The organism is Streptomyces sp. CB03238, assembly GCF_002099185.1.
Classification (GTDB): Bacteria; Actinomycetota; Actinomycetes; order Streptomycetales; family Streptomycetaceae; genus Streptomyces.
In genome coordinates, this window is record NZ_NBCN01000005.1 from 192188 (window position 1) to 248992 (window position 56805).

Consider the following 56805-nt stretch of genomic DNA (forward strand, 5'->3'; position numbering starts at 1 on the left):
GCGGGCGGTCCAGCGGTCCACGGCCGCGAGGGCGGCGGGGGCGTCCAGATCGTCCGCCAGCGCCTCACGCACCTCGTCGACCAGCGCGTCGGCGGACGGCCCGTCGGGGCGCGAGACCGCGGCACGCCAGCGGCCGAGCCGCTCCACGGCCTCCCTGAGCACCTGGTCGGTCCACTCCCAGTCCGCGCGGTAGTGGTGCGACAGCAGGGCGAGCCGGATGGCGGCCGGGTCGACGCCCTCGCGGCGCAGCGCGGAGACGAAGACGAGGTTGCCCTTCGACTTGGACATCTTCTCGCCGTGCAGGGCGACCATCCCGGCGTGGACGTACGCCTTGGCGAACGGGTACTCGCCGGTCAGCGCCTGGGCGTGCGAGGCGCCCATCTCGTGGTGCGGGAAGACCAGGTCGGAGCCGCCGCCCTGGACGTCGAAGCCCATGCCGAGGTGGTCCAGGGCGATGGCCACGCACTCGATGTGCCAGCCGGGACGGCCGGCGCCGAGGCTGCCGCCGTCCCAGCTGGGCTCGCCCTCACGGGCGGCCATCCACAGCATCGGGTCGAGCGGGTTCTTCTTGCCGGGGCGGTCCGGGTCGCCACCGCGCTCGGCGGACAGGGCCCGCATGAACTCGGCGTCGTAGTGCGAGACCTCTCCGAAGTGCGGGTCGGCCTCGACGGAGAAGTAGATGTCGCCCTCGAGTTCGTACGCGGCGCCCGCGTCCCGCAGCCGCTCGATGAGCGGCACGATGCCGGGTATCGCCTCGACGGCGCCGATGTAGTGCTGGGGCGGAAGCATCCGCAGGGCGGTCATGTCCTCACGGAACAGCGCCGTCTCGCGCTCGGCGAGCCCGACCCAGTCGATACCGTCCCGGGCGGCCCGCTCCAGGAGCGGATCGTCCACGTCGGTGATGTTCTGGACGTAGTGAACCTGCCGCTTGGTGTCGAGCCACACGCGCTGAACGAGGTCGAACGCGTTGTAGGTCGCCGCGTGACCGATATGGGTCGCGTCGTACGGCGTGATGCCGCAGACGTAGATACGGGCGACGGGGCCGGGGTCGAGGGTCACTCGTCCACCGGTCGCGGTGTCGTGGATCCGGAGGTCGCGGCCCTTGCCGGGCAGGGCGGGGACCTCAGAAGCGGGCCAGGCATGCATGCCACGAGCGTAACCGGACGGGTGTTCCGGATACGAACCGGATGCAGGATCATGACCGGATAGGCCCTCTTGCGCGGCCGGCCGACCTGTGCATCGTCGGCCGACAGCGTGGAGCGACCCATGCGGGCCGTCCCCCACCCACCGCCAGTCGGCAGACGGCGTGAGGCGGGGCCACGCAGGGTCGTCCCCACAGGGGTTGGCGGCGGGGGTGGGCTCCCGAAACAGGTACCGAAGGCCGCCGGCCCCGAGGAGACGAGCCCGGAGGGGCCACGCCGCCCACCCACCACCCAGCCCGCCGGCGGCGGCACCGCAGTGCCTCGTCCAGACGCGGAGCCCGGCCTCAGGCGCGGCCGGGGCAGTGGCCGGGCACGCGCCACGCCCGGTCCGGACGCGGACCCAGAGGCTCGACAGACGTGGGCGGGGGCAGTGCCGGGCACGCGCCATGCCCGGTCCGGACCCGGACCCGGAGGCTGGACAGACGTGGGCGGGGGCAGGCGCCGAGCCCGTGCGGGCCGACAGCCCCGGGCCGAGGCAGACCCGGACCCTGCGGACCGGGGCCACGCAGGCACAGCGCCAGGGCCGGAACGGGGGCCAAGCAGATGCCGGCCAGGGCACACCCGGCCGGAACAGACGGCCCGCCGGGGAGACGGCCCCGCCAGCCAGACGGCCCTGCCAAGGCAAACCAGGCAGACGCCCCGCCAAGGCACACGCCCCGCCAGGGCAGACGCGGGCCCGCGGCAGACCAGGGGCCACGGAGCCGAGGGCTCAGGGTGCCGGCCCGGACGGGCGAGGCGGCGGACCGGGACCGTACCGCCGCGCCGGCCGCGTCAGACCGGGGGCCAGGGGATGGCGGGCCACTGGCCCGAGGGCTCCGGGTGGTGGCCCGACGCGCGCAGGGCGGCGACGCGGGAGCGTACCGCCGTGATCTCGGCGGGGGTGATCAGCTCCGCCAGCCGGGTGGCCAGGGGGGCGTCGGGCGCCAGGGAGGCGTCCAGGCGGGCCAGGACCTCCAGGGCCTCCCCCGGAAGCGGTTCGCCCGCCCAGCCCCACAACAGGGTCCGCAGCTTGTCGTCCACGTTGAAGGTGACACCGTGGTCGATGGCGTACAGTCGGCCGTCCGGCGCGGGCAGCAGGTGGCCGCCCTTGCGGTCACCGTTGTTGATCACCGCGTCTAGCACGGCGAGCCGCCGCAACCGTACGTCGTCGGCGTGCACCAGCAGGGCGGTGCGGTCCTCCCCCACCTGCGCGAGGCCCACCGCCTTCCAGCCCTCCCCAGGCTCCTCGTCCTCGACGAGCGCCAGGAGGGAGACGGACGGGTCGCCCTCGACCCACAGCTGGACCATGCCCTGGCCGAACGGCCCGTCCCGCAGGACGGTCGGCGGCACCAGGCCCCACCCGGTCGCCTCGGACACCTCGTACGCCGCGACCTCGCGCTGCGCCAGCGTCCCGTCGGGGAAGTCCCACAGGGGGCGCTCCCCGGCGACGGGTTTGTAGACGCAGTCGGCTTCCTGGTCTTCGTACGCGACGGAACAGAACAACACCGCGTTGGACGCCTCGCGAACCTGGCCGCGTACCGTCAACTCGCCCTTGGCGAGCAGGTCGAGCAGCTCCACCGCCGTCAGGCTCCCCGGCGGTATCCGTTCTGGCGCGGGCATACGTGTCCTTCCGGATCGAGCGGCAGGCTGCACAGCGGGCACGGCGGCCGCCCCGCGTTGACCACGTCGAGGGCGCGCTTGGCGAATGCCCTCGCCTGCGCCCCGGTGAGCCGGACGCGCAGCATGGGCGGGCCGTTCTCCTCGTCCTGGAGGAGCCGTTCCTCGGCCTCCGCGAGGTCCTCCTCCGACTCCACGTCCAGCTCGACGAGCGCCTGCGCCTCGACGATCATGCGCTGTTCCTCGCCGTCCCAGGCCAGCGCCATCGTGCCGACCCGGAACTCCTCCTCCACCGGGGAGTCCAGGGGCGCGGTGTCGGTGACGTCGGAGGGCGCGACGGCCGGCACCGGCGCGTTGCCCCCGGTGCGCCGCACCACCTCGTCGAGCAGCTCGTCGATCCGCTCGGCGAGCGCGGCCACCTGGGTCTTCTCCAGGGCGACGCTGGTGACCCGGCCCCCTGCGGATGCCTGGAGGAAGAACGTACGGCGGCCAGGCAGCCCGACCGTGCCGGCCACGAAGCGCTCCGGTGGGTCATAGAGGAATACCTGACGGGACACGTTCCCTCTCCCTTGCTTCAGTTCGGACGGCGGCGCTGCGGCCCGTCCACCCTACTGTGCGAATCGATCACGGTGCTCCCGCGCCGCCGCCGACCTCCGCGGCCTCGCCACCGGGCTCCTCCCGGGGGATCAAACCGCCGAAGTCGCCGGTGTCGCCGAGCCGCAGAAGAGATGGCCTCAGGCGGGTGTAGCGGATCGCCGTCACGGAACAAGGATCCACATGGATCCGCTGGAACAGATCGAGATGCATTCCGAGGGCGTCGGCCACGAGCGACTTGATGATGTCGCCGTGCGAGCACATCACGTAGACCGCGTCCTCCCCGTTTTCCGCCTCCACGCGCGCGTTCCACTCGCGTACGGCCTCGACGGCGCGCGCCTGCATGGCGCGCATCGATTCGCCGCCGGGGAAGGCCACGTTGGAGGGATGCCGCTGGACGACCTCCATGAGGGGCTCGTCGGCGAGTTCGGCGAGCTTGCGCCCGGACCAGTCGCCGTAGTGGCACTCGCCGATCCGCTCGTCGGTGTGCAGCGGCAGGCCGGGGCGGGCGTCCAGCAGCGGCTGGAGGGTCTCCCGGCACCGCTGGAGCGGGCTGGTGACGGCGGCCGCGAGCGGCACCCCCGCCAGCCGGCCGGGCAGCGCCGCGGCCTGCGCGGATCCGCGCTCGTCGAGGGTGACACCGGGCGTCCAGCCGGCGAGCACGCCGGCGGTGTTGGCGGTCGAGCGTCCGTGCCGTACGAGGATCAACGTGGCCATGCCTGCCAGCCTAGGCGGCTCGACGGGTGCAAGGTGCCGGGGGCCGGGGAAGAATACGCGCCGTGATCGTGGACTGTGCCATCTACCGGGACGGGCGCCGCAGTGAGGGCCCGTCCGACTTCTCCGACGCCCTCGAAGAGGCGCGGGCCGCCAATGCGGGCGACTCGTTCCTCTGGATCGGGCTGCACGAGCCGACGGAGGAGGAGTTCGATCACGTCTCGGAGGAGTTCGGCCTGCACCCGCTGGCCGTGGAGGACGCCCTCAAGGCGCATCAGCGGCCGAAGCTGGAGGTGTACGACGACTCGCTGTTCATGGTCCTCAAGCCGGTGCTGTACGAGCCGGAGAGCGACACCGTCAGCACCGGTGAGCTGATGGTGTTCATGGGCGACTCGTTCGTGGTGACGGTCCGGCACGGCGAGGGAGCGCCCTTGTCGGCCGTACGCAAGCGGCTGGAGGCGGAGCCCGAGGTGCTCAAGCACGGGCCGACGTCCGTGCTGTACGCGATCAGTGACGCCGTCGTGGACCACTACATCGAGGTGGCGGGCGAGCTCCAGGTCGACCTGGAGGAGATGGAGACGGAGGTCTTCCAGCCGACGGGCGGCGACGCCAAGAACACGGCGTCACGGATCTACATGTTCAAGCGCCAGGTGCTGGAGTTCCGCCGGGCCACCGGTCCGCTGGCCGCGCCGATGTCCCGGCTCTCGGGCGCGGGCGTGCCGTTCGTCAGTGAGCACGCCCAGCCGTTCTTCCGGGACGTCAGCGACCATCTGACCCGTGCCACCGAGCAGGTGGAGGGGCTCGACCGGCTGCTTTCGGACATTCTGTCGGCGCACCTCGCGCAGATGGGCGTGCGGCAGAACGACGACATGCGGAAGATCTCGGCGTGGGCGGCGATGGCCGCGGTGCCCACGATGGTCGCGGGCGTCTACGGCATGAACTTCGACCACATGTGGGAGCTCCACCAGGTGTGGGGCTACCCGGCCGTGATCGTCCTGATGGCCGTGGCGGTCGTCGGCCTGTACCGGCTGTTCAAGCACCGGGGCTGGCTGTAGGCGCCGGCACGCCGTTCAGAATGCCGGGGCCGGTTCGGCGGGCCCGCCCAGCGCGTTGCGCCGCTCCGGCATCCTGAGGTCGACCATGCGCCGCCAGCCGCCGGCCCTTTCGTACGCGTACATGCCCCGGATGCCCATCGCCAGGGCCGCCCGCTTGGCGCGCGGCCACTTCAGGATGCGGCCCATGTGGTCCATGACGGCGAGGCTGACGTCACGGTAGACGGCGATCTCGGCGAGGGCGCACTCGCGCAGGGTGCGCTGGATGGTCCGGCCGTGTCCGGCGTACGCGAAACCCAGCAGCTCCTCGTGGCAGTACGCGAGGTGGTTGTCCTCGTCGTTGCAGATCATCCGGATGGCCTTGCCGACCTCGGGGTGGTCGCCGAAGTGCTTGACGAGCATGTCCATCTGATCGGCCGCGCGCTGTTCGGTGACCCTGCTGTGCGAGAGGTAGACGAGGATGTCCTCCTCCGACAGCTGCTGGTCCCGGCGCAGCTTCTCGTGGGCCAGGCCGATGCCCCGCTGCTCCAGCAGCATCGTGTAGTCGGTCTCCGGGGGGACGGAGACCGGTTCCAGGCCGCGTTTTCTGAGCAGGGCGTTGAAGATCCGGCCGTGCTTGTCCTCGTCGGCACCGTGCCGGGTGATCTTGGGGGCGAGTTCCTTCATGCTCTCGGGTACGAGGGCGGCGATGCGGGCGTTCTCCCAGCCGCCCTGGGCCTCCCCACTGGCCGCGATGGAACAGAACAGCTGATAGGAGTCGTCGTTGCCGATGATCTCCTGGAACAGGCTTCGGGCCGACAGCATCTATGGCACCTCCATCGCGTCGCGCCTACGCGCGTCTCTGCGCACTTCCGCAAAGAGCGAGTCAAATGCCGCGCGGGGGGACGTGGCAACAGCTCGGCCGTGGAAGTCCGCCGGATGGCGGAGCATCGGGGGCGCGGGGAGGGGAACGGCGGTGTCCGCGCGCCCCGGTGGCGCGCGGGGAGTAACCGGGGAGGGGCGTGGAGCGTTGTGCAGCGTGACGGCCGTGGCGGGGATGACCCCGAGCCCCCACCACGGCCGCAGGCTTGTCCTAGTCGACCAGGCCGGCCCGCTCCAGGGCCTCGGTGCCCGCCCGGAGCGCCGCGATCCGCTCGTCGAGCGTGAAGCCGGCCGGGGCGAGGGTGAGGGTCGTGACCCCGGCCGCCGCGTAGGCCTGCATCCGGTCGGCGATCCGCTCCACGGAGCCCAGCAGCGTCGTCTGGTCGATCAGCCGGTGCGGGACGGCGGCCGCCGCGCCGGTCTTGTCGCCGGAGAGGTACTTCTCCTGGATCTCGGCGGCTTCCTTCTCGTACCCCATGCGCTGGGCGAGCTGGTTGTAGAAGTTCTGCTTGCGGCTGCCCATGCCGCCGACGTACAGCGCGGTGTACGGGCGGAACATGTCGGCGAGCCCGTTGATGTCGTCGCCGACGGCCAGCGGGAGGGTCGGGCAGACGTCGAACCCGTCCATGGTCAGGCCCGCCTTCTCGCGGCCGGCACGGAGGTGCCGGAGCGCGGTGTCCTCCAGATGCTCGGCGGACGGGAAGATGAGCAGCGCGCCGTCGGCGATCTCGCCGGTCTGCTCCAGGTTCTTGGGGCCGATCGCCGCGATGTAGAGCGGAATGTGCTCGCGCTTCGGGTGGACGGTCAGCTTGATCGGCTTGCCCGGTCCGCCGGGGAGCGGGAGGGTCCAGTGCTCGCCCTCGTGCGTCAGGCGCTCGCGAGCCATGGCCTTGCGCACGATCTCGACGTACTCGCGGGTGCGCGAGAGCGGCTTGTCGAACTTCACGCCGTACCAGCCCTCGGAGACCTGCGGGCCGGAGACACCGAGACCGAGGCGGAAGCGGCCGCCGGAGAGCGAGTCGAGCGTGGCGGCCGTCATCGCCGTCATGGTGGGCTGACGGGCCGGGATCTGCATGATCGCGGAGCCGACGTCGATGTTCTCGGTCTGGGCCGCGACCCAGGCGAGGACGGTCGGGGCGTCGGAGCCGTACGCTTCGGCGGCCCAGCAGACGTCGTAGCCGAGGCGGTCCGCCTCCTGGGCGACGGCGAGGTTGTCGCCGTCCATGCCCGCGCCCCAGTAGCCGAGGTTGATGCCGAGCCGCATAGCCGGTCCCCTTACTCGTCGACTCATTTACTGATCAGTAACGATCCGCGTTCGGACTCTAGCGCGCAGGCCCGCGTCCCGTCAGGAGGGAGACGGGCTCGCATCGGTACGAGGTTGTCCACAGGCTCTCTCCGCGTGGGCCTCTGGCCAGTAATCTCGCGGCCATGGAGCAGAGGCATCTCGGCCGTACCGGCCTGCGTGTGTCCCGGATCGGCCTCGGCACCCTCACCTGGGGGCGGGACACCGACGAGCACGACGCGGCGGACCAGCTGAAGGCGTTCTGGGAGGCGGGCGGGACGCTGATCGACACGGCGGACGTGTACGGCGGCGGCGAGGCCGAGTACCTGCTCGGGCAGCTCGTGGAGCGGCTGGTTCCCCGGCGCGATCTGGTCATCGCGACGAAGGCCGGCAGCGTTCCGGACCCGGACCGCCGGTTCGACGGCTCTCGCGGGCACCTGCTGGCGGCGCTGGACGCGTCGCTGGAGCGGCTGGGGACGGACTACGTGGACCTGTGGCAGGTGCACGCCTTCGACCCGGAGACGCCACTGGAGGAGACGCTCCAGGCGCTGGACATCGCGGTCAGCAGCGGGCGGGCGCGGTATGTGGGCGTGTCGAACTTCTGCGGGTGGCAGCTGGCGAAGGCCGCGACGTGGCAGCTCGCGCCGGGCGCGGTGCGGGCGCGGCTGGCGAGCACGCAGATGGAGTACTCGCTGCTGCAGCGGGGCGTGGAGCGGGAGGTGCTGCCCGCCGCGCTGGACCTCGGCGTCGGGCTGTTGCCGTCGTCGCCGCTGGGTCGGGGGGTGCTGACGGGCAAGTACCGGCACGCGACGCCGTCCGACTCGCGGGGCGCGTCGGACCGGCTGGCGCCGTTCGTGGAGCCGTACCTGGACGACTCGGCGACCCGGATCGTGGACGCGGTGATCACGGCGGCGGACGGGCTGGCGGCCACGCCGCTCCAGGTGGCGCTGGCGTGGGTGCGGGACCGGCCGGGGGTGGTGGCGCCGGTGGTGGGCGCGCGCAACGCGCAGCAGCTCGCGGCGGCGTTGTCAGTGGAGGCCCTTAGTCTTCCTGACGAGATCCGCCGGGCGCTCGACGATGTGTCGGCGCCCGTGCACCGCTATCCCGATCAGGACTGGAGCACGCTGTGACCGCGCTTCCCCGGGGGGCAACCCCCGGCCCCTCGGCCGACGACCAGGACGCCACCGCATCCGCTGCCGCGGGCGACGCGGAGCCGGCTGGCACCCCCGCTGTCCCGGCACCGCCGGAGAACGCCGAGAACGGCGCTGCCCCGGCCCGCCCGGACGACGCGGCCGAGGCGGCGGCGGCCGAGCACGACGTGGAGGGCGACGCGGCGGAGCGGGACGCGACCGCGTCGGCGGGCGGGGTGGGTGACGCCTCCGAGGGCGGTGACGGCTCCCAGGGGAGCGGCGACTCTGATGGGGATGACGTTTCCCCCGAGGGTGACCCCTCCGGCGGCGGTGAGCTCTCAGAGGTGGGTGATGCCTCCGGGGGCGGTGACGGCTCCCAGGGGAGCGGTGCTTCCGATGGGGGTGACGTTTCCGAGGTGGAGGCGGAGCTGGCGGCGCAGCGGGAGCTGCGGGCGCGTATCGAGCAGCGCAAGGCCGAGAAGGGCGGCCCCATCGCGGCGGGCGGCAAGCTGAGCGGTCAGGCCGCCGACCTGCTGGCGGCGGTACGGGCGGTGGAGAGCGGCAAGACGTCCGGCACGGCGTACTTCGACTCCCCCGCGCCCGCGCCGCGGCGACCCGCCCCGGAGCCCGTCGCGCCCGCACGGCCGGCGGTCGCCGCTGCACCCGTCCGTCCAGGACGGTCGGCGGCGCCGGAGACGGTCGCGGCCGTGCGGGCCGTGCTGGGCGAGGGCGGCGCGCCGGAGTCGCTCGCCGGGCAGGTGGCCACCGTGCTGGGGGAGACGGCGGCGGAGGTGCTGCGCGCGGACCCCTGGCAGCTGCTGTCGGTGCCGGGGGTACGCCCGGAGCAGGCCGACGGTTTCGCGCGGGCGCTGCTCGGCGCGGAGTGCGGCCCCGGGGACGAGCGCCGCACGGTCGCGCTCATCGGGTGGCTGCTCCAGCGGGCGGCCCTCCAGGGGCATACGGCGCTCGACGCGGCGGCCGTGCGGGCGGCGCTGGCGGAGCGTTCGGTGCCCGAGCCTGACGAGGCGGTGCAGCACGCGATCGCCGAAGGCGCGGTGCTGGTCTTCCACGACGGGCCCGCCGAGGACGGGGAGGAGGAGCCGGCCGACGACGCGGAGCCCGTACCGGTCCTGCTCGGGCTCGACCGGTACGCGCTCGCGGAGGAGAGCCTCGCCGACACCCTGGCCCGGCTCGCCAGGAGCGGCCCGGACGCCCGCTGGCAGGACGCTCCCCCGACCGACCTGACCCGTGCGGTCGCCGAGCACGGGCTCGTCGCGCACACGGGCGGCGAGGCGGCGCGGGCCGAGGCGGTCGCCCTGGCCGAGGCCGCACGTGGACTGGGGCTCAGGGCTGTTGTGGCCACGTACACGGAGAACGGCCGCCGCCGGCTGGGCACGGACGTCGACGCGGTCACCGCCGCCGGGCTGCTGGCCGGGGCGGGGGGCCCCGGCAGGGACGCGGACGGGGCGCTCGCGCTGGACCTGCTGGTAGTGCTGGATGCCCCGCAGCTGGACGTCGAGACGGCGGCGATGCTGGTGGAGTCGCTGCCGGACGGGTGTCGTCTGGTACTCAGCGGCGACCCGGGCGTGCTGTGGTCGGCGGGCGCGGGGCGGGTCTTCGCGGACGTCCTGGCGGCGCGGGCGTGCCCGCAGGTCGCGTCGCGCACGCCGGACCCGGGGCCGATCGGGGAGCTGGTCTCCGGCATCGGGATCGGTGAGCTGAACCAGGTGGAAGCGCCGGGCAAGGAGGTCGTCATCGTCCCGGTGCGGGAGGCGGGTGAGGCGGTGCACCGAACGGTGCAGCTGGTCGCGGACTCGGTGCCGCGCGCGATCGGGGTGCCGGCCGAGCAGACCCAGGTGATCACGGTGGGCCATGGCGGTGCGGCGGGGACGCGCGCCCTCAACGCGGCGCTCAAGCAGCGGCTGAACCCGGGGCCGGGCCGGTTCGGCGGGTTCGACCCGGGCGACCGGGTCGCCCACGCCCCGTCGCCGGGCCGGACGGTACCGGGCACGGTGCTCTCGGCGGACGCGGAGGGGTTGCACCTGGACTGCGAGGGCGAGCGTGTCGTCGTACCGAAGGACCGTGTCGAGACGGCGCTCCGCCACGGCTGGGCGCTGACCGCGCACCAGGCGGTGGGCATGCGGTGGCCTGCGGCGGTGGTCGCCCTGCCCGGCGACGCGGCGCAGGCCCTGGACCGGGCGTGGGTCTACACCGCGTTCAGTCGTGGCGAGCGGCACCTGTCGGTGGTCCACGGCGTGGACCAGGCGCTCCCCCACGCGGTGGCGGAAGCCCTCCCCCACCCCCGCACCACCCGACTCCGCGCCCTGCTGGAGAGCCTCCTGGCCCCCCAGGAGGACTGACGGTCGCCCCGCAACCGGCCCGGGCCGGCTGGAGAACCACGGCGCGGGGCGCCCCGCCCGGCCAGCCACCCGTCTGCCGGAGGAGGTGCCCCGTGCCGGGCCGGCCACCCGGCGCGGGCGCCGGGCCCGCTGGCCCCGCTGCCCGGGCGCAGGCCACCGTCGCGGCTGGACCGCGCCTGCCAGGCCTGGTCTCGACCCGCCGCCGCACGACGGTCCGACCTGACGGCGCGCGGCCGATGACCGGCAGGGTGTCAGAGCACGCCGGAGAGGTACCCGCGTGGTCGCGACCGCGCGGGCAGGCAGCTCAGGGCGTGCGTGCCAGGGCCGGGGCGCACCGGCTCGAGTGCCCCCGGGACGGTCGCAGCGCCTTCGGTTCGTGGCCGTTTCGGGCGGGTGCCGCCGACAGGCCCCGCTTGGGCACCGGTGCGTGCACGGCGGGGGCGCAGCCGACAGTCCCGGGACGGGCCGGCCGGTCCCGGCTGGGCCGCGGCCTGCCCGGGCACGCGGCCCGCACGGCCGGGGCGCAGCCGACTGGGCCAGGACGGGCCGGCCCAGTCCCCGGCTGGGCCTCGCGGCCTGCCCGAGCCCGCGGCAGGCGAGCGGGGCGGGCCTCGCAGGTGCCCCTGACGGGCGGGGCGTCAGGCCTGGTCCGGCCAGCCGGCGCGGATGCCCCCGCCGGGCAGCCCCTGCGCGGGTGCCCCGGGGGCCACAAGGCGCGCCCAGCCGGATGGGGGTGCGGCTGGGCGCGGGGCGGGGGCGTGTCCGGAGAGGGGCTCAGGTGGTGTCCGGGCGGGCGTCCTCCGGGTCGCCGTGGATGTCGTCCTCGTCGAACACCGCGCTCACGTCGAAGCGGCAGACCACGCGGCCCGGGTCCGCCTGGTCGAACGGGGTGCTCAGCCACTCGCCCGGTTCCGGGAGCTCGTCCGCGGCCGCGACCCACAGGGTGGAGTCGCCCTCCTCCAGGCCGAACTCCTTGTGCCGCGACGCGATCTCGTCCGGTTCGAACTCGCCGAACAGCACGCCGAGCGCCGCATGCACGCTCGTGCCCACCACCGCGGCGGTCTGCACGCCGTCGTCCTCCCGGTCCAGGTCCGCGATGCGCTGCGACTGGGCCAGCAGGCGCTGTGGCTCGACCACCGCGTAGTCGCGGCGGATCAGCACGGTCAGCGCGTTCGGCTCCTCCGGGCCCTCGTACGGCGGGAGGGAGTCCTCCACGCCGGGGATCTCGAACGGCGTGACCTCGTCGTAGCGGTCGTAGAGCCGCTCGTCGTAGGCCTCGGCCGCGGTGGCGAGGGCGTTGAAGGCGGCATAGACGGCCGGGTCGTCATCACCCGTGCGGTTCTCGACCGCCTCCAGGTGACGGTCCAGTGCGGCTTTGACCGCCTCGGCGGCGGCGCGTACCTCGGCAGCGGTGGGCTGCGCAGCATCAGACATACAGCAGACGCTATCCGTACCGGGCCTCTGCTTGCACAATAGATGCGATGCCGGAATACGAATTTGTCGACGTGTACGTACCTCGCGGGGTGTCCCGCAAGGAGGCGACCCGTCTGCTGACCGACCATGCCGAGTACGGACACTGGGAGTTGGACCGACTGAGTCTCCACCGGGACGGCAGCCGCCGTGTGCGGCTGCGTCGGCGCATCATCCGTCAGGTGCGCGCCACCTGGTGAGGGTGACGAGCAGAACGGAGCGGGCCGCGCGATGGCGTGGCCCGCTCCGTCGTCTCCGTGGGGACGGGGACTACGAGGACTGCCGGGTACGGCGGTAGAGGACCGTGCCCCCGAGCAGCAGGCCCGCGCCCGCCGGGATCAGCATGCCGAGCGGGGCCGCACCGGTCAGCGCGAGCTCGTCGTCCGCCTTCGGCGGAGTGACGGTCTGCGCGCCGGGCTCGTTCGGCTCGATCGGCGAACCGGGCTCGTCCGGGCTCTCCGGCTGACCCGGCGTACCCGGCTTACCGGGCTTGCCCGGCTCGTCGGGCTCATCGGGGGTGCCGGGCTCGTCCGGGTTGCCGGGGTTACCGGGCTCGTCCGGGTTACCGGGGTTACCCGGCTCATCGGGGTTGCCGGGGTTGCCGGGCTCGTTCGGGTTACCGGGGTTGCCCGGCTCGTCCGGGTTACCGGGCTTGCCCGGGTGGCCGGGCTTGTGCGGGTGCCCGTTGGCGCACTCGTTGCCGAACGCCGGGTTCAGCCCCCCGACGACATTGACGCTGTTGCCGCACGCGTTCACCGGCACGTTCACCGGCGCCTGGACATTGTTCCCGGACGCGACGCCCGGGGAATTCGCCGCCGCCCCGTTCGCCTTGGCGCCGTTCGACTTGTTGACGCACTTGTTCCCGAACGACGGGTTGAGTGCCCCGACGACGTTCACGGTGTTGCCGCACGCGTTCACCGGCACGCTCACCGGCGCCTGAACATTGTTCCCGGACGCGACGCCCGGGGAATTCGTCGCGGCTCCGTGCGCGTCGGCGCCCGTGTGCGCCTGGGCGTATCCGCCGCCGAGGGCGAGTACGCCACCCGCGGCCGCCACGAGGGTCAGGCCCTTTCGCGTGACCTGTCGCATAGCTGGTTCCCTGCCTTCTAGGCTTCCCGAATACCTCTGGGCACAGCGCCCGGAGGCCGAATGTCCACCGGCCCCGGAGCGCATGGCACGCACTCCGGGGCCGGCCGGTCTCGGACCCCTAGGGGTCGAGGCGCAACGTCAGTCGTTGACGCAGACGTTCCCGAAGGCCGGGTTCAGCAGGCCGATGATGTTGACCGTGTTGCCACAGGCGTTGATCGGGATGTGGATGGGAACCTGAACCACATTGCCCGAAATGACACCCGGGGAGCCGACAGCGGCACCCTGCGCGCCCGCGTCGGCCATGGCCATGCCCGCGCCCGCCAGCACCAGACCCCCGGTGGCGGCCGCAACCGCGACGACCTTCTTGATCATTATTCCTCCTTGTTGGCAATGCGATCCCAGCCGCGGACCGCATCACCTGTAACGACAGGGAGGTAATCGAGCTACGACCCGGTGACGCCGTTCACCCTTTTCGGTCAGATGTGCACACGCGGGCGATTATTGGAGTGTCGTTTCACCCGACTATTCCAGCTAATCGGGCCGGGGCATCGGCTTGCGTCAGCTTGCGTCGATGAAACGGTCCAGCACACGCACGCCGAATTTCAGGCCCTCCACCGGAACGCGCTCGTCCACGCCGTGGAACATCCCGGCGAAGTCCAGCTCCGGCGGGAGCTGGAGCGGCGCGAAGCCGAAGCAGCGGATGCCGAGGTCGTCGAAGGACTTGGCGTCCGTGCCACCGGAGAGCATGTACGGCACGGCACGGGCGATCGGGTCCTCGGCCCTGAGCGCGGACTGCATGGCGTCCACCAGGTCCCCATCGAAGCTGGTCTCCAGCGCCTTGTCGGCGTGCACGTCCTCGCGGCGGACGCGCGGCCCCAGGAGCCGGTCGATGTCGGCCAAAAACTCCTCCTCGTACCCGGGCAGGAAGCGCCCGTCGACGTGGGCGGTCGCCTGCCCCGGGATGACGTTGACCTTGTACCCGGCGCCGAGCATGGTCGGGGCGGCGGAGTTGCGGAGGGTGGCGCCGACCATCTTGGCGATGCCGCCCAGCTTGGCGAGCGTGGCGTCCATGTCCTCCGGGTCCAGCGGGGTGCCGAGCGCGTCGGACAGCTCGTCCAGGAAGGACCGTACGGTCTTGGTGACCCTGACCGGCCAGGTGTGCCGGCCGAGCCGCCCCACCGCCTCGCACAGCTCGGTGATGGAGTTGTCGGTGTTGGTCATCGAGCCGTGCCCGGCCGTGCCGTCGACCGTCAGCCGCATCCAGTGCATGCCCTTCTGGGCGGTCTCGACCAGGTAGAGGCGCAGGTTCTCGTTGACGGTGAACGAGAAGCCGCCGACCTCGCCGATCGCCTCGGTGACACCCTCGAAGAGGTCGGGGTGCTTGTCCACGAGGTGCCGGGCGCCGTACGTACCACCCGCCTCCTCGTCCGCGAGGAACGCCAGCACGATGTCGCGCGGGGGCTTGCGGCCGGTGCGCAGCCGGTCCCGTACGACCGCGAGGGTCATCGCGTCCATGTCCTTCATGTCGACCGCGCCACGGCCCCAGACGCAGCCCTCGGCGATCTCGCCCGAGAAGGGGTGATGCGTCCAGTCGTCGGCGTTGGCCGGGACGACATCGGTGTGGCCGTGGATCAGGAGGGCCGGCCGGGAGGGATCCTCGCCCGCGATCCGCGCCACGGTGGAGGCGCGTCCCCTGTGGGACTCGATGATCTTGGGTTCGAGCCCCACCTCGGCGAGCTTCTCGGCGACGTATTCGGCAGCCGCCCGTTCCCCCGGGCCCGAGTGATCGCCGTAGTTGCTGGTGTCGATCCGGATCAGGTCGCGGCAGAGGTCGGTGACCTCGTCCTCGCCCCTGACGGTGGCGGTTCGCGCCGTGCTCGACTCACTCACGCTGGTTCCTCCCGCGTCGCTGCTGCTGGGTCCTCTCATCCTGCCCCCTCCGGGGGGCGTGGGCGGGGGCGTGATCGGGCACTCCCAATGTTTGCTATGGTTTTCCACGTCGGAGCGGCCGCGGGCCGCGAGACAGACACCTTGTCCGGGTGGCGGAATGGCAGACGCGCTAGCTTGAGGTGCTAGTGCCCTTTATCGGGCGTGGGGGTTCAAGTCCCCCCTCGGACACAGAGAGAAGCGCGGGTTCGGTCGGCAGACCGGACCCGCGCTTCCGCGTTCACGGCCTTCGCATAGGCTCGGCCGCACCATGAACAACAGTCTCGATCCGCTGGAGCCCAAGGCCGACAAGGACACCGTGCGGCGGCACAACCTCAGCCTCGTGCTGCGGGCCGTGCACGACGAGGGCGAGGCGACCCGGGCGGCAGTCGCGGCGCGGGTGGGGCTGACGCGGGCGGCGGTGTCGTCGCTGGTCGAGCAGTTGCTGGCGGGCGGGTTCCTCACGGAGCAGGGCAAGACGTTCAGCGGGCAGGCGGGGCGACCGGGGACGGCGCTGCGGGTGGCGCGTACGGGGCCGGCCGGGCTCGGCGTCGAGATCAACATCGATTACGTTTCGGTGTGTGTGGTCGACCTGGCCGGAACCGACCGGGTGCGGCTCACCGAGCACGTGGACAACCGGGGCGTGCCGCCCGGCGAGGTGCTGGAGCGGGCCGCGCGGATCGCGGCGCGGACGCTTCGGTCGGCTGCCGAGCAGGAGCTCCGTCCGGCGGGCGCGCGGCTCGCGCTGCCCGGGCTGGTGTCCGGCGGCACGGTGCGCCAGGCGCCGAACCTGGGCTGGAACCGGGTGGCGGCGGAAGGGCTGTTCGGTCAGGCGCTGAGCCGGTTGCTGCCCGGGGGGCGGCCCCTGCCGGTCGGCTCGGACAACGAGGCCAACGCGGCCGCCCTGGCCGAGCTGTGGTTCGGCGGTCCGGAGCGCGTACGCAGCTTCCTGTACCTGACGGGCGAGATCGGGGTGGGCGGCGCGATCGTCGTCGACGGTGAGCTGTTGCGCGGGGCGCACGGGTTCGCCGGGGAGATCGGGCACGTGGTGGCGGACGCGGACGGGCCGCAGTGCCGGTGCGGTTCGCGGGGGTGCCTGGAGCAGTACGCCGGTCAGGCCGCGCTGCTGCGGGGCGCGGGCCTCGACGAGGCGGCGGGGATGCCGGGGGTCGCGGAGCTGGAACGGCGCGCCCTCGCGGGTGACACCCGGACGGTGGCGGCCCTGGAGCGGGCCGGACGGATGCTGGGGCTGGTGGTGTCCGGGGCGGTGAACCTGCTGGACCCGGACGCGGTGGTGCTGGGCGGGATCTACCGGCCGCTGATGCCGTGGCTGGGCCCGGCGGCGGACCGGGAGCTGACCCTTCGGGTCGTGTCGGGGCTGTGGCCGGCGCGGAGCGGGCGGCTGCGGGGCTCGTCGTCGTCGGGCGACGCGGCGCGGGGGGCGGCGGCGCGGGTGGTCCGGGACGTGATCGCCGACCCGGCGGCATACACGGCACGCGCCGCGCGGTGACCATGCCGGGGGCTGGGCCCCGGTGCCTCGGGCCCGTGGCGGCGCACCGCACGGGGCGGAAGCGCCGTACGGCGCGGGCCGGGTCGGTGCGGCCGGTGGGCCAGGTCGGGGCGGAAGCGCCGTACGGCGCGGGCCGGGTCGGCTGCGGCCCGTGGGGCGCGGGCCGGGTCGGTGCGGCCGGTGGGCCAGGTCGGGGCCCCTCCGGGCTCACCTCCTCGCGGTCGGCGGGGTGCCCACCCGGTCTCGTCGCCGTTTCTCGCCGCCGATCCGCTGCGGGGGCGACCCTGCACGGCTCCTCCTCGCCGTGGTCGGAGCCAGCGGGCCCGATCTCGTGTGCACGCTCCCCGGCCAAGCCTCCCTCGCCCCACCGGGCCGCAGTGGGCGTACGACCGGGGCGGGGCCGTGCAGGGTCGCCCCCGCAGAGGATGGGGGTCCCCCTGCTCGAGCGAAGCCGAGAGCTTGGGGGAGGCGTCGGAAGGGCTCCCCTTCCGGCGTACCCAAGGCCGCCGGCCTCGAGGAGTTGAGCCCGGAGGGGCCCCGCCCCCCACCCACCGGGGGTGGCCGCCACCGGGGCGGCGCGGGTCAGCGGGTGGCGAGGAGGTGGTCCAGGGCCAGTTGGTCGAGGCGTTCGAAGGACATGGAGCGTTCGGCCGCGGCGGTGACGTCGAAGGTCTCGTACGCCGTGGGGTCGGCCAGCAGGGCGGACAGGCCGTCTTCGGCGGTGGGGCGGGCCAGGTCGGGGAGGCGGGAGGCCGTCAGGGCGGCCTGGACCTCGGGGTCGGCGCGGAAGGCGGCGGCGCGCTCCTTGAGGACCAGGTAGTTGCGCATGCAGTTCTTCGCGGACTCCCACACGCCGTCGGAGCCGTCGGTGCGGACCGGCTTGAAGTCGAAGTGGCGCGGGCCGTCGTAGCCGGCGCTCTCCAGGAGGTCGACCAGCCAGAACGCCTGGCGGAGGTCGCCCGCGCCGAAGCGGAGGTCCTGGTCGTACTTGATGCCGGACTGGCCGTTGAGGTCGATGTGGAAGAGCTTGCCCGCCCACAGGGCCTGGGCGATGCCGTGCGGGAAGTTGAGGCCGGCCATCTGCTCGTGGCCGACCTCGGGGTTGACGCCGACGAGTCCGGGGCGTTCCAGGCGCTCGATGAAGGCGAGGGCGTGGCCGATGGTGGGGAGGAGGATGTCGCCGCGCGGCTCGTTGGGCTTGGGCTCGATGGCGAAGCGGAGGTCGTAGTTCTGGCTCGTGACGTACTCGCCCAGGAGGTCGAAGGCTTCCTTCATGCGGTCGAGGGCGGCCCGTACGTCCTTGGCGGCGCCCGACTCCGCGCCCTCGCGGCCGCCCCAGGCCACGTACACCTTCGCGCCGAGCTCGACGGCCAGGTCGATGTTGCGGATTGTCTTGCGCAGCGCGAAGCGCCGGACGTCGCGGTCGTTGGCGGTGAAGGCGCCGTCCTTGAAGACCGGGTGCGTGAAGAGGTTGGTGGTGGCCATCGGCACCTGCATGCCGGTGCGGTCCAGGGCGTCACGGAACCGCTTGACGAGCGCCTCGCGCTCCGCTTCGGAGGACCCGAAGGGGATCAGGTCGTCGTCGTGGAAGGTCACGCCGTACGCGCCGAGGGCGGCCAGGCGCTCGACCGATTCGACGGGGTCCAGGGCGGGGCGGGTCGCGGTGCCGAAGGGGTCGACACCCTGCCAGCCCACGGTCCACAGCCCGAACGTGAACCGGTCCTCGGGGGTGGGGATGAAGCGTTCCGACATGTTCCGGCCTCCAGGTCTATTTGTTTGCTCACATTACTAATACGCTACGGACGGTCCGTCGCCAAGAGAGCGGAAGAGGTAACCGATGCTGTCGTCCCCGGTCGTCATCGGCGTGGACAGTTCCACCCAGTCCACCAAGGCGGTCGTCGTGGACGCCGCCTCCGGGCGGGTCCTGGCCATGGGCCGGGCCGCCCACACGGTCAGCGGCGGGGCCGGGGCGCGCGAGAGCGACCCGGAGCAGTGGTGGCGGGCGCTCACCGAAGCCGTCGCCGAGGCGCTCGTGGGCTTCGACGCCCGTACGGTCACCGGCGTCGCCGTCGCCGGCCAGCAGCACGGCCTGGTCGTCCTGGACGCCGCCGGCCGCCCGCTGCGCCCCGCCCTGCTGTGGAACGACACCCGCTCCGCGCCCCAGGCCGCCGCCCTCACCGCCGAGCTGGGCGCCGACGGCTGGCTGGCCCGCACCGGTTCCGTACCCGTGGCGTCGATGACGGCCACCAAGTGGCAGTGGCTGCGCGAGCACGAGCCGCGTACCGCCGAGGCGGCCACCGCGGTGCGCCTCCCGCACGACTTCCTCACCGAGCGCCTGAGCGGGACGGCCGCGACCGACCCGGGCGACGCGTCGGGCACCTGCTGGTACAACACCGCGACGGGCGCGTACGACCCCGAACTGCTCGACCTCCTCGGCCTGGACCCGGCCCTCCTCCCGCCCGTCGCCCCGACCGGCGCCACCCGTACCGGCTCGCTGACCGCCACGGCGGCGAAGGAGCTGGGCCTGCCGGAAGGCATCGCCGTCGCCGCGGGCACAGGGGACAACATGGCCGCCGCCGTGGGACTCGGGCTGGGCGGCCGGGGCCTGCTGGACCACCCGGTGGTCTCCCTGGGCACCTCGGGCACCGTGTTCGCCGCCACCCGCACCCGGCCCGCCACGGCGGCGCTCGCCGGCTTCGCGGCCACCGACGGCACGTACCTGCCCCTCGGCTGCACCCTGAACTGCACGCTCGCCGTGGACAAGGTGGCCGCGCTGCTGGGCCTGGACCGCGAGGACGCCGCGCCCGGCGGCGAGGCCGTCCTCCTGCCGTACCTCGACGGCGAGCGCACCCCCGACCTGCCGGGCGCCTCCGGTCTGCTCACCGGGCTCCGGCACGCCACCACGCGGCAGCAGCTCCTCGGGGCCGCCTACGAGGGTGCCGCGTTCACCGTTCTGCGGGCCCTGGAGGCGCTGCCCGGCGCCGACCCGACGGCACCTCTCCGGCTGATCGGCGGCGGCGCCCGGGGGCGCACGTGGGTCGAGACCGTACGCCGCCTGTCCGGGCGGCCCGTCGTGCTGCCCAGTACCGCCGAACTCGTCGCCCTCGGCGCCGCCGCCCTGGCCGCGGGCGCCGCGACCGGCGAGGACCCGGTGGGCGTCGCGGCCACCTGGGACAGCGGCGAGGATGAGACGCTGCCTCCCGTCGAACGGGACCGGGCCACCTGGGACCGGATCGCCGCCGCCCTGCCCGCCCTCAGCTCCCTGGGAACCCGATGAAGTTCACCGACGGCTTCTGGCTCATGCGTGACGGCGTCCATGCCTCGTACGCCACCGAGGTACGCGATCTGCACGTCAGCGACGACCACGTCACCGCGTACGCGGCGGTCAGGCACGTGGAGCACCGCGGCCACACCCTCAACTCGCCGCTGATCACGGTGGAGTGCTTCTCCCCCGCCGAGGGCGTCATCGGGGTCCGCACCACCCACCACGCCGGGAAGGCGCACCGTGGCCCGGACTTCGCCCTCCGGAGCGGCCTCCACGCGGCGAAGACCCGGCGCGACGGCTCGGTCACCGAACTGACGAGCGGGCCGCTGACCGTCCGACTGGACCGGGAGGGGCCCTGGGGGCTGACGTTCCTGGACGCGGACGGGCGGCGGCTGACCGGCGTCGAGGCCAAGGGGACGGCGTTCGCCACGACGGCGGACGGCGCGCACCACATGGTGGCGCAGCTCTCGCTGGGCGTCGGCGAGTACGTGTACGGGCTGGGCGAGCGGTTCACGCCGTACGTGAAGAACGGGCAGAGCGTCGACATCTGGCAGGCGGACGGCGGCACCAGCAGCGAGCAGGCGTACAAGAACGTCCCCTTCCACCTCTCCTCGCGCGGCTACGGCGTCTTCGTCAACCACCCGGGCAAGGTGTCGTACGAGATCGGCTCGGAGTCGGTCGGACAGGTGCAGTTCAGCGTCGAGGACCAGTTGCTGGAGTACTACGTCGTGGCCGGGCCGACGCCCAAGGAGGTCCTCGCCCGCTACACGGCGCTGACCGGGCGGCCCGCGCTGCCGCCGGCCTGGTCCTTCGGGCTGTGGCTGACGACGTCGTTCTGCACGCCGTACGACGAGGAGACGGTGACCGCGTTCGTCGACGGCATGGCGGAGCGGAACATCCCGCTGTCGGTGTTCCACTTCGACTGCTTCTGGATGCGCGAGTACCAGTGGTCGGACTTCCGGTGGGATCCGGATACCTTTCCGGATCCGGAGGGAATGCTGGCGCGCCTCAAGGAGCGGGGTCTGCGGATCAGCATGTGGATCAACCCGTACATCGCGCAGAAGTCGGCGCTGTTCGAGGAGGGGGCGCGCCACGGCTATCTGGTGCGCAGGCCCAACGGCGACATCTGGCAGTGGGACCTGTGGCAGGCCGGGATGGCGCTGGTCGACTTCACGAACCCCGATGCCTGTGCCTGGTTCCGGTCGAAGCTGAAGACGCTGCTCGACCAGGGCGTGGACTGTTTCAAGACGGACTTCGGCGAGCGCGTCCCGACGGATGTGGTGTGGCACGACGGCTCCGACCCGGAGCGGATGCACAACTATTACGCGCAGATGTACAACGCGTGCGTCTTCGAGCTGCTGGAGGAGGAGCGGGGCGCCGGGGAGGCGGTGCTGTTCGCGCGGTCGGCGACGGCGGGCGGGCAGCAGTTCCCGGTGCACTGGGGCGGGGACTGTTTCGCCTCGTTCGAGGCCATGGCGGAGTCGCTGCGCGGCGGACTGTCGCTGTCCTTGTCCGGGTTCGGCTTCTGGAGCCATGACATCGGGGGCTTCGAGGGGACGCCCGACCCGGAGGTGTTCAAGCGGTGGCTGGCCTTCGGGCTCCTGTCGTCGCACAGCAGGCTGCACGGCAACATGTCGTACCGGGTGCCATGGGAGTTCGGCGACGAGGCGGTGGAGGTGGCGCGCCAGTTCACCGAGCTGAAGCACCGCCTGATGCCGTACCTGTACGGGGCGGCCGTCGAGGCGCACCGGAGCGGGACGCCGCTGATGCGGCCCATGCTGCTGGAGTTCCCGGACGACCCGGCGTGCCGGACGCTGGACCGGCAGTACATGCTCGGCCCGGACGTACTGGTGGCCCCGGTGTTCACGGCGGAGGGGAAGGTGGAGTTCTACGTGCCGGAGGGCGTGTGGACCCACCTGCTGACGGGCGAGACGGTGACCGGGCCGGGCTGGCGGCGCGAGCGCCACGGGTTCGACAGCCTGCCGCTGTACGTACGGCCGGGCGCCGTGCTGCCGCTCGGCGCGGACGATCAGCGGCCGGACGGCGACTGGCTGGAGGGCCTGACACTGCTGGTCACGCCGGGGCGGGGCCACGGGCCGGTGACGGTGCCGGATCACGGCGGGGCGCCGGCGGCGACGTACACGGTCGTACGGGAGGGGTCGGCGCTGCGGGTGTCGGCGAGCGGGACGGACCGGCCGTTCCGGGTGCGGGTGGTCGGCGTCGGGTCCGCCCGGGGCACCGGCGAGGTGACCGTACCGCTTACCGTGGGGCGGTGAGACGCAGAACCAAGGCCCCGGCGGCCCCGTTGCCGCAACGCGCCGGAATCGACCCGGTGCGGCTGCGGCTGCCCGCCGACCCGGACGGGGCGTGGGGATCCGTCCGGGACCATCTGCTGGGGCGGTACGCGGCGGCCATCGGCGCCGAGCGGGTGGACGCGATGCTGGCGGAGGGGCGGTTCGTCGGGGCGGACGGGCGGCCGGTCGGCGCGGCGGAGCCGTACACGCCGGGGCGGTACGTGTGGTTCCACCGGGACTTTCCGGCCGAGGAGCGGGTGCCGTTCGAGGTGGGGATCGTCCACCGGGACGAGCGGATCGTGGTCGCCGACAAGCCGCACTTCCTGGCGACGACGCCGCGCGGGCGGCACGTCACGGAGACGGCGCTGGCGCGGCTGCGGCGCGACCTGGGGCTGCCGGAGTTGCAGCCGGCGCACCGGCTGGACCGGCTGACGGCGGGGCTCGCGCTGTTCGTCGTACGGGCGGAGGACCGGGGTGCGTACCAGACGCTGTTCCGGGACCGGCGGGTGCGCAAGGAGTACGAGGCGGTGGCCGCGTACGACTCCTCGCTGGATCTGCCCGTGACCGTACGCAGCCGGATCGTGAAGGAGCGGGGGGTGCTGGCGGCGCGTGAGGAGCCGGGCGAGCCGAACAGCGAGAGCCGTATCGAGCTGCTGGAGCACCGGGGCGGGCTCGGCCGGTACCGGCTGGTGCCGGCGACCGGCCAGACCCACCAGCTCCGGGTCCACATGGCCCGCCTGGGCGTGCCGATCCTGCACGACCCGCTGTATCCGGTCGTACGGGAGGACGGGCCGGAGGACTACACGCGTCCGCTCCAACTGCTGGCGCGGACGCTGGAGTTCTCCGACCCGGTCGACGGCACGCCCCGGCGGTTCGTGAGCCGGCTGACGCTCAGTGGCCTCGGTTGATCCAGTCCTCCAGGTGCGGGGCCTCGGCGCCGATCGTGGTGCTGTCGCCGTGTCCCGTACGGACGATGGTGTCCGGCGGCAGGGTGAGCAGCCGGTCGCGGATCGAGTCGATGATCGTGGGGAAGTGGGAGAAGGACCGGCCGGTGGCACCCGGGCCGCCGGCGAAGAGGGTGTCGCCGGTGAAGACGGTGCCCAGGTCGGGTGCGTACAGGCAGACCGCGCCGGGCGCGTGGCCCGGGGTGTGCAGGACGGTGAGGTCGGTGCCCGCGATGGTGAGGACCTGCCCGTCGGCGAGCTCACCGTCCGGATGGTTGTCGGGGTGGGTCTGCTTCCACAGCGGCAGGTCGTCGGGGTGGAGCAGGATGCGGGCGCCGGTGGCGGCGGCGAGGGCGGGTGCGGCGTCGATGTGGTCGTTGTGGGCGTGCGTGCAGACGATGGCCCGCAGCGTACGGCCGTCGAGGGCGACGAGGATGGCCTCGGCGTCGTGCGCGGCGTCGATGACGACCGCTTCCGCGCCGTCCCCGACGATCCACACGTTGTTGTCGACGTCCCAGGTGCCGCCGTCCAGCGAGAACGTGCCGGAGGTGACGAGGTGCTCGATGCGCGCGGTCATCAGAAGACCACCACCGAACGCAGGACGTCACCCTCGTGCATCCGGGCGAACGCCTTCTCGACGTCGCCGAGGCCGATCGTCTCGGTGACGAAGGCCCCGAGGTCGATGCGGCCCTGCTGGTGCAGGTCGACGAGCATGGGGAAGTCGCGGGACGGCAGGCAGTCGCCGTACCAGGACGACTTGAGCGCTCCGCCGCGCCCGAAGACGTCGAGCAGCGGGAGCTCCAGCGTCATCTCGGGGGTCGGTACGCCGACGAGGACGACCGTGCCGGCGAGGTCGCGGGCGTAGAACGCCTGCCGGTACGTCTCGGGGCGGCCGACCGCCTCGATGACGACGTCGGCGCCGAACCCGTCGGTGAGGTCCCGGATCGCCTCGACGGGGTCGGTGGTACGGGAGTTGACGGTGTGGGTGGCGCCCATCGACCGGGCGGTGGCCAGCTTCCGGTCGTCGATGTCGACGGCGATGATGCGCGCGGCGCCCGCGAGGCGGGAGCCCACGATCGCCGCGTCGCCGACGCCGCCGCAGCCGATGACGGCGACCGAGTCGCCGCGGCCGACCTGGCCGGTATTGATCGCCGCGCCGATGCCGGCCATCACGCCGCAGCCGAGCAGACCGGCGACGGCGGGAGCCACGGACGGGTCGACCTTGGTGCACTGGCCGGCGGCGACCAGCGTCTTCTCGGCGAACGCCCCGATGCCGAGCGCGGGCGAGAGTTCGGTGCCGTCGAGGAGGGTCATCTTCTGGCGGGCGTTGTGCGTGTCGAAGCAGTACCAGGCTTTTCCGCGCCGGCACGCCCGGCATTTCCCGCACACGGCGCGCCAGTTGAGGATCACGAAGTCGCCGGGCGTGACGTCGGTGACGCCCTCGCCGACGGACTCGACGACGCCCGCGGCCTCGTGGCCGAGGAGGAACGGGAAGTCGTCGTTGATGCCTCCCTGTTTGTAGTGCAGGTCCGTGTGGCACACCCCGCACGCCTGGATCCGCACGACGGCTTCACCGGGGCCGGGGTCCGGGACCACGATCGTCTCCACCCGCACGGGCTCGTTCCTCCCGGGGGCAACGACCCCTCTGACCTGCTGCGCCATCGCGGCTTCCCTTCCTCGTGCTGGTGTCCAGGACCACTATCGCCGTCGCGGCGACACAACGGGGGCATATTCCAGCCGGATGGGGTGACTACTGGGGTACGAGGTCCGCCGGTTCGGCGGCCGCGTGTGCCGGTATGCGGAGAGCCCCCGCCGGACGGGTGTCCGGCAGGGGCTCGTCCCACGTACGCGCGGGGGCGTCAGTCCTGCGGCTGCGAGGCCGCCAGCGCGCCCACCCGCTTGCGGACGGCGAACCAGCCGCCGACGAGCAGGGCCGCGATCAGGGGCAGGCAGTTGACCGTGGTCCGGCCGACGCCGCCGCCCCACCACATCAGGAACAGGACCGAGGCGAGGAAGACCAGCGTCACGATCTGCGTGTACGGGGCCCAGGGCAGCCGGTAGGAGGGCCGGGTGACCCTGCCGTCCTTGGAGCGCGACCAGAACAGCAGCGAGCAGAGCATGATCATGCCCCAGGTGCCGAGGATGCCGATGGAGGCGAGGTTCAGCACGATCTCGAAGGCCTCGCCGGGCATGACGTAGTTCAGGCCGACGCCCAGCACGCCGAAGGCGGCGGTGAGGAGGATGCCGCCGTAGGGGACCTGGCCCTTGTTCATACGGGCGGTGAACTTGGGCGCGGAGCCTGCCATCGCCATCGAGCGCAGGATGCGGCCGGTGGAGTACAGGCCGGAGTTCAGGCTGGACAGGGCGGCGGTGAGGACGACCAGGTTCATGATGTCGGACGTGCCCGGGATGCCGAGCTTGTCGAAGACGGTGACGAAGGGGCTCTGGTCGCCGGAGAACGAGGTGTACGGCAGCAGCAGCGAGAGCAGGACGACCGAACCGACGTAGAACAGACCCACGCGCCACATGATCGAGTTGATCGCCTTCGGCATGATCTTCTCGGGGTTCTTGGTCTCACCGGCGGCGACGCCGACCAGTTCGACGGAGGCGTACGCGAAGACGACGCCCTGGACGACCATCAGCATGGGGAGCATGCCGAGCGGGAACATGCCGCCGTTGTCGGTGACGGTGGTGAGGCCCGGGGTGTGGCCGCCGACCTCGTGCTGGGTGGCGACGAGGAAGATACCGACGCACATGAAGATCACGAGCGCGGCGACCTTGATGATCGCGAACCAGAACTCCATCTCACCGAAGTACTTCACCGAGATCAGGTTCGCGGTGAGGACGACGGCGAGGGCGATCAGGGCGAGGACCCACTGCGGGATGTCGCTGAACATGGCCCAGAAGTGGGCGTACGTCGCGGCCGCCGTGATGTCGGCGACGGCGGTGGTCGACCAGTTGAGGAAGTAGAGCCAGCCGGCCGTGTAGGCGCCCTTCTCGCCCATGAACTCACGGGCGTAGGAGACGAAGGCGCCGGAGGACGGGCGGTAGAGCACCAGCTCACCGAGGGCCCGGACGACGAAGAAGGCGAAGACACCGCAGACGGCGTACGCGATCGCGAGGGAGGGGCCCGCACCCGCCAGCCGGCCACCGGCACCGAGGAAGAGGCCGGTGCCGATCGCGCCGCCGATGGCGATCATGTTGACGTGGCGGGACTTGAGGTCCTTGCTGTAACCGGCGTCACCGGCGTCGATGTGGGGGGCGCCCGTCGCCGCCGGGGAACCCGGGCTCAGGGTGTCGGCCGCAGGCATGGTGCGGTCACTCATCTGGAAGTCGCCTTTGTGAGGGGTTGTGCGGTTTCAGCCCGTACGCCGGTGATGAAGGTGGTCACCGTGGCAGAAGGCCAGGGCACATAGTCCCGGCTACGCTGCCGTTTTGGCTGTGGCCTATGTCACGTACGGGCTGATCTGAGATGTTTTTGAGGTTACCGGCTGGTTAATCAGCATTGAGCAGCTTAAGGGGTGGCGCTACGGCGCGAGGACGTCCAGCTCGCGCAGAGCCCCCGTCGCGATCTCCCGGGTGAGTTCCTCGGCCCGGACCGCGTCCCGTGCCCGTACGGCTTCGGCGACCTGGACGTGGAGGGTGACGGCGGCCGGGTCGGGGTCCTCGAACATCACATGGTGGTGGGTGCGGCCGGTGAGGACCTCCGCGACGACGTCTCCGAGGCGGGCGAACATCTCGTTGCCGGAGGCGTTGAGGACGACGCGGTGGAAGGCGATGTCGTGGACGAGGTACGCCTCCAGCTGCCTGCCGCGCGAGGTGGCGACCATGCCGAGGGCCTGCTCGGTGAGCTCCCGGCACTGCTCGGGTGTGGCGTGGGTGGCGGCGAGGCCGGCGGCGACCGGTTCGACGGCCGAACGCAGCACGGTCAGCGAGCGGAGCTGGCGGGGGCGGTCGGTGCCGGCCAGCCGCCAGCGGATGACGCGCGGGTCGTAGACGTTCCACTGCTCGGTGGCGCGCACGGTCACGCCGACGCGGCGGCGCGACTCCACCAGGCGCATCGACTCCAGGACGCGGACGACCTCGCGGACGACGGTGCGTGACACCTCGAAGCGCTGGGCGAGCTCGTCGGTGCGCAGCACGCTGCCCGGCGGGTACTCCCCCGCGGTGATGGCAAGGCCCAGGGTGTCCAGCACATGCGTATGGAGTCCCTGGGCCTGCGTCGTCATGTGCATAGCGTAACCGCCACTGAAAAGTATGACTTTTATGTCACAGCTCTTGAATACGTCGTACCTCATGGGCTTCAGTGTGCGGCGACGGAGTCGATGTCGCGGAAGACAGCGAGGCACCACCCATGCAGCAACCCCCAGTCGTCGTCGTGATGGGCGTGGCGGGCACCGGCAAGACCACCATCGGTCCGCTGGTCGCCGAGCGCCTCGGCGTTCCCTACGCCGAGGGTGACGACTTCCACCCCGAGGCGAACATCGCCAAGATGTCGGCCGGCGTCCCGCTGGACGACGACGACCGTTGGCCCTGGCTCGACGCCATCGGGCAGTGGGCCGACGGTCGGGCGGGCCTCGGCGGTGTGGTGAGCAGCTCGGCGCTCAAGCGCGCCTACCGCGACCGGCTGCGGGCGGCCGCGCCCGGCGTCGTCTTCCTGCACCTGACCGGCGACCGGACGCTGATCGAGGAGCGGATGGCCGCGCGCACGGGGCACTTCATGCCCACCGCGCTGCTGGACTCGCAGTTCGCGACCCTCCAGCCGCTCGCGGACGACGAGGCCGGTGTGGCCGTCGACGTCTCCGGCTCTCCCGAGGACATCACCGACCGGGCCGTCGCCGCACTGCGCCGGCTCGCTTCCTGACCCCCACCCGACCCCGAGGACTCCCCCTGTGACCAGTCTCAACGTCGAGATGCTGGCAGCGGACGCCACCGAGCCGATCACCTCGGCCGGCAACGCCCAGCTGGGCATCGCCGTCCTGGCGGGCATCGCCGTCATCGTCCTGCTCATCACCAGGTTCAAGCTCCATGCCTTCCTGGCCCTGACCATAGGCTCGCTCGGGCTCGGCGCCTTCGCCGGCGCCCCGCTCGACGCGACCATCACGTCGTTCACCAAGGGCCTCGGCTCGACCGTCTCGGGCGTCGGCGTGCTCATCGCCCTCGGCGCGATCCTCGGCAAGCTGCTCGCCGACTCGGGCGGCGCGGACCAGATCGTCGACACGATCCTGGCGAAGGCGGGCGGGCGCGCCATGCCGTGGGCGATGGTGCTGATCGCCTCGGTCATCGGGCTTCCGCTGTTCTTCGAGGTCGGCATCGTGCTGCTGATCCCGGTGGTGCTGCTGGTCGCCAAGCGCGGCAACTACTCGCTGATGCGGATCGGTGTGCCGGCGCTGGCCGGTCTGTCCGTGATGCACGGCCTGATCCCGCCGCACCCCGGCCCGCTCGTCGCCATCGACGCGGTCGGAGCGAACCTGGGCGTGACGCTGGCGCTGGGCATCCTGGTGGCCATCCCGACGGTGATCATCGCCGGCCCGCTGTTCTCGCGGTACGCGGCGCGGTGGGTGGACGTCCCGGCGCCCGAGCGGATGATCCCCCAGCGGACGTCGGACGACCTGGAGCGGCGGCCGGGCTTCGGCGCCACCGTGGCGACCGTGCTGCTGCCCGTGGTGCTGATGCTGGTCAAGGCGCTGGTGGACATCGTCGTCGACGACCCGGAGAACCACGTCCAGCGGGTCACCGACGTCATCGGCTCGCCGCTGATCGCGCTGCTCGCGGCGGTCCTCGTGGGCATCTTCACGCTGGGCCGGGCGGCCGGCTTCACCAAGGAGCGGATCTCCTCGACCGTCGAGACGTCGCTCGCCCCGATCGCGGGCGTGCTGCTGATCGTCGGCGCCGGCGGCGGTTTCAAGCAGACCCTGATCGACGTGGGCGTGGGCCAGATGATCCTGGACTTCTCCGAGGACTGGTCGATCCCCGCGCTGCTGCTGGCCTGGCTGATCGCGGTGGCGATCCGGCTGGCGACCGGCTCGGCGACCGTCGCCACCATCTCGGCGGCCGGACTGGTCGCGCCGCTGGCGGCCGACATGTCGACCTCGCACGCGGCGCTGCTGGTGCTGGCGATCGGCGCGGGTTCGCTCTTCTTCAGCCATGTCAACGACGCCGGGTTCTGGCTGGTGAAGGAGTACTTCGGTATGAACGTCGGCCAGACGATCAAAACCTGGTCGGTGATGGAGACAATCATCTCGGTCGTCGGGATCGTGTTCGTGCTGCTGCTGTCCCTGGTGCTGTAGGACGGCCCGCGCTACGAGGTGTCCGGCATGACGGGCGTCCAACTCGCCCCGGACGATGGCCCGGTGCCGGAAAACGGCGCCTGAGGTCCAGTCCCGGAACGGCCGCTCAGGATCCGGTCCCGAAACCGGCGCCTAGGAGCCGGTCGCCTTCGCTGCCGCACGGCCCGCCGCGCGGCCGGAGAAGAGGCAGCCGCCGAGGAAGGTGCCCTCCAGGGAGCGGTAGCCGTGGACGCCGCCGCCACCGAAACCGGCGGCCTCGCCCGCCGCGTACACGCCGGGCAGGGGGGTGCCGTCGGCGGTCAGGACGCGGGAGGAGAGGTCGGTTTCGAGGCCGCCGAGCGACTTGCGGGTGAGGATGTTCAGGCGTACGGCGATCAGCGGACCGGCCTTGGGGTCGAGGATGCGGTGCGGGGTGACCGTACGGATCAGCTTGTCGCCGAGGTATTTGCGGGCGCCGTGGATCGCCGTGACCTGGAGGTCCTTGGTGAAGGGGTTGGCGATCTCCCGGTCGCGGGCGGTGATTTCGCGGCGCAACGCGGCCTCGTCGATGAGCGCTTCCTTGGTGAGCGCGTTCATGCCGCGCACCAGCGCCGGCAGGTCCCTCTCGATGACGAAGTCGGCGCCGTGGTCCATGAACGCCTTGACCGGGCCGGGGACGTCGGCGCGGGCGCGGTCGAGGACGCCGCGGACCGACTTGCCGGTGAGGTCGGGGTTCTGTTCGGAGCCGGAGAGGGTGAACTCCTTGCCGATGATGCGCTGGTTGAGGACGAACCAGGTGTAGCCGTGCCCGGACTTCATGATGTGTTCGAGGGTGCCGAGGGTGTCGAAGCCGGGGAAGAGCGGGACGGGGAGCCGGCGGCCGCGCGCGTCGAGCCAGAGGGAGGACGGGCCGGGCAGGATGCGGATGCCGTGCCGGGCCCAGATGGGGTTCCAGTTCTCGATGCCCTCGGTGTAGTGCCACATCCGGTCGCGGTTGATGTGGTGGGCGCCGGCCGCCTCGGCGATGCCGAGCATCAGGCCGTCGACGTGGGCGGGCACGCCGGAGAGCAGCTTCTCGGGCGGGGTGCCGAGCCGGTCGGGCCACTGGGCGCGTACGAGGTCGTGGTTGCCGCCGATGCCGCCTGAGGTGACGATCACGGCCTGCGCCCGGTACTCGAACGCCCCGGTGACCTGCCGGCTGCTGGCCGTGCCGCGCTCGGCGTCCGACGGCTCCAGGATCTCGCCGCTGACGGTGTCGACGGCGCCCGCGGTGCGGCCGAGGCCGGTGACGCGGTGCCGGAACCGCGGGCGTACGAGGCCCCTGGCGACGCCTGCGCGCACGCGCCGCTCGAAGGGGGCGACCAGGCCGGGGCCGGTGCCCCAGGTGATGTGGAACCGCGGCACCGAGTTGCCGTGCCCGGTGGCGTCGTAGCCGCCGCGCTCGGCCCACCCGACGACCGGGAAGAAGCGGACGCCCTGCCGGTGCAGCCAGGCCCGCTTCTCGCCGGCCGCGAAGTCGACGTACGCCTCGGCCCATTGGCGCGGCCAGTGGTCCTCGGGGCGGTCGAAGCCGGCCGTGCCGTGCCAGTCCTGGAGGGCGAGGGCGTGGCTGTCGCGGATGCGCATGCGGCGCTGCTCGGGCGAGTCGACGAAGAACAGGCCGCCGAAGGACCAGTGCGCCTGGCCGCCGATGGACTGCTCGGGCTCCTGGTCGAGGAGGATGACGCTGCGCCCCGCGTCGACCAGTTCGGCGGTGGCGACCAGGCCGGCGAGGCCCGCCCCGATCACGATCACATCAGCGTCGTACGCCATGGGTCCTCATCCTTGTCGGCCGGGTGTTCCGATCTTCCGTACGCGGCAGTAACTCGTCAACCGTCGTGCGGTGGTTTCATGGCGGCATGACCCCTGCTGACGAGATCCTGGACGTCGTCGACGAGCACGACGAGGTGGTGGGGCGGCTGCCGCGCGGCGAGGTGTACGCGCGGGGCCTGCGCCACCGCTGTGTGTTCGTCCTCGCGCGGGACGCCGAGGACCGGGTGTTCGTCCACCGCCGCACGGCGACGAAGCTGGTCTTCCCGTCCCTGTACGACATGTTCGTGGGCGGTGTCGTCGGCGCGGGCGAGAGCTACGACGCGGCGGCGCTGCGGGAGGCGGAGGAGGAGCTGGGCGTACACGGGCTGCCGCGGCCCACGCCGCTGCTGAAGTTCCTGTACGAGGACGGCGGCGGGCGCGGGTCGTGGTGGTCGGCCGTGTACGAGGTGCGGTGCACCCTGCCGGTGGACCCGCAGGTGGAGGAGGTCGCCTGGCACGGGTTCGTGACCGAGCGGGAGCTTCAGGCGCGCCTCGGCGAGTGGGAGTGGGTGCCGGACGGGCTGGCGGCGTACGAAAGGCTGCGCGAGCACCGCGCCGGTAGGCTGATCATGTGAGCGAATTCGTGCGGGGTCTGCGGCTGTGGTTGGCGCCGCAGCGGATCCGGGAAGAGGGCGACACGCCCGACTACCGGTTCTCCCTCGCCAATGAGCGTACGTTCCTGGCCTGGATCCGTACCGCGCTGGCGCTGGTCGGCGGCGGGTTCGCGGTGGACCAGTTCCTGCCCGATCTGCGGTGGGGCGTCCGGGTCGGGATGGCGCTCGCGCTGCTCGCCGCCGGGGCGCTGTGCGCGCTGCGGGCGGTGAACCACTGGGCGCGCTGCGAGCGCGCCATGCGGCGTGACGAGGACCTGCCCGTCAGCCGCTTCCCGACGCTGCTGAGCCTGGCCGTGGGCCTGGTCGCCGGCGCGATGGTGGTGGTCGTCCTCTTCGGCTGGCGCGGCTGATGAGCGCCGACGCCCGCGATCCGGGGCTCCAGCCGGAGCGGACGCGGCTGGCGTGGCGGCGTACGACGCTGTCGGCGACCGTCGCCGCGCTGCTCGCCGCCAAGCAGGCCGTGCACGACGGGGTCACGGCGGCCGGGCTGGTGGGCACGGGGCTGTCGCTGCTGGTGTGGCTGGCGTTCCTGGGCGTGGCCCACCGGCGGATGCGGACGCTGGGCGCGGCCCGTCCGGCGCCGATGACGCCGCGCGGGGCGGTCGTGGCGGCGGCCTGCACGGTGGCGCTGGCCGCGTTCGCCGTGGGCGTGGTGGTGTGACCGCCTGCGGCGTGCCTGATCGCGCGGGTGATGGACGGCATGAGGTGACCGCCCTCCCGCCGGGGTGCCCGGTGGTGCGTCACCCGAACGGGCCGCGACGCGCGAGCGGCGAGACCGGGAACGGCATGGGCACGTCCTCTGCCGCCCCGCTGTCCTGCCGCAGCGCGGAGAGCGCCATCAGCTGCGGGTCCTGGAGCAGCAACTGGGCGTGGAGCGCGCGCAGGGACGGGCCCGGTTCGGCGCCCAGTTCCTCGACCACCCGGCCGCGGTGGTCCGCGTACACCGTGAGGGCCTCGTTGCCGCGGTCCGACCGGTAGAGCGCGAGCATCAGCAGCCACACGAAGCGTTCCCGCAGCGGGTACTTGTGCACCGCGTAGTACAGGTACGGCACCGCGTTGCGGTGTCTGCCGAGCTCCAGTTCCAGTTCGGCGCGCACCTCCATGTCGGCGAGGAAGCGCTCCTGGCGGTAGAGGCGCTCCCGCTCCAGCATGGGCCCGTCGAGTCCTTCGACGAGCGGTCCCGTCGACATCGTGCGCGCTTCCTCCAGCAGCCGTGCCGCCTTCAGGATCTCGCCGTCGCGCGCCGCGGCGATGCCGGCGGACGCCAGCCGTTCGTACGTATAGAGATCCACATCGGCGTCCCCGGTGTCCAGCCGGTATCCACCGCCCGACCACTCCAGGCGGACGCCGTCACCGTCGTGGCCATCGGCCGCGAGCAGACCGCGCAGGCCCGAGACGGACTTCTGGATAAGATTCTTCGCGTATGCGGGGTAATCCATGCCCCACAGCGCCTCGGTCAGCTGGTCCACTCCGGTTTCCATATCCGGCCGGAGCAACAGCACTGCCAGCAGGGCCCGTTGCTTGGGCGGTCCGAGTTCGAGGGTTTCCGGACCCCGGGTGACCTGGAGCGGACCCAAAAGGCGGAAGCGCAGTTTCGGCGGGTCTTCCTCGCCCCTCATGCCGCGTTCACGCAAGAGCACACCTGACATGTTTCCCCCATGAATATGATCACGGGCAAGGCTAGACATTACTGGCTGGTTCCCTCACGCCGCACCAACAAGTGAGGTGTGCGTCACACGGCGTCACATTTTGACGTCACATGCCAGAGGGTCATGCGGCGCCGTCCGGCACGGCGCGGGACGGGTCAGGGCCTGATCATGGCCGGCTCACGGACGCTCACGGACGGCTCCCGGGACGGCATTCAGCGCTTCTTCCAGCGCCTTGACCAGCGACTGGTCCAGCCCTCTCCCCCAAGGTGATGCGGTACCCGCTCTCTTGCTTGGAGAAACGATGACCGGCCCAGCTCAGCAGGATCAGATCCGTACCGCTCTCCGCTACGACAGCACGGTTCCCCGGGCCATGGTGCACCGCTCGGCGATCGCCGAGGTCTTCCTCACCGACTCCCGCCCCACGGACCGGCCCGACACCTACGAGGTGGCGGCCCAGCTGCCACGTGCGCACATCATGGGTGAGCGGTCGGGCACCCACGACTTCCTGCTGCTCGTGGAAGTGCTGCGGCAGGCCGGGGTGTACCTCGCCCACGCCTATCAGAACGTGAGCCCGGACGACTCGTTCATCTTCCGGAACCTGCGCATACGGATACGGGACCTGTCCGCCATGCGCAGCGGTGGTGAACGGCCCGCCCAGGCGGTCACCACCCTCACCCGTCGACCCGCAGCGCAAGCGGAACGGACGGGTGCACGCCCTGGACTTCTCCGGGACGCTCACCATCGAGGGCCGGACCGTCCTGCACGTCGGCGGAGGACTGGCCTTCTTCAGCCGCAACGTCTACCGCGCGCTGCGCGCCCGCCGCCGTGACGCCCTGGCCTGCGTGATCGGTGCGCTGCCGACCCATGTGGCCGCGAACCCCGCCACGGTGGGGCGCCGCGACCCGTACAACGTGGTGATCACCCGGCCGGTTCCCGCCGGGGAGAGCACGCTGGCAGCCACCGTGCTCCCCGACACGACGCACCCCCACCTCTTCGACCACCAGCTCGACCACATCCCGGGCAACCTCCTGCTGGAAGCGGCCCGGCAGCTGTCCGCGGCCTCCGTGGCGACGCTGCACTCCATCTCCGCCACGGGTCTCCAGGTGACCTCGCTCGACGCGCGCTTCGAGGAGTTCGCCGAACTCGACCTGCCCGCCCGGGTCGTGGCACGGGTCGAGCAGTTCCGGGTCGACAAGACACTCGGCACGCTCGTCGTGCCCGTCGTGGTGGAGATTCTCCAGCAGGAGCGCGTCACCGCGTCGTTCCGCCTGGAGGTCGCTCAGTGAGCTCCGCGCCCATCACGACCGTCGTGGTCGACTACGGCGGTGTCCTGACCAATCCGCTGCACGAGACGTTCGCGGCCTTCGCCGCGTCCGTGGGGATCGAGACGGCCGTGCTGCAGGAGGCCTTCGCCCGGGCAACCGTACGACACGGACGCAGCCCGATGGCCGACCTGGAGACCGCGCGGTGCACCGAGGCCGAGATGGTGGCACGGGTCCTTGCCGAGTTGCCGGACGGCACGGGCGAGGACCTCCTCGGCGGCCGGGAGTTCGGCGATCTGTGGTTCCGCGGCAGGACGGTCAACGCCGAACTGGTCTCGTTCCTGCGCAGGCTGCGCGCCGAGGGCTACCGCGTCGCCCTGCTCACCAACAACGTCGCCGAGTGGGGCCCGCGCTGGCGCGCCCAGCTGCCCGTGGACGAGCTCTTCGACGCCGTCGTCGACTCCTCGGCCGAAGGGGTGCGCAAGCCCGACCGGCTGATCTACCAGCGGCTGCTGGAGCGGCTGCCCGCGGCGGCACACGAGTGCGTCTTCCTCGACGACCTGGAGGAGAACTGCGCCGCCGCCTCCCGCATCGGCATGCTCGCTGTTCCGTTCACCACCACCGATGAGGCGATCGACCAGGTCGTGGCCCTGCTCCGCTCCCGCGGTGCCTTCAACTTCAGGAGCGTGGCGTGACGGACAGCGACACGGTGCTGGTCGTGGGGGCCGGCCCCACCGGGCTCACCCTCGCCTGCGCCCTCCTCCGGCACGGAGTGGCGTGCCGGGTGATCGACCGCCGTAAGGGACCCGCCAGCGAGCCCAAGGCACTGATCCTGTGGAGCGGCGCACTGGAGGTACTGCGGCGCGTCGGCGTGGCGGACTGCCTGGTGCAGCGCTCGCTGGCACTGTCCGGGGCGTCCTACTGGTCCGGCGGCAAGCGGACCGGCCGGGTGCGTTTCGGTTCGCTGGCCGGCACCGCGTACCCCCAGCCGCTGTGCGTACCGCAGTCGGTCACCGAGAGCGTGCTGTACGCGCGGCTGCTGGAGCTCGGCGGCAGCGTCGAGTGGAATACCGAACTCGTCGGCGCCCGCCTCGCCGGCGGTGCCCACGGGCCGGTTACGGCCACCATCGCGGTGCCAGGGCCGGGGTACGGCTCCGGCGCAGCGGGCGGCAGCGGCTCCACGTCGGACGTCTCCCCGCGCTGGCTGGTGGGCGCGGACGGTACGCACAGCAGGGTGCGCGAGGCCGCGGGGATCGCCTTCCGGGGCAGTACGTACGCCCGCGACTTCCTCCTGGGTGACGGCGAGATCAGCGGTGACCTGCCTCAGTCGGAGGCGCAGTACCACCTGACGCCCGAGGGGGTCATGGTCGTCGTACCGCTGCCCGGCGGCGGCCACCGGATCTTCTTCGACCGGGATGCCACCGACGGGGCGGGCCCCCTTTCGGACGAGGACCTCCAGGCGCTGCTGGAGGCCCGCGGGCCGAAGGGCTGGCAGGTGCGCTCCACCTGGTGGCGCAGCACCTTCCGGGTCCACACGAAGGTCGCCGAGGCGTTCCGGTCAGGGCCGGTGTTCCTGGCCGGGGACGCCGCACACTGCCACAGCCCGGCCGGTGGGCAGGGGCTGAACACCGGGGTGCAGGACGGATTCAACCTGGGTTGGAAGCTCGCCGCGGTCGCCCGTGGCGCTGACCCGGCACTGCTCGACAGCTACGAGGCGGAGCGGCGGCCCGCCGCCCTCCGGGCCCTGCGCAACTCCGATCGCCAGACGCGGTTGTGGCTGCTTCGTGACGGCCCCCGGCGCGTGGTGCGCGACACCCTGCTGAAGGTGGCGTCGCTCACCGGCGCCCTGGACCGCACGGTGGTTCCGGAACTCGCCCAGCTGGACCCGGGTCTGGAGTCGAGCCCCGCGGTGCCGGGGGAGCTTGCCGCACCCGGCTCGCGGACCGTGAGGAAAGCCGGTGCGCTGCGGCCCGGCGGGCGGCTGCCCGACACCCCGTGGCAGCCACTGTCCGGCACCGGCGCGACCTCGCTCCACGAGTTCCTCGCGGCCGGCCGGCACACCATGCTGGTGGTGCAGGGCGGCGCCGACCCGGCGGAGGGCGAGCGCGCGGCCCTGGAGACGGCAGAACTGGTGGACCGGTGCACGGTCCGTGACCTGACGGACGTCGTCCTGCTGACGGGCCGGGACTCCCGGGTCGGGTGGGACGGCCTGGCGCCGTACGCGCGGGCCGTGGACACCGGCCGGGCGCTGACCGGTCTGGCCGGACGGGACCCACTGGTGGTCTACGTACGGCCGGACGGCGCGGTCGGCGCCTGGTCCACGCACCAGGGCCTGCCGGAACTGGCGGCAGGGATCTCCGTGCTCCGCGCCCCCGTGGAGCGGGTTGTCTGATGCTGACGTCCCTCGGCGCACACCTCGTGCGCAGACCGTGGCTGTTCCTGGTGGCAGCCGTGGTGCTGGTTCTGGACGCCGTGCTGCTCGGCGCGGATCTGCCCGGTCGGCTGAGCAACACCGGTACGACGGACCCCGCTTCGGAGTCCGCGCGGGTGCAGCGCGTGCTGGAGCAGCACTATCCCGAGCAGCAGCCCAACCTGATCCTGCTGGTCTCGGTGCCCGGGCACGCGCAGGTCGACGACCGGCCGCTCGCCCGGCAGGGGGTCCGGCTGGCGGAGCGGCTCGCCTTCGAGGAGTCGGTCGTCGGTGTCGTCTCGTACTGGCAGACGGGGCTGGCGGATCTCCGCTCCCGAGACGGCCGTCAGGCGGTGATCGCCGCCCGGATCGATGGCGGTGAGGACTGGGCGCGGGACGAACTGGAGCGGCTGGCACCGCACTTCCGTGGGGAACAGGGTGACCTGACGGTCCGGATCTCCGGCTCGCTCGCCGTGCAGAACGAGATCGAGAGCACCGTCGCGGCGGACCTCACCCGCTCCGAGCTGCTCGCCCTCCCGCTCACCCTGGCCGTGCTGGTGTGGGTCTTCGGCGGGGTTGTCGCCGCCTCGCTGCCGGTCCTGGTGGGACTGGCCACGGTCCTGGGGACAGGCGCGGTGCTGCGCCTGGTCACCGGATTCACCGAGGTGTCGGTATTCGCGCAGAACCTCACCACCGCGCTCGGCCTGGGGCTGGCGATCGACTACGCGCTGCTGATCGTGCGCAGATTCCGTGAGGAGCTCGCCGCGGGGGCGGTGCCCGGCGACGCCGTGGTACGCACCGTGCGCACCGCCGGCCGTACCGTCCTGTTCTCCGCGCTGACCGTGGCCGTCGCCCTGGCCGCGATGCTGGCGCTTCCCCTGGCGTTCCTGCGCTCCCTCGCCTGGGCGGGGATCAGTGTGGTGCTGCTCGCCGCGCTCGCCTCCCTGACGGTGCTGCCCGCCGTGCTGGTACTGCTGGGACGCCGGGTCGACGCGTGGCCGGTACGCCGCCGGAAGCGCGGCGCGGCCGCTTCGAAGGGTCGGCTGACGGCTGCGGTGATGCGCCGCGCTCCGCTGGTCACCGTGGCGGTGACCGGGCTGCTGCTGGCCCTTGGCCTGCCGTTCCTGGGCGCCGAGTTCGGCACCGCCGACCATCGTCAGCTGCCCGCCACGAGCGAGGCGCGGGCCATCCAGGAAGCGCTGCGGGACGACTTCGACGGCTCGCCGGAGGGCACGGTGCCCGTGCTGCTGCGTACCGGCGACGCCTCTCGGGCCGAGGCGCGGGCCGTCGCCGGGCGCATCGCGGCGAAGTTGTCCGCGCTCGACGGGGTGACCCGCGTCGAGTCCTCGGCCGGCACCTACCGCGACGGGAGCCGGTCGGAGGCGGCGACGCCCGCCGACTCCTCGCGCGCCACCGCCGGTCACGACCTGTTGACCGTTATCGCCGAGGACGACACGAGCGCGACCTCCGCCGCCCACCAGCGGCTGGTGGAGACCGTGCGCGCGGCCTCCTCGTCCGACGGGGCGTCCGTCGGCGGCCCCGCGGCGGCGCTGCTGGACACCAAGGCGGCCATCGGGCGCGGGCTGCTGCCCGCCCTCGCCTTCGTGCTGGGGGCGACCCTGCTGCTGGTCTTCCTCCTGACCGGAAGCGTGGTACTGCCGTTGCTGACCGTGGCGCTCAACGCCCTGAGCCTGACTGCCATGTTCGGCGCGGTGGTGTGGGTGTTCCAGGAGGGCCAACTGTCCGGGCTGCTGGGCTTCACCGCGACCGGGGACGTCGAGACCACCCTGCCCGTGTTGATGTTCTGCGTCGCGTTCGGGCTGTCCATGGACTACGGCGTCTTCCTGATCGCCCGGATCAAGGAGGAGTTCGACCGGACCGGCGGCCACCGTGCTGCGGTCGTACGGGGCATGCGCAGCACCGGTGGGCTCATCACCGCGGCCGCCGTGGTCCTCAGCGTGGTGTTCGTCTCCATCGGACTGTCACGGATCACCAACACCAAGATGCTCGGCTTCGGCGTCGCCCTCGCCGTGCTGGTGGACGCCCTGGTCGTCCGCACCCTGCTGGTCCCCGCCGTGCTGCGGCTGCTGGGCGCCCGCGCCTGGTGGGCCCCCGGCCCCCTGCGCCGCGTCCACCGCCGCCTCGGGCTGCGCGAGGAACCGGCCCCGTACCCGCCCCCCACCCCGACCCCTGAGGAAAGGACGTCGCATGAGCGACACGCCGTCACCCGCTGAACCAGCCGGGCCGGCCGCCGTCCTGGTCACCGGAGCCACCGGACTGCTCGGCCACGCCGTCGTCGGCCGGCTCCTCGCCGCCGGGAGCGAGGTGGTGGCGGTGGTACGGAACCCCGAGCGCGCCGCCACCCTGCTGCCGCGCCATCCCGCGCTGCGGCTGGTCACTGGGGACGTCACCGACATCGGGAGCTACGGGACCGCGCTGCGCGGCATGGACGCGGTGATCCACACGGCCGCGTACTTCCGTGAGTACTACCAGCCGGGCCACGACCTCGGGCAGCTGTACCGCACCAACGTGGAGGCGGTGGAGGACCTGCTGAAGGCATCGGTGGACGCCGGAGTGCCCACGGTGGTGCACACCAGCTCCATCGCCGTACTGGGCGGGGGAGACGTGACCTCCCCCGGCGACGAGGACACCCCGAACGGGGCCCCCGGCCGGGACAACCACTACCGGGGCAGCAAGATCCGGGCCGAGCGGTTGATCTCCGCCTTCGGCGACACGTACGGGCTGCGGATACCGATCGTCCTGCCCGGCTGGATGTGGGGGCCCGGCGACGCGGGCCCCACCTCGGCGGGACGGCTCTTCCTGGCGGTGGCGCGCGGCGGGATCAGGGCACTGCCGACGGCGGGAAACCACGTCGTGGACGCCCGGGACGTGGCCGCCGCCTGTGTCTCCGCGGCGGTCCGCGGGGCCGCCGGGCGCCGCTACATCGTGGGCGGCCGCTGGTACGCGCTGCACGAGATCTGCGCGGCCGTCGTCCGGGCGACCGGTACCGGAGCAGTGCCCCGGCGGCTGCCTCCCCGGACCGCGATGACGCTCGCCTCGCTCCTGGAATGGCAGGCGAGGGCGCGCGGAAGGCAGCCGGTCGCCACCCGTACGGGGATGCGGGCGCTCCTCGAAGGACACCACCGGAGGGTCTCCTCCGCCAGGGCACGCCGTGAACTGGGCGTGGCCTTCCGCCCGCTGGAACAGACCGTCGCCGACCAGGCCGCATGGCACCAGGCGCACGGACAGCTGCCGTCCACCGGGACGGCGCGACGAGAGGTGAGGAGCGCATGAGCGTCATCAGGCGGATCGCCGTACTGGCTGCGGGCGCGGCGCTGCTGGCGAGTCCGGTGGCGGCCGCCGTGACCGTGGCGGCCGACACCCCGCCCGCGTCCCGGACGGCCGTGGCCTCCGTATCGTCCACGCCGTCGCCGGCCGAGGCGCGGGCGGCCGCCGAGGCGACCGCGGCACGTCTCGCGGCTGCGAAGATCGTGGACGTCCCGGTCACCTTCACCGTACGCAACGTCAACCGCAGCAGGACCGGCTGCCGGACGGACGGCGGAACCTACCGGGTGCGGGGTCATCTGACCGCGCCCGAGTCCGTGCTGTCCGGCGCGAAGCGGTCCGTCACCCTGTACCAGCACGGGATCGCCGCGGGCGAGTGGTACTGGCGCCTGGACGTGCCCGGCTACCACTACGCCGAGGAGCTCGCCAGGCGGGGGCACGCCTCCGTCACCGTCGACCGGCTCGGCTACGGCACGAGTGACCGTCCCGACGGCTTCGACACCTGCATCGGTGCCGAGGCGGACATCGCCCACCAGATCGTGCGGCAGCTGCGAGCCGGTACGTACCAGCTCGGCGCGCGGCCCGCCCGTGGCCCCGCCGAACCGCCGTCCTTCGGCACGGTGACCCTGGCCGGGCAGTCCAACGGCGGGCAGGTCGTCCAGATCGCCGCGTACTCGTTCGCCGGGATCGACGGCCTGATGATCATGGACTGGACGGACCGCGGCCTGACCCCGGAGGCCAACACCCGCTTCTTCAGCGCCCTTCAGAGCTGTATGGCCGGCGGGCAGCCGAGCAGGAAGCCCTCGGACCCGGGTGGGTACGTCTACTACGACCTGGGCCCCGACCAGTTCCGCAGGGGCAACTTCCACGACACCGAGCAGCGCGTCATGGACGCCGCGACCCCGCACCAGAACCGCCATCCCTGCGGTGACATGACCTCGCAGCTCGATTCCGTCTTCACGGACCTGGAGCACGTGCACACGGTCAAGGTGCCGGTCCTGTTCGTGTACGGCGACGAGGACGCCCGTGTCACCGGAGGCGCCGCCCACCGGCGCCTGTTCACCGGGGCGGAGACCGAGCTGCTCACCATTCCGGGAGCCGGCCACTACGCCACGATGGCCCGTTCGGCACCCCGCACCTTCGACCGGATCGACGCCTGGCTCGACTCCCGCGGACTGTAACCCCCTTCCCGATTCCCCTCTGTTCCCCCCGTTTCCGGAGAGTGCACCGTGCCCATTACACGTCAATTCACCAGTCCCCGCGCTGAAGAGAGTCCGCCCGCGCTGCGGCGGTGGGGGCGCGTGGCCGCCGCGCGGGCCCGGCTCGTCGTGTGGCTCGGCGTCGCCCTGGCCGTCCTGGGAGTGGTGCTCGCGGCGGGCACCATGGACCGCCTGTTGCTGAGCCGTTTCGAGAGCCCGGGCTCCGAGTCGCTGAATACCCGCGCAGTCCTCCAGGAGGAGTTCGGCACGGGCACGCCCAGTGTGCTGCTGATGGTCACGGCCCGGCAGGGCACCGTGGACGACCCGGCGGTCGCCGCCGAGGGACGCGCGCTGGAAAGGGAGCTGGCCGGGAAGGACGGGGTGGCCGAGGTCGCCTCGTACTGGTCGCGCGGCAACTCCCCCGCCATGCGCGGCACCGACGGGAGGCAGGCCCTGGTCATCGCCCGGATGGCGGGCACGGTGACCGAGGCCCGTACGAAGCTGGCCGAGTTCTCCCCCGACTTCACCAGGGACGGCGAACTGGTGACGGTCCGCGTGGGCGGCGGGGACGAGGTGTTCCGGCAGGCCGCCGAGCAGTCCCGGCAGGACTTCCTGCGGGCCGAGATGATCGTCTTCCCGCTGGTGCTGCTCCTGCTGTTCGCCATCTACCGGCGCTTCTCGGCCGCCGCGCTCACGCTCGGCATGGGGCTGTTCTCCGTCATCACCACACTGGCGCTGCTGCGCGGTGTCACCTACGTCACCGATGTCTCGACCTTCGCCGCCAACCTGGCCCTGGTGATGGGCGTCGGACTGGGCGTCGACTACAGCCTGTTCGTCATCAACCGGTTCCGCGAGGAACTGGCGGCCGGCCGGCCGGTGGCCGGGGCGGTCGAGCACGCGGTCGCCAGCGCCGGCCGTACCGTCGCGTTCAGCGGTCTCACCGTGATCGTGTCGCTGGCCTGCCTGCTGCTGTTCCCGTTCCCCTTCCTGCGCTCGTTCGCCTACGCCGGCATCGGTACGGTCCTCACGTCCGTCTTCGCGGCACTGGTGATCCTTCCCGCCGCGCTGGCCCGCCTCGGGCGGCGGGTGGCCCGCAAGGACACCGGTGCCCGCTCCGGCGAGGGCTGGTGGCACTCCACGGCGTTGCGGATGATGCGCAGGCCGCTGGTCTACGGCATTCCCGCACTGGTGCTGCTGCTGGGCCTGGCCTCGCCCTCGCTGGGTCTCACCTTCGGCGTGCCGGACGAGCGGGTCCTGCCCGAGGACGCCTCCAGCCGGGTGGTCCAGCAGGAGATCCGCGACAACTTCGCCGCGGAGGAGATGGACGCCATCCAGGTCCTGCGCCGCGGCCAGGCGGGCGTCGCGGCGAATCGGGACTCGATCGATGCCACGGCCGTCGGCCTGTCCCGCATCCCCGAGGTCCACCAGGTCGACGCCCTCACCGGCTCGTACGCGGCGGGCCGCAAGGTGTCCGAACCGGGCGCCTCCTCGAAGCGGTTCGCCTCCGACAAGGACACCTGGTACTCGGTGGTCGCCACGCACCGCGGCCTCGACCAGGAGATCGAGCGGGTCCTCTCCGAGATCCGCACCACGGCGGCCACCGGGCCCGCCACGGGTGCGGTGGTGATCGGCGGATACCCCGCCGAACTGAGCGACTTCCGGAGCGAGTTGGTCGACCGGCTGCCGCTGGTGTTCGGGCTGATCCTGGTGGTCACCTTTGTGATCCTCTTCCTGATGACCGGCAGCGTGCTGCTCCCGGCCAAGGCGATGGTGCTCAACACCCTCAGCATGGCGGTGATGTTCGGGGCCCTCGTCTGGGTCTTCCAGGACGGCAATCTGTCCGGAGCGCTGGGCTTCACACCGAGTGGTTCCATCGAGCCCAGCATCCCGATCCTGATGTTCTGCACCGCCTTCGGCCTCTCCATGGACTACGAGGTCTTCATGCTGTCGCGGATCAAGGAGGAGTACGACCGCACCGGCGACAACGTCGGCGCCGTCGCCGTCGGCCTGGAGCGCAGCGGCCCGCTGATCACCTCGGCGGCGGTCATCCTCGCGGCCTCGTTCGCCACGTACGCCTCGTCCGGGATCGTGTTCCTGAAGATGCTGGGCCTCGGCATGGTCGTGGTGATCCTGGTCGACGCCACACTCATCAGGGCGGTACTCGTGCCGGTCTTCATGCGCCTGGCCGGGCGGGGCAACTGGTGGGCCCCCGCGCCGCTCCGCGCGCTCCACGCCCGGTTCGGCATCGCCGAGTCGGCACCGTCCGCGCCCGACGCCGTACGGCCCGACGACGCGGGCGTCGGCGCGGCTGCCGGCCGCATCTGAGTCCGCCGGACTCCACGAGGAGAGACACATGCTGGGATTCGGAGTGACGGCGCTCATGCTCGTGGGGTCCGGCGCCCTCCACTACTACCTGTGGATACGTCTGGTCCGTGACACGACCAGGCCCTCGACACGCGCGCGGCGGCTGGGCACCTGGGGGGTGGTGTTCTCAGCTCTGCTGGCCCCCGGTACCCGGATCGTCACCCCGCTGTTCGATCCGGCGGACGGCGGCGCCGGGCGGTGGCTCGCGTGGCCGGGGTACACCTGGATCGGGGTCCTGCTCTACCTTCTCCTGACCTTGTCCGTGCTCGAAGTGCCCCGCACGATCGCCGTACGCGCATGGCAGCGGGCCGGCCGGCAGGCGGAGCAGGCGTCCGCGCCGGAGCCGGAATCCGCGGCCGAGCCGGAATCCGCGCCCGGCCGGCAGCCGGTACTCGTGGCCGGGGCCGGTGCGGCCGGGACGCCGGAGGTTTCGGGCGCCCCGGCCGGTCCGACCGGTCCGGCTGTCGGGAACGGCTCGCCGGCACCGGCCCCCGATCCCCGACAGGCCACGGCCGCCGCCGGAGCGGAGGGCGACCGCCTGCTCGGCCGGCGCCTCGTCCTCGGCCGGGCGGTGGGCGCCCTGGCCGGGGCCACCGCCCTGGGCACCGTCGGCCACGGCATGTCCGTGGCCCTCGGCGACCCCATGGTCAAGCGCGTACCGGTCACCCTGTCGAAGGTGAACGCGCGGCTGGCCGGTCTGCGCATCGCCGTGGTCAGCGACATCCATCTGGGCCCGCTGCTCGGTCGCTCCCACACCGAGCGCATCGTCCGCATGGTCAATGAACTGGAGGCCGACCTGGTGGCGATCGTCGGCGACCTGGCTGACGGGACCGCCGCCCAGCTCGGCCCTGCCGCCCGCCCCCTGCGGGGGCTGGAGACGCGGTACGGCAGTTTCTTCGTCACCGGCAACCACGAATACCTCTACGACGGTGTCGAGGACTGGCTGGACGAGATGCGGGCCGTAGGCGTGCGGCCCCTGGTCAACGAGCGGGTCGAGATCCGGCACGACGGCGCCTTCCTCGATCTGGCAGGAGTGGAGGACCTGGCCGGGGAGGAGTCCGGGCGGGGCCCCGATCTCGCACGGGCGCTGGCCGGCCGGGACACCGGGCGTCCTGTCGTGCTGCTGGCCCATCAGCCGGTGTTCGCGCAGGAGGCGGCCCGTCACGGCGTCGACCTCCAGCTGTCCGGACACACCCACGGCGGACAGATGTTCCCGCTCACCGCGGTGACGGCGCTGTCCAACCCGGTCAGCTCCGGGCTGGGCAGGGTGGACGACACCACGCTGTACGTCACGAACGGGGCCGGGTTCTTCGGGCCGCCGGTCCGGGTCGGTGCCCCGGCCGACATCAGCGTGCTCGAACTGCGCGCCCCCGTCCGGTGACCCGTCCCGTCACTGGTCGGACCAGTCGACGGTCACGACCACCTTGCCGTGCAGGCCGCCCTCCATGTTGGCGCGCTGGGCGTCGGCGGCCTGTTCAAGGGGGAACGTCCTGGCGACCCGCACGGTCAGGGCGCCTTCCTCCACCAGCTCGGCGAGCGCCGTCAGGTCCGCCATGTCGGGGCGTACCCAGCAGTAGCGGCCGCCCAGTCCGATCACCTCGCCGTCGGCGATGGACGCCAGCCGGCCCTCGGGGGCGAGGAGGTTGGCCGAGTCCTTCAGGACCTGGCCGCCGACCGTGTCGAACGCGGCGTCCACGCCGTGCGGGGCCTGGGCCCTGACGCGGCCGGCGAAGCCGTCCCCGTACAGCACCGGCTCCGCCCCGAGCTCGCGGACCCGGTCCTGGCCCTCCTCGCGGGCCGCGCCGATGACGCGGGCGCCGAGGTGCCGGGCGATCTGGACGGCCATGGAGCCGACGCCGCCCGACGCGGCGTTGACCAGGACGGTGTCGCCCGGCCGCACCTCCAGCGCCCGGTGCAGCACCTGGTAGGCGGTGAGTCCGGCGAGCGGCAGGCCCGCCGCCTCCTCGAAGCCCACGTTGCGCGGCTTGTGCGCGAGGGTGCGGACGGGCGCCGCGACGTACTCGGCGAACGTGCCGTGGCACAGCACGTCCTCGCGTACGTACCCCATGACCTCGTCCCCGACGGAGAACTCGGGAACGGACACTCCGGGCTGGACGACGACGCCGGAGACGTCCCAGCCGGGGATCACCGGGAAGACGGTGTCGAAGGACGTGTCGAGATACCCGGCCTGGGCCTTGCGGTCGACCGGGTTGACGGCCGCCGCGCGCACTTTGACGAGCACCTTGTCCGGGCCCACCTTGGGGTCGGGGCGGTCGCCGAACTCCAGGACCTCCGGACCGCCGTACCGGCTGTAGCTGATCGCCTTCATGGTCCGACCCTCCGGCCGGTTCCGGCCGCACGCAAGCCGAAACGGATCATTCCGACAAAAAGAACTAGCCTGGAGGTGTTACCGACGTCCACGCCGGAGGCCTCGCGATGACCGTCCTCCATCAGGAACACCTCGCCCACACCCACCCGCACGGCCCGGCCTGCGGACATCAGGCCGTGGTCCACAACGACCACCTCGACTACGTCCACGACGGGCATCTGCACCGGGAGCACTCCGGACACTGGGACGAGTGCGAGCCCGGTGAGCACATCGCCCACAGCGGTCACGCCCATGAGCACGGGGACAACTGCGGGCACCCGGCCGTCGCGCACGGCGACCATGTCGACTACGTGCACGACGGGCACCGGCACGCCGCGCACGACGGTCACTGGGACGACCACTGAACAGCGGCTTCACCAACGGGGGACGGTGGGGGTGACCCACTCCGGGTCCGCCTGCCGCATCGCCGCCGCGTCGTCGCGCTCGCGCAGGGTGCCGTCGTCGTCGAGCCAGCGCCGGTGGAGGGCGGCGAGCCGCTCACGGTCGAGCTCGACGCCGAGACCGGGAGCGTCGGAGACGGCGAGCCGGCCGCCACGGAAAACATGGCGGGCGGTGATGACGTCCTCGGCCTGCCAGGGGTAGTGGCTGTCGCAGGCGTAGTCGAGGTTGGGGACGGTGGCCGCGACATGGGTCATGGCGGCGAGGCTGATGCCCAGGTGGGTGTTGGAGTGCATGGACAGCCCGACACCGAAGGCCCGGCAGACGGCGGCGAGTTCACGCGTCCGGTGCAGGCCGCCCCAGTAGTGGTGGTCGGAGAGCACCACCTGGACGGCGCCACGGGCGAAGGCCCCGGCGATCTCGGGGAACGTCGTCACGCACATGTTGGTGGCGAGGGGTACGTCGGTACCGGCGGCGACCTCCGCCATGCGGTCGGTGCCGCTCGCCGGGTCCTCCAGGTATTCGAGGACGCCGCCGAGTCGCCGCGCGACGTACAGGGACGTCTCCACGGACCAGGCCCCGTTGGGGTCCAGGCGCAGCGGCCGGCCGGGGAACGCCTCGGCGAGAGCCCGGACGGCGGCGATCTCCTGGTCCGGCTCGAAGACGCCGCCCTTGAGCTTGAAGGAGCGGAAGCCGTGCTCGGCGACGAAGCGCCGGGCCTGGGCGACGATGCCGGCCGGGTCGAGGGCGGCGCCCCAGTCGTCCTTCTCGCCGCCGGCGGGGTGCTCGGCCCAGCGGTAGAAGAGGTACGCGCTGTAGTCGACGGCGTCGCGGACCTTGCCGCCCAGGAGGGCGTGCACGGGCAGGCCGAGCGTCTTGCCGAGCGCGTCCAGACAGGCGACCTCGACGGCGGAGACCACGGACAGGCGCAGCTTGCCGGCGGTACGGACGCCGCGCAGCCCGCCCGCGTCGACGCCCTGCGGCTCGCCCGCGGGGGCGGGTGAGCCGCCGCACACCCGCTCGGCGAGCTGGAACAGGCTGTTCACATGCGTGACCGGATGGCCGGGGAGCGCCTCGGCGAGGAGGCGGGCCAGGTCCAGGTAGGCGCCGTCGCCGTAGGTCTCGCCGACTCCGGTGACGCCGCCCCGGGTGATGACCTCCACGATGAGGCGAGGGGTATAGGGCTGATGGACGCCCTGGGTGTTGAGGAGGGGCGGATCGGAGATGAGGACCGGGGTGAGCCGGACGTCGTCGATCAGCAGCGCGGTATCCATACGTGAACCTTATTCAGCGACGTAACCGAAGAGCCAGACGCCTGCAGCCGGTTTCCGGACCGGCACTGGACGACATACCGACTGGTCGGTCATGCTGCTGCGTACCACCACTGTCCTTCCCGTCACCGGAGGTGCGAACGATGAGCTCAGCTCCCCCACCAGGTCTCGATCCCGAGCGGTTGCGCGGCTTCCTCGACCGCGAGCGGCCCGGCCTGGTGAGCGGACCGCTCAGCGCCCGCCTCGTCGAGGGCGGCCGGTCGAACCTCACGTACGTCGTCACCGACGGCGCCGGCCAGTGGGTCGTGCGCCGCCCGCCGCTCGGCCACGTCCTGGCCACCGCCCATGACATGAGGCGCGAGCACCGGGTGATCAGCGCCCTGCACCCGACGGCCGTCCCGGTCCCGGAGCCGCTGGTGCTGTGCGAGGACGAGGAGGTGCTCGGAGCGCCGTTCTACGTCATGGAGTTCGTGGCCGGCACGCCGTACCGCACCGCCGAGCAGCTCGCCCCGCTCGGCCCCGAACGCACCCGCGCCGCGGTCCTGGGCCTGGTCGACACGCTGGTCGACCTGCACGCCGTGGACCCCGCGGCGGTGGGGCTCGGCGACTTCGGCCGCCCCGACGGCTTCCTGGACCGGCAGCTGCGGCGCTGGGGCAAGCAACTGGACGCCTCGCGCAGCCGCGAGCTGGCCGGGATCGACGAGCTGCACGCCGCGCTCGGCCGCGAGCTGCCGGCCTCGTCGGCCCCGACCGTCGTCCACGGCGACTACCGGCTGGACAACGCCCTGCTGGGCGAGGACGACCGCGTCAACGCCGTCCTGGACTGGGAGATGTCCACGCTCGGCGACCCGCTCACCGACCTGGGCCTGCTGGCCATGTACAGCGTCCGGCTGGACCTGCCGCACTCCCCCGTCTCCACCACCGCGGCCGCGCCCGGGCACCCGGAGCCCGCCGAGCTGATCGAGCGGTACGCCGCCCGCTCCGGCCGCGACACCTCCGCCATCTCCTGGTACACGGCGTTCGCCTGGTTCAAGCTCGCCGTGATCCTGGAGGGCATCCACTACCGCTACACCCTCGGGCAGACCGTCGGCGCCGGCTTCGACCGGATCGGCGACCTCGTTCCCGTCTTCATCGAGCACGGCCTCACCACCCTCCAGGAAGGCTGACCGACACCCATGGACTTCGCATTCGACGCGCGCACCGAGGAACTGCGGGCGAAACTCCTCGCCTTCATGGACGAGTTCGTGTACCCGGCCGAAACGGTCGCCGAGGAGCAGCGGGCGAAGCTCGCCTCGCCGTGGGACACCCCGGCCGTGGTGGAGGAGCTCAAGGCCGAGGCGCGCAGGCAGGGCCTGTGGAACCTCTTCCTCCCCGATGAGGAGTACGGGGCGGGCCTGACGAACCTCCAGTACGCGCCCCTCGCCGAAATCACCGGCCGCTCCCCGCACCTGGCGCCCACCGCCCTCAACTGCGCGGCCCCGGACACCGGCAACATGGAGGTGCTGGCCCAGTTCGCCGACGAGCGGCAGAAGGAGCGGTGGCTGCGGCCGCTGCTCGCCGGGGAGATCCGGTCCGCGTTCGCGATGACCGAGCCCGAGGTCGCCTCGTCCGACGCGACGAACATCGAGACCCGGATCGCGCGGGACGGTGACGACTACGTCATCAACGGCCGCAAGTGGTACATCTCCGGTGCGATGAACCCGGACTGCGCGATCTTCATCGTCATGGGCAAGACCGACCCGGACGGCGAGGACGTCCGCCGCCAGCAGTCGATGATCCTGGTGCCCCGCGACGCCCCGGGTCTGCACGTCCGGCGGGCGATGCAGGTGTACGGCTACGAGGACCACTCCCACGGCGGTCACGCCGAGGTGGTCTTCGAGGACGTCCGCGTCCCGGCGGCGAACCTGATCGGCGAGGAGGGCGGCGGGTTCGCCATCGCCCAGGCCCGTCTCGGCCCCGGCCGGATCCACCACTGCATGCGGCTGATCGGCATGGCCGAGCGGGCGATCGAGCTGATGTGCCGCCGGGCCGTGTCCCGTACGGCCTTCGGCAAGCCGCTGGCCGCCCAGGGGCAGGTGCAGGGGTGGATCGCGGACGCCCGGGTGACGGTGGAGCAGCTGCGGCTGCTGGTGCTGAAGACCGCCTGGCTGATGGACACGGTCGGCAACCGGGGCGCGCACACCGAGATCCAGGCCATCAAGATCGCGACGCCGCGCGCGGTGGTGGACATCATCGACAAGGCGGTCCAGGTCCATGGCGCGGGTGGCGTCAGCCAGGACTTCCCACTCGCCGAACTGTGGGCCGCGGCGCGGACGCTGAAGCTGGCGGACGGCCCGGACGAGGTGCACCAGCGGTCGCTGGCGCGGCGGGAGCTGAAGAAGTACCTCTGAGTCCGGCACGGTGTTCAACAGCGGTACGAGCCCGGGGCGTTGCGCCCCGGGCTTTACCACATGCGAGCAGCCTGCGCGGCGGGAACGGCACTAAGACGGCGTGATCCGGTGTCCGCGGCCTAGATTCGGCCAAGGATCCCCGACTCACCGGCTCCCAGACAACCCGCAGTGCCGTCCGCCTCCTCTCACACGCCGGAGACACCCGCGGCGCGCCATGACCACGCGCGCCGGCCGGCCTCCGCCGTCCCGACAGGCACTCGTAGAACGAGGAACGATGACCAGATCCCACCAGGCCCGTCTCGGGCGCTCGGTGATCGCCGGAGCCGCGGCCATCGCCGTGACCGCCGGTATCGTCGCCGCCGCGCCCGACGGCAGGACGGCCGCCGCCGCCCAGGCCACGCCGCAGCTCAGCCTGATCGCCGCATCGGCGTCGGTGACCCTCGACTCGTACAAGGAACGACCGGGCGTCTACCTCGACCTCGGTACGTACCTCACCGCCGAGAACGCCCCCTTGGAACTCAAGGTGACCCGTAAGTCCTACAAGGACCCGGTCGTCGCCACGCAGATCATCCGTGACGGGGCCAAGACCCGGACCAAGGCCCTTCCCGGCGGGCTGGTGAAGGACTTCACCGGACTGCCCGGCTTCGTCCAGGTCACCATGACCAACGCCGCCGGGAAGACCGTGCTGAACAAGGCCGAGGACTTCTGCCCGAACAACGCCTCCGGCCGGGTGCGCCCCGACGCACCGGCCACGTCGAAGTATCCCGAGAGCTGCCCCGTCAACCCGTTCACGCTCGGCTCGGTGTGGGGTGTGGAGAAGGGCTGGGCCGCCAACACGTACGCGGGCTACTCCTCCACGCCCGTCGTCCTGCCGGCCGGGACGTACACGGCGAAGGTGTCCGTGGCGAAGCGTTACCGCGATCTGCTCGGCATCGCCGACAAGCCACAGACGGTTAAGGTGACCGTGCGCGAGATCGGCTCGGAGGGCGGTGGCGGCGGGGCGCCGGCCGCCCGCCACGGGTCCCGCGCGGCCGGCCACGCCGCCCCGGCGGGTCACGGTGCCGCCTCCGGTCACGCCGCCCCGGCGGGTCACGGTGCCGCCTCCGGTCACGCCGGGCACGGCGCCGTGGCCCCGGCCGCGCCCGCGGCGCCGACGAGCGGCGCGGGACCCTCGTACAACGTGGGCCACGGGCCCCACACGCCCGCACCGCCCGCCCTGCCCTGGGCGGTGAAGAAGGCGGGCCTCAAGGCGGGGGCGCGGATGGGTGACGCGGCCGGGCAGACCGACGGCTCCCGCAAGGCCCCGGCGGTGAAGGCCGCCCCCAAGCGCCCGACCGGCAAGGCGACCGTGCCGGACGTGCCCAAGCCCGACCTCCGTTCGCTGCCCGCCTACGGCATCACCATCAGCGAGCCCGCCACCGAGGGCCCCGACAAGGGCAAGGACTTCCTCGCCTTCAGCGCCAACGTGTGGAACGCGGGCCCCGCGCAGCTGGTCGTCGACGGCTTCCGCGCGCCCGGCAAGGAGCTGATGGACGCCTACCAGTACTTCTACGACGCGAACGGCAAGCAGGTCGGCTACACCCCGACCGGCACCATGGAGTGGGACCCGCGCCCCGGACACGAGCACTGGCACTTCACCGACTTCGCCAGCTACCGGCTGCTGAAGGCCGACCAGAAGGAGGCCGTGCGCAGCGGCAAGGAGGCCTTCTGCCTGGCCAACACCGACGCCGTCGACTACACGGTGAAGAACGCCAACTGGCACCCGTACAACACCGACCTGTCCACGGCGTGCGGTCAGCAGAACTCGATCTCCGTCCGTGAGGTCCTCGACGTCGGCTCCGGCGACACCTACACCCAGGACCTGCCGGGCCAGTCGTTCGACATCACCACGCTGCCGAACGGCACGTACTACATCCAGGTGCTGGCCAATCCGGAGAAGCGGCTCAAGGAGACCGACCTGAACAACAACAGCGCCCTGCGCAAGATCGTCCTCGGCGGGAAGAAGGGGGCGCGTACGGTGACCGTGCCGGCGCACGACCTGGTGAACGCCAACTGACGTCCTGACAGGTCAGGGCCGCAACGCCCTCAGCAGCAGGTCGGCCAGGTGGCCGGCCACCTGCTGGGGGCTGAGCGGCCCGTCCGGGCGGTACCAGGTGGACAGGTGGTGGACGGAGCCGAAGTGGTAGTCCACCACCAGGTCCGCGGGCGTGGCCGACGAGAACACGCCCGCGGCCTGCCCCTCCTCGATGAGGGCCCGGAACCGCTCGTGGTAGCGGCGCCGTTCCGCCCGTACCTGCTTGTTCTTCTCCGGGCTCAGATGGTGCATCGACCGGAAGAAGATCGACGCGTCGTCCAGGTTCTCGATGGTGGTGACCACCACGTCCGCGGCGGCGTCACGCACCCGCTGCTCGACGGGGGCGTCCGCGCTCGCGAAGGCGTCCAGGCGCTCCTGCTGGAGCCGGAGCACGCGCGCGTACACCTCCTGGAGCAGGTCCTCCTTGGAGCCGAAGTAGTGGTAGAGGGCGCCCTTGGTGACGCCGGCCGCCTCGACGATCTCCTGGACGGAGGTGCGGTCGTAGCCCTGTTCCGCGAAGAGCCGGGTGGCGGTGGCCAGCAGCCTCTGGGGGACGGGGGTGCCGTTCCCGTCCGTCGTCCTGGCCATGTGCCGCCACCTCTCTCGTGCACTCGTGCGTGTCGGGGTCATTTACGCGGGGTGACGCAGTTCCCGCCTGAGGATCTTCCCACTCGTCGTCTTCGGCAGCTCCGGCAGGATCGCGACCTCACGGGGATATTTGTACGCCGCCAGCCGCTCCTCGCAGTACGCGGAGAGCTCGGCGGGCTCGGCCGAGGTACCCGGTCGCAGACTGACGTACGCCTTGACCGTCTCCCCCCGGTAGGTGTCGGGGACGCCGACGACGGCCGCCTCGCGGACCGCCGGATGGGTGTAGAGGACGTCCTCGACCTCGCGCGGCCACACCTTGAAGCCGGAGGCGTTGATCATGTCCTTCTTGCGGTCGACGACGTAGAGCCAGCCGTCCGCGTCCATGAAGCCGATGTCGCCGGTGCGCAGTTCGCCGTCCGGGAAGGTCTCGGCGGTGGCCTCCGGCAGCCGCCAGTAGCCGGGGACGACCTGGGGCCCGCGTACGGCGATCTCGCCCTGCTCGCCGAACGGCACCTCCTTGCCGTTCTCGTCCAGGATGCGGACGACCGTCTCGGGGCCCGGGACGCCGACCGAGAGGGTGCCGGAGGCGGGGTCGACGGGGGCCTCCTTCTCGGGTGGTACGGCGGCGCAGGGGGCGGTGCATTCGGTCAGGCCGTAGCCGTTGCGGATGTACGGGCCGAAGCCGGCGCGGAACTTCTCGACCAGGGCCGGGGGCACGGGCGCGCCGCCGGAGGAGATCACCTGGAAGGACGCGAAGTGGCCGGGCGTGGCGGCGGGGTGGGCGGCCAGCGCCATGAAGGCGGTGGAGGGGCCGACGGTGTAGGCGGGGCGGTGCTCGGCGAAGGCGTCGAGGACGACGCCCGCCTCGAAACGGTACGCGAGGATGAGGGTGCCCGCGTTGGCGAGGCAGACGGCCAGCTCGCAGACCATGCCGGTGATGTGGAAGAGCGGGGCGAGGGCGAAGTAGGCGGCGCCTTCGGGGACGGGGTGGCCGGTGCGCTGCCGTTCGGCGTTGTACATGATCCCGCGGTGGGTGTTCATGGCGCCCTTGGGCGTGCCGCTGGTGCCGGAGGTGTAGCTGATCAGGGCCACGTCGGTGGCGGTGAGGTCCCGCTCCGCGGGCGCGGGGTGGCCGGCGCGGGCGACGGTGACCAGGTCGTCGGTGTCGGCGGGCTTGGGGAGCCGCTGGAAGCCGAGGACACGCGGGTCGTCGCGGGTCTGGAGGTCCTTCTCGCAGGCGGTGAGGGCGACGCGTACGGGTGAGTCGGCGGCCGTTGCGCGCAGGTACTCCTCCCAGGCGCGGTCGGCGCAGATCAAGGCGCTCGCCTCGGAGTCGTTCAGTGCGTGGGCGACCTCGGCCGACTTGTACATCGGGTTGAGCGGGACGACGGTCGCCCCGGCCTTCCACGCGCCGAGCAGGGCGAGGACGAAGTGCGGGGTGTTCTGGAGCATGATCGCGACGCGGTCGCCGCGCACGACGCCCCGGGAGGCGAGGAATCCGGCCACCGAGTCGGAGAGCGTGTCGGTCTCGCGGTAGGTCAGGCGCCCGTCGAAGTAGGCGAGGGCGGGGTGCTCGGGGGCGTGGGCGACAGCGGCGCGGAAGGCGTGCACGACGGTGGCGGGCGGCTGTACGGGGGCCCGCTGGGCGTCGCTGAGCTGCGCGAGCCACGGCTTGGCCGCGTAGATCGACGTCGTCGGGTTCACTGCCCGGTGCCCTCCCACTTCTGCTGGATGTGGCTCATATTGTTCAGCCAGCGCTCGGGGTCGCTCGCGCGGGCCCGGTAGTACCCGGCGACCTCGGGGTGGGGCAGGATCAGGAACCGGTCGGCCTCGATGCCCTCGAACAGCGCGTCGGCGACGTCCTCGGGCTCGATGGCGGTGGGGGCGAGGACGAGCTCGCCGGCCGACCCGGCGGCGGTGAGCATGTCCGTACGGACGCCCTGCGGGCAGATGGCGTGGACCTTCAGGCCGCGGTGGCGGTAGGTGAGCGAGAGCCATTCGGCGAAGGCGTACGCGCCGTGCTTGGACACGCTGTAGGGCGCGGCCCCGACCATGGTGAGCAGCCCGGCGGCCGAGACGGTGGAGACGAACCGGCCGGAGCCGCGCTCCAGCCACTCGGGCAGCAGGGCGCGGGCGGCGCGGACGTGGGCCATCACGTTGACGTCCCAGGCGGCCGCCCAGACCTCCTCGCTCGCGAAGGCGTCGCCGGGTGAGGCGAGCCCGGCGTTGACGCAGTAGACGTCGACGGTGCCGCCGAGGGCCTCGCGGGCCTCGTCGACGATTCGGGAGGCGTCGCCGGGGACGGCGGTGGCGCCGATCTCGTCGGCGACGGCCCTGGTGCGGCCGGGGTCGATGTCGTTGACGACGACCCGGGCGCCTTCCGCCGCGAACCGCCGCGCGAGTGCGGCTCCGATCCCGCCGCCCGCTCCGGTGACGACCACGCCCGCGCCCTGGACCGTACTCATCGAGACCCGCCTCTCCTCTGTGATGGACCGATCGACAGACTAACCGGTCGGTATGTGGTGGGGGAAGGCCGTCGTGCCCGCCTCGTTCCCTGGGCCAGGTGTGCGCGCTAGCGTGCGTGGCCGGAGCGGTCGAGCGGTCACGGAGGTGTGCGGATGAGCGTGTCCAGACGGGGTCTGCTGGTCGCCGGCGGCGCGGCGGGGGTGATGGCGGCCGCTCCCGGACAGGCGGCCGCGCACGGCGCTGGCCGCCGGGTGCGGACCGGCTTCGACCGGCTCGCGGCCGACGGGTACGCGGCGCTCGCGGGTCAGCGGGTGGGTGTGGTGACCAACCCGACGGGGGTCACTGCCGAGGTGCGGCACATCGTGGACGTCATGCACGCCGACGACCGGGTGGATCTGATCGCCGTGTTCGGCCCCGAGCACGGCTTCCGGGGCACGGCCCAGGCGGGCGGTTCGGAAGGGCGGTACGACGATCCGGCGACGGGGCTGCCGGTGTACGACACGTACCTGAAGAGCGGGCGGGCGCTGGCGGACATCTTCACCGCCTCCGGAGTCGACACGGTCGTGTTCGACATCCAGGACGTGGGCGCGCGGTTCTACACGTACATCTGGACGCTGTACGACTGCATGGTGGCGGCGGCGCTGGCGGGGAAACGTTTCATGGTGCTGGACCGGCCGAACCCGGTGACCGGGCGGGCGGCCCTCGGGCCCGTACTGGACAGGGCGTTCGCGACCTTCGTGGGGCGGGAGCCGATCGCGCAGGCGCACGGGATGACGGTGGCGGAGCTGGCGCGGCTGTTCAACGCGGAGTTCCTGGCCAAGCCGGTTCCGCTGACGACGGTACGGATGTCGGGGTGGCGGCGCGCGGACTTCTTCGACGCGACGGGGCTGCCGTGGGTGCCGCCGAGCCCCAACATGCCGACTCCGGACACCGCCCTGGTGTACGCGGGGACCTGCCTGTTCGAGGGGACGAACCTGTCGGAGGGCCGGGGTACGACGCGCCCGTTCGAGCTGTTGGGCGCGGAGGGGATCGACCGGCGGTGGGCTCAGGCGGCGAA

At 72.4% G+C, this 56805-nt stretch carries 48 protein-coding genes and 1 tRNA gene (2 of these 49 only partly in view); 27 read left to right on the forward strand and 22 right to left on the reverse strand.

The window, feature by feature from the left end; genetic code table 11:
- The 4 genes from mshC to BKD26_RS10445 all read right to left on the reverse strand — a co-directional run.
- On the reverse strand, window positions 1-1146 hold the 5' portion of the coding sequence (gene mshC, locus BKD26_RS10430; RefSeq protein WP_084897552.1) for a cysteine--1-D-myo-inosityl 2-amino-2-deoxy-alpha-D-glucopyranoside ligase. The gene continues 84 nt to the left of window position 1, outside the view; 1146 of the gene's 1230 nt are visible here — the first part of the coding sequence; the start codon lies at window positions 1144-1146; its stop codon lies beyond the left edge, outside the window.
- 827 nt (window positions 1147-1973) lie between these two features.
- Complete coding sequence (locus tag BKD26_RS10435) at window positions 1974-2801, reverse strand: SCO1664 family protein (protein WP_084897553.1); 828 nt, start codon at window positions 2799-2801, stop codon at window positions 1974-1976.
- The gene (locus BKD26_RS10440; RefSeq protein WP_084897554.1) at window positions 2765-3355 is read right to left on the reverse strand and encodes a DUF3090 domain-containing protein; all 591 of its coding nucleotides are present in this window, start codon (window positions 3353-3355) and stop codon (window positions 2765-2767) included. Before BKD26_RS10440 ends, BKD26_RS10435 begins: the two co-directional genes overlap by 37 nt.
- A gap of 67 nt (window positions 3356-3422) precedes the next feature.
- On the reverse strand, window positions 3423-4109 hold the full coding sequence (locus BKD26_RS10445) for a histidine phosphatase family protein (protein ID WP_084897555.1): 687 nt from the start codon (window positions 4107-4109) through the stop codon (window positions 3423-3425).
- Between the two features lie 53 nt (window positions 4110-4162).
- Here BKD26_RS10445 and corA point away from each other — a divergent pair, with 53 nt between their 5' ends.
- The gene (corA, locus tag BKD26_RS10450; protein ID WP_084897717.1) at window positions 4163-5161 is read left to right on the forward strand and encodes a magnesium/cobalt transporter CorA; all 999 of its coding nucleotides are present in this window, start codon (window positions 4163-4165) and stop codon (window positions 5159-5161) included.
- A gap of 15 nt (window positions 5162-5176) precedes the next feature.
- On the opposite strand, the gene BKD26_RS10455 is transcribed toward corA, so the two are convergent.
- On the reverse strand, window positions 5177-5962 hold the full coding sequence (locus BKD26_RS10455) for a hypothetical protein (protein ID WP_084897556.1): 786 nt from the start codon (window positions 5960-5962) through the stop codon (window positions 5177-5179).
- Window positions 5963-6230: 268 nt separating this feature from the next.
- On the reverse strand, window positions 6231-7283 hold the full coding sequence (locus tag BKD26_RS10460) for an LLM class F420-dependent oxidoreductase (RefSeq protein WP_084897557.1): 1053 nt from the start codon (window positions 7281-7283) through the stop codon (window positions 6231-6233).
- A 164-nt stretch (window positions 7284-7447) separates the two neighbouring features.
- Between BKD26_RS10460 and BKD26_RS10465 the strand changes: the two genes are divergently transcribed.
- Entirely contained in the window at window positions 7448-8431 is a 984-nt protein-coding gene (locus BKD26_RS10465; protein ID WP_084897558.1) for an aldo/keto reductase, read from the forward strand.
- A complete protein-coding gene (locus BKD26_RS10470) occupies window positions 8428-10791 on the forward strand; it encodes a helix-hairpin-helix domain-containing protein (RefSeq protein ID WP_084897559.1) in 2364 nt (787 codons plus the stop codon). Before BKD26_RS10465 ends, BKD26_RS10470 begins: the two co-directional genes overlap by 4 nt.
- 774 nt (window positions 10792-11565) lie before the next feature.
- On the opposite strand, the gene BKD26_RS10475 is transcribed toward BKD26_RS10470, so the two are convergent.
- A complete protein-coding gene (locus tag BKD26_RS10475) occupies window positions 11566-12225 on the reverse strand; it encodes a hypothetical protein (protein WP_084897560.1) in 660 nt (219 codons plus the stop codon).
- 47 nt (window positions 12226-12272) lie between these two features.
- Here BKD26_RS10475 and BKD26_RS10480 point away from each other — a divergent pair, with 47 nt between their 5' ends.
- On the forward strand, window positions 12273-12461 hold the full coding sequence (locus BKD26_RS10480) for a DUF5703 family protein (protein WP_005319466.1): 189 nt from the start codon (window positions 12273-12275) through the stop codon (window positions 12459-12461).
- A gap of 70 nt (window positions 12462-12531) precedes the next feature.
- Here BKD26_RS10480 and BKD26_RS10485 read toward each other — a convergent pair whose 3' ends face one another.
- The 3 genes from BKD26_RS10485 to BKD26_RS10495 all read right to left on the reverse strand — a co-directional run bounded on the left by BKD26_RS10485 (window position 12532) and on the right by BKD26_RS10495 (window position 15240).
- Window positions 12532-13350 (reverse strand): chaplin, encoded by an 819-nt coding sequence (locus tag BKD26_RS10485; protein WP_084897561.1) that lies wholly within the window; start codon window positions 13348-13350, stop codon window positions 12532-12534.
- Window positions 13351-13488: 138 nt separating this feature from the next.
- On the reverse strand, window positions 13489-13722 hold the full coding sequence (locus tag BKD26_RS10490; protein WP_084897562.1) for a chaplin: 234 nt from the start codon (window positions 13720-13722) through the stop codon (window positions 13489-13491).
- A 186-nt stretch (window positions 13723-13908) separates the two neighbouring features.
- On the reverse strand, window positions 13909-15240 hold the full coding sequence (locus tag BKD26_RS10495; RefSeq protein WP_084897563.1) for a M20/M25/M40 family metallo-hydrolase: 1332 nt from the start codon (window positions 15238-15240) through the stop codon (window positions 13909-13911).
- Between the two features lie 143 nt (window positions 15241-15383).
- Between BKD26_RS10495 and BKD26_RS10500 the strand changes: the two genes are divergently transcribed.
- Together BKD26_RS10500 and BKD26_RS10505 are read left to right on the forward strand one after the other, a co-directional pair.
- Window positions 15384-15468 (forward strand) — tRNA-Leu (locus BKD26_RS10500).
- Window positions 15469-15547: 79 nt separating this feature from the next.
- On the forward strand, window positions 15548-16786 hold the full coding sequence (locus BKD26_RS10505; protein WP_084897564.1) for an ROK family protein: 1239 nt from the start codon (window positions 15548-15550) through the stop codon (window positions 16784-16786).
- Between the two features lie 582 nt (window positions 16787-17368).
- Here the strand turns inward: BKD26_RS10505 and xylA are convergent.
- Window positions 17369-18538, reverse strand: coding sequence for a xylose isomerase (gene xylA / locus BKD26_RS10510; protein ID WP_084897565.1), 1170 nt, complete (start codon window positions 18536-18538; stop codon window positions 17369-17371).
- Window positions 18539-18623: 85 nt separating this feature from the next.
- Here xylA and xylB point away from each other — a divergent pair, with 85 nt between their 5' ends.
- Genes xylB through BKD26_RS10525 form a run of 3 tightly spaced genes read left to right on the forward strand, consistent with a single transcriptional unit; the run spans window position 18624 to window position 23253 of the window.
- On the forward strand, window positions 18624-20063 hold the full coding sequence (gene xylB, locus BKD26_RS10515; protein WP_084897566.1) for a xylulokinase: 1440 nt from the start codon (window positions 18624-18626) through the stop codon (window positions 20061-20063).
- Entirely contained in the window at window positions 20060-22327 is a 2268-nt protein-coding gene (gene yicI, locus BKD26_RS10520; RefSeq protein WP_084897567.1) for an alpha-xylosidase, read from the forward strand. Before xylB ends, yicI begins: the two co-directional genes overlap by 4 nt.
- Window positions 22324-23253, forward strand: a complete 930-nt coding sequence (locus BKD26_RS10525; RefSeq protein WP_084897568.1) for an RluA family pseudouridine synthase — start codon at window positions 22324-22326, stop codon at window positions 23251-23253. The genes yicI and BKD26_RS10525 overlap by 4 nt, the downstream gene beginning before the upstream one ends.
- Here the strand turns inward: BKD26_RS10525 and BKD26_RS10530 are convergent.
- The 4 genes from BKD26_RS10530 to BKD26_RS10545 all read right to left on the reverse strand — a co-directional run bounded on the left by BKD26_RS10530 (window position 23237) and on the right by BKD26_RS10545 (window position 27518).
- The gene (locus BKD26_RS10530; protein ID WP_084897569.1) at window positions 23237-23866 is read right to left on the reverse strand and encodes an MBL fold metallo-hydrolase; all 630 of its coding nucleotides are present in this window, start codon (window positions 23864-23866) and stop codon (window positions 23237-23239) included. The two genes, BKD26_RS10525 and BKD26_RS10530, sit on opposite strands and share 17 nt — an antisense overlap.
- Window positions 23866-24951: an S-(hydroxymethyl)mycothiol dehydrogenase gene (locus BKD26_RS10535; RefSeq protein ID WP_084897570.1), complete on the reverse strand. Its 1086-nt coding sequence runs from the start codon at window positions 24949-24951 to the stop codon at window positions 23866-23868. The genes BKD26_RS10530 and BKD26_RS10535 overlap by 1 nt, the downstream gene beginning before the upstream one ends.
- 197 nt (window positions 24952-25148) lie before the next feature.
- On the reverse strand, window positions 25149-26615 hold the full coding sequence (locus BKD26_RS10540; protein ID WP_084897571.1) for an amino acid permease: 1467 nt from the start codon (window positions 26613-26615) through the stop codon (window positions 25149-25151).
- 201 nt (window positions 26616-26816) lie between these two features.
- Window positions 26817-27518, reverse strand: coding sequence for an FCD domain-containing protein (locus tag BKD26_RS10545; protein ID WP_084897718.1), 702 nt, complete (start codon window positions 27516-27518; stop codon window positions 26817-26819).
- Window positions 27519-27643: 125 nt separating this feature from the next.
- Between BKD26_RS10545 and BKD26_RS10550 the strand changes: the two genes are divergently transcribed.
- Together BKD26_RS10550 and BKD26_RS10555 are read left to right on the forward strand one after the other, a co-directional pair.
- The gene (locus tag BKD26_RS10550; RefSeq protein ID WP_084897572.1) at window positions 27644-28153 is read left to right on the forward strand and encodes a gluconokinase; all 510 of its coding nucleotides are present in this window, start codon (window positions 27644-27646) and stop codon (window positions 28151-28153) included.
- Between the two features lie 28 nt (window positions 28154-28181).
- On the forward strand, window positions 28182-29579 hold the full coding sequence (locus tag BKD26_RS10555; RefSeq protein ID WP_084897573.1) for a gluconate:H+ symporter: 1398 nt from the start codon (window positions 28182-28184) through the stop codon (window positions 29577-29579).
- 132 nt (window positions 29580-29711) lie between these two features.
- Here the strand turns inward: BKD26_RS10555 and BKD26_RS10560 are convergent, their stop codons facing one another.
- On the reverse strand, window positions 29712-31370 hold the full coding sequence (locus BKD26_RS10560; protein WP_084897574.1) for an FAD-binding dehydrogenase: 1659 nt from the start codon (window positions 31368-31370) through the stop codon (window positions 29712-29714).
- A gap of 86 nt (window positions 31371-31456) precedes the next feature.
- Between BKD26_RS10560 and BKD26_RS10565 the strand changes: the two genes are divergently transcribed.
- The 3 genes from BKD26_RS10565 to BKD26_RS10575 are packed head-to-tail and all read left to right on the forward strand — an operon-like array spanning window position 31457 to window position 32684.
- On the forward strand, window positions 31457-31984 hold the full coding sequence (locus tag BKD26_RS10565) for an NUDIX domain-containing protein (RefSeq protein ID WP_084897575.1): 528 nt from the start codon (window positions 31457-31459) through the stop codon (window positions 31982-31984).
- On the forward strand, window positions 31981-32373 hold the full coding sequence (locus tag BKD26_RS10570; RefSeq protein ID WP_084897576.1) for a DUF202 domain-containing protein: 393 nt from the start codon (window positions 31981-31983) through the stop codon (window positions 32371-32373). The genes BKD26_RS10565 and BKD26_RS10570 overlap by 4 nt, the downstream gene beginning before the upstream one ends.
- On the forward strand, window positions 32373-32684 hold the full coding sequence (locus tag BKD26_RS10575; protein ID WP_084897577.1) for a DUF202 domain-containing protein: 312 nt from the start codon (window positions 32373-32375) through the stop codon (window positions 32682-32684). Before BKD26_RS10570 ends, BKD26_RS10575 begins: the two co-directional genes overlap by 1 nt.
- Before the next feature lie 79 nt (window positions 32685-32763).
- On the opposite strand, the gene BKD26_RS10580 is transcribed toward BKD26_RS10575, so the two are convergent.
- On the reverse strand, window positions 32764-33711 hold the full coding sequence (locus tag BKD26_RS10580) for an AfsR/SARP family transcriptional regulator (protein WP_084897578.1): 948 nt from the start codon (window positions 33709-33711) through the stop codon (window positions 32764-32766).
- A gap of 668 nt (window positions 33712-34379) precedes the next feature.
- On the opposite strand from BKD26_RS10580, the gene BKD26_RS10590 reads away from it, so the two are divergent.
- The 8 genes from BKD26_RS10590 (at window position 34380) to BKD26_RS10625 (ending at window position 45573) form a co-directional block, all read left to right on the forward strand.
- Window positions 34380-34958, forward strand: a complete 579-nt coding sequence (locus BKD26_RS10590; RefSeq protein ID WP_084897580.1) for an AfsA-related hotdog domain-containing protein — start codon at window positions 34380-34382, stop codon at window positions 34956-34958.
- A complete protein-coding gene (locus BKD26_RS10595) occupies window positions 34955-35629 on the forward strand; it encodes an HAD family phosphatase (RefSeq protein ID WP_179166495.1) in 675 nt (224 codons plus the stop codon). Before BKD26_RS10590 ends, BKD26_RS10595 begins: the two co-directional genes overlap by 4 nt.
- Entirely contained in the window at window positions 35626-37326 is a 1701-nt protein-coding gene (locus BKD26_RS41990) for an FAD-dependent monooxygenase (protein WP_084897581.1), read from the forward strand. Before BKD26_RS10595 ends, BKD26_RS41990 begins: the two co-directional genes overlap by 4 nt.
- A complete protein-coding gene (locus BKD26_RS10605; RefSeq protein ID WP_084897582.1) occupies window positions 37326-39578 on the forward strand; it encodes an MMPL family transporter in 2253 nt (750 codons plus the stop codon). Before BKD26_RS41990 ends, BKD26_RS10605 begins: the two co-directional genes overlap by 1 nt.
- On the forward strand, window positions 39553-40638 hold the full coding sequence (locus tag BKD26_RS10610; protein ID WP_084897583.1) for an NAD-dependent epimerase/dehydratase family protein: 1086 nt from the start codon (window positions 39553-39555) through the stop codon (window positions 40636-40638). Before BKD26_RS10605 ends, BKD26_RS10610 begins: the two co-directional genes overlap by 26 nt.
- Window positions 40635-41810 (forward strand): alpha/beta hydrolase, encoded by a 1176-nt coding sequence (locus BKD26_RS10615; RefSeq protein WP_084897584.1) that lies wholly within the window; start codon window positions 40635-40637, stop codon window positions 41808-41810. The genes BKD26_RS10610 and BKD26_RS10615 overlap by 4 nt, the downstream gene beginning before the upstream one ends.
- A gap of 120 nt (window positions 41811-41930) precedes the next feature.
- Window positions 41931-44153, forward strand: coding sequence for an MMPL family transporter (locus BKD26_RS10620; protein WP_241518596.1), 2223 nt, complete (start codon window positions 41931-41933; stop codon window positions 44151-44153).
- Window positions 44154-44181: 28 nt separating this feature from the next.
- Window positions 44182-45573 (forward strand): metallophosphoesterase, encoded by a 1392-nt coding sequence (locus tag BKD26_RS10625; RefSeq protein WP_084897586.1) that lies wholly within the window; start codon window positions 44182-44184, stop codon window positions 45571-45573.
- Between the two features lie 9 nt (window positions 45574-45582).
- Here BKD26_RS10625 and BKD26_RS10630 read toward each other — a convergent pair whose 3' ends face one another.
- Window positions 45583-46521 carry an NADP-dependent oxidoreductase gene (locus BKD26_RS10630; RefSeq protein ID WP_084897587.1) on the reverse strand — a complete coding sequence of 313 codons (939 nt, stop codon included), beginning with the start codon at window positions 46519-46521 and terminating at the stop codon, window positions 45583-45585.
- Window positions 46522-46628: 107 nt separating this feature from the next.
- Here BKD26_RS10630 and BKD26_RS10635 point away from each other — a divergent pair, with 107 nt between their 5' ends.
- Window positions 46629-46925: a hypothetical protein gene (locus BKD26_RS10635; RefSeq protein WP_084897588.1), complete on the forward strand. Its 297-nt coding sequence runs from the start codon at window positions 46629-46631 to the stop codon at window positions 46923-46925.
- A 9-nt stretch (window positions 46926-46934) separates the two neighbouring features.
- On the opposite strand, the gene BKD26_RS10640 is transcribed toward BKD26_RS10635, so the two are convergent.
- On the reverse strand, window positions 46935-48233 hold the full coding sequence (locus BKD26_RS10640; protein WP_084897589.1) for a glucarate dehydratase family protein: 1299 nt from the start codon (window positions 48231-48233) through the stop codon (window positions 46935-46937).
- A 140-nt stretch (window positions 48234-48373) separates the two neighbouring features.
- Between BKD26_RS10640 and BKD26_RS10645 the strand changes: the two genes are divergently transcribed.
- The 3 genes from BKD26_RS10645 to BKD26_RS10655 all read left to right on the forward strand — a co-directional run bounded on the left by BKD26_RS10645 (window position 48374) and on the right by BKD26_RS10655 (window position 52676).
- Window positions 48374-49396, forward strand: coding sequence for a phosphotransferase family protein (locus BKD26_RS10645; RefSeq protein WP_084897590.1), 1023 nt, complete (start codon window positions 48374-48376; stop codon window positions 49394-49396).
- A gap of 9 nt (window positions 49397-49405) precedes the next feature.
- Complete coding sequence (locus BKD26_RS10650; protein ID WP_084897591.1) at window positions 49406-50620, forward strand: acyl-CoA dehydrogenase family protein; 1215 nt, start codon at window positions 49406-49408, stop codon at window positions 50618-50620.
- Between the two features lie 274 nt (window positions 50621-50894).
- Entirely contained in the window at window positions 50895-52676 is a 1782-nt protein-coding gene (locus tag BKD26_RS10655) for a lysyl oxidase family protein (RefSeq protein WP_084897592.1), read from the forward strand.
- 12 nt (window positions 52677-52688) lie between these two features.
- On the opposite strand, the gene BKD26_RS10660 is transcribed toward BKD26_RS10655, so the two are convergent.
- The 3 genes from BKD26_RS10660 to BKD26_RS10670 are packed head-to-tail and all read right to left on the reverse strand — an operon-like array spanning window position 52689 to window position 55747.
- Window positions 52689-53282, reverse strand: a complete 594-nt coding sequence (locus BKD26_RS10660; protein ID WP_084897593.1) for a TetR/AcrR family transcriptional regulator — start codon at window positions 53280-53282, stop codon at window positions 52689-52691.
- A gap of 42 nt (window positions 53283-53324) precedes the next feature.
- Window positions 53325-54986, reverse strand: a complete 1662-nt coding sequence (locus BKD26_RS10665) for an AMP-binding protein (protein ID WP_084897594.1) — start codon at window positions 54984-54986, stop codon at window positions 53325-53327.
- Entirely contained in the window at window positions 54983-55747 is a 765-nt protein-coding gene (locus tag BKD26_RS10670; RefSeq protein WP_084897595.1) for an SDR family oxidoreductase, read from the reverse strand. Before BKD26_RS10670 ends, BKD26_RS10665 begins: the two co-directional genes overlap by 4 nt.
- Before the next feature lie 153 nt (window positions 55748-55900).
- Between BKD26_RS10670 and BKD26_RS10675 the strand changes: the two genes are divergently transcribed.
- On the forward strand, window positions 55901-56805 hold the 5' portion of the coding sequence (locus BKD26_RS10675; protein WP_084897596.1) for a DUF1343 domain-containing protein. Its footprint extends 337 nt past the window's final position; 905 of the gene's 1242 nt are visible here — the first part of the coding sequence; it begins with the start codon at window positions 55901-55903; its stop codon lies off the right edge, out of view.

Bases quoted from the DNA above. Each gene is read 5' to 3' on its own strand.
- BKD26_RS10435 (WP_084897553.1), bottom strand. From the start codon at position 2,801: ATGCCCGCGCCAGAACGGATACCGCCGGGGAGCCTGACGGCGGTGGAG.
- BKD26_RS10445 (WP_084897555.1), bottom strand. From the start codon at position 4,109: ATGGCCACGTTGATCCTCGTACGGCACGGACGCTCGACCGCCAACACC.
- BKD26_RS10455 (WP_084897556.1), bottom strand. From the start codon at position 5,962: ATGCTGTCGGCCCGAAGCCTGTTCCAGGAGATCATCGGCAACGACGAC.
- BKD26_RS10460 (WP_084897557.1), bottom strand. From the start codon at position 7,283: ATGCGGCTCGGCATCAACCTCGGCTACTGGGGCGCGGGCATGGACGGC.
- BKD26_RS10465 (WP_084897558.1), top strand. From the start codon at position 7,448: ATGGAGCAGAGGCATCTCGGCCGTACCGGCCTGCGTGTGTCCCGGATC.
- BKD26_RS10475 (WP_084897560.1), bottom strand. From the start codon at position 12,225: ATGTCTGATGCTGCGCAGCCCACCGCTGCCGAGGTACGCGCCGCCGCC.
- BKD26_RS10480 (WP_005319466.1), top strand. From the start codon at position 12,273: ATGCCGGAATACGAATTTGTCGACGTGTACGTACCTCGCGGGGTGTCC.
- BKD26_RS10485 (WP_084897561.1), bottom strand. From the start codon at position 13,350: ATGCGACAGGTCACGCGAAAGGGCCTGACCCTCGTGGCGGCCGCGGGT.
- BKD26_RS10490 (WP_084897562.1), bottom strand. From the start codon at position 13,722: ATGATCAAGAAGGTCGTCGCGGTTGCGGCCGCCACCGGGGGTCTGGTG.
- BKD26_RS10505 (WP_084897564.1), top strand. From the start codon at position 15,548: ATGAACAACAGTCTCGATCCGCTGGAGCCCAAGGCCGACAAGGACACC.
- xylA (WP_084897565.1), bottom strand. From the start codon at position 18,538: ATGTCGGAACGCTTCATCCCCACCCCCGAGGACCGGTTCACGTTCGGG.
- xylB (WP_084897566.1), top strand. From the start codon at position 18,624: ATGCTGTCGTCCCCGGTCGTCATCGGCGTGGACAGTTCCACCCAGTCC.
- yicI (WP_084897567.1), top strand. From the start codon at position 20,060: ATGAAGTTCACCGACGGCTTCTGGCTCATGCGTGACGGCGTCCATGCC.
- BKD26_RS10530 (WP_084897569.1), bottom strand. From the start codon at position 23,866: ATGACCGCGCGCATCGAGCACCTCGTCACCTCCGGCACGTTCTCGCTG.
- BKD26_RS10535 (WP_084897570.1), bottom strand. From the start codon at position 24,951: ATGGCGCAGCAGGTCAGAGGGGTCGTTGCCCCCGGGAGGAACGAGCCC.
- BKD26_RS10540 (WP_084897571.1), bottom strand. From the start codon at position 26,615: ATGAGTGACCGCACCATGCCTGCGGCCGACACCCTGAGCCCGGGTTCC.
- BKD26_RS10545 (WP_084897718.1), bottom strand. From the start codon at position 27,518: ATGACGACGCAGGCCCAGGGACTCCATACGCATGTGCTGGACACCCTG.
- BKD26_RS10550 (WP_084897572.1), top strand. From the start codon at position 27,644: ATGCAGCAACCCCCAGTCGTCGTCGTGATGGGCGTGGCGGGCACCGGC.
- BKD26_RS10560 (WP_084897574.1), bottom strand. From the start codon at position 31,370: ATGGCGTACGACGCTGATGTGATCGTGATCGGGGCGGGCCTCGCCGGC.
- BKD26_RS10565 (WP_084897575.1), top strand. From the start codon at position 31,457: ATGACCCCTGCTGACGAGATCCTGGACGTCGTCGACGAGCACGACGAG.
- BKD26_RS10575 (WP_084897577.1), top strand. From the start codon at position 32,373: ATGAGCGCCGACGCCCGCGATCCGGGGCTCCAGCCGGAGCGGACGCGG.
- BKD26_RS10580 (WP_084897578.1), bottom strand. From the start codon at position 33,711: ATGTCTAGCCTTGCCCGTGATCATATTCATGGGGGAAACATGTCAGGT.
- BKD26_RS10605 (WP_084897582.1), top strand. From the start codon at position 37,326: ATGCTGACGTCCCTCGGCGCACACCTCGTGCGCAGACCGTGGCTGTTC.
- BKD26_RS10610 (WP_084897583.1), top strand. From the start codon at position 39,553: ATGAGCGACACGCCGTCACCCGCTGAACCAGCCGGGCCGGCCGCCGTC.
- BKD26_RS10615 (WP_084897584.1), top strand. From the start codon at position 40,635: ATGAGCGTCATCAGGCGGATCGCCGTACTGGCTGCGGGCGCGGCGCTG.
- BKD26_RS10625 (WP_084897586.1), top strand. From the start codon at position 44,182: ATGCTGGGATTCGGAGTGACGGCGCTCATGCTCGTGGGGTCCGGCGCC.
- BKD26_RS10630 (WP_084897587.1), bottom strand. From the start codon at position 46,521: ATGAAGGCGATCAGCTACAGCCGGTACGGCGGTCCGGAGGTCCTGGAG.
- BKD26_RS10635 (WP_084897588.1), top strand. From the start codon at position 46,629: ATGACCGTCCTCCATCAGGAACACCTCGCCCACACCCACCCGCACGGC.
- BKD26_RS10640 (WP_084897589.1), bottom strand. From the start codon at position 48,233: ATGGATACCGCGCTGCTGATCGACGACGTCCGGCTCACCCCGGTCCTC.
- BKD26_RS10645 (WP_084897590.1), top strand. From the start codon at position 48,374: ATGAGCTCAGCTCCCCCACCAGGTCTCGATCCCGAGCGGTTGCGCGGC.
- BKD26_RS10650 (WP_084897591.1), top strand. From the start codon at position 49,406: ATGGACTTCGCATTCGACGCGCGCACCGAGGAACTGCGGGCGAAACTC.
- BKD26_RS10655 (WP_084897592.1), top strand. From the start codon at position 50,895: ATGACCAGATCCCACCAGGCCCGTCTCGGGCGCTCGGTGATCGCCGGA.
- BKD26_RS10660 (WP_084897593.1), bottom strand. From the start codon at position 53,282: ATGGCCAGGACGACGGACGGGAACGGCACCCCCGTCCCCCAGAGGCTG.
- BKD26_RS10670 (WP_084897595.1), bottom strand. From the start codon at position 55,747: ATGAGTACGGTCCAGGGCGCGGGCGTGGTCGTCACCGGAGCGGGCGGC.